Genomic DNA, 53,866 nt, shown 5'->3' on the forward strand with positions numbered 1-53,866 from the left:
GGGTCAACGGCCCCCTGCCGCCCTACAGCTTCGTCGAACCCGGCCCCGCCGAACCCGCCAGCACCACGGCCGGAGCCGACACAGGAGCGGAGTGAGTACCCGGCGACGCCGGAGACGAGAAAGCAAGGACCGTGCCCGAGGGGTGGGATTCGGCTCTCAGGACACGGCCGGCTGTTCCGGGCCCCTGGGTGCGAGGTCCAACTGGTCGGCGTCCAGGGCCAGATCGGGAGTGGGGCGCCGGAATCCCCGGGTGAGCCAGAGCAGATAGGCGAATCCGGCGGCGAGCCGCGATCCAGCTCGCCGAGCGCGAGGGCGCCGCCAGCCTCACCATGCGCAGACTCGCCCAGGAGCTGGGAACCGACGTCACGACGCTCTACCGGCTCTTCCGCGACAAGGACGAACTGCTGCTCGCCGTGTGCGAGCTCACCATCGAGATGATCCTCGACGGAATCGGCCGGGTGCCCGACGACGAGCCCTGGCAGGACACCCTGCGCCGGATCGCCGAGGTGACCTGGCGGATCCAGACCCGCTTCCCGGCGATCACCGTGCTGACGTTCGCACGCACCACCGGCGGGCCCGCCGAGCAGCGACTGGTGGAACTCCTGCTCGCCGCCTTCGAGCGCTCGGGGCCGGCACCCGCCGAGACCGTCCTGTACTACCGGACACCACCCTGGGACTCTGCGCGCACGCCGCCGCGCTCGGTTCGCTCGAACCCGAGGTCCAGGAGAAGGACACCACGACGTGGACCCGGGTCTACGCCCGGCTGCCGCAGGGCGAGTACCCGGTCACCCACGCCCACATCGACGCGCTCAGCGCCGTCGACCCGAAGGCGGTGTACGACGCCGCGGCCGAGGCGGTCCTCTCCGCGGCCGCAGGCTCGTCCGGAAACGCTTGAGCCGCGTCGCCTACAGTCGGAACTGTGGTACTGGGTGAGGGAACGTACGGATTCGGATCGCCCATCGGCCGGCTGCTGGTCAGGACCAGCCGCGCGGGGCCCGGGCGGAAGGCGGGGCACGACCTCACGCTCGAAGCCACCCGGTGGACCGGGGAGGCGGTGGTCGTCACGGGTGATCCCGGGAAGTCGTCGGTGACCGTGACGGTCGAGACGGGATCGTTGACGGTCCGGGAGGGGACAGGAGGGCTCAAGCCCCTCACCGACGCCGACAGGGCGGAGATCAAACGCCTGCTCGAGGGCGAGGGCCTCCTGCACACCGCACAGCACCCCGTCATCGTCTTCCGCTCCACGAGCGTCACGGGAACGCCGGAGTCCTTCGAGATCACGGGGGACCTCACGATCAAGGGCCGGAGCCACCCGGTGACCGTGCACGGGGGTGGCGACGGAGACGGAATGGTGTGCGGCTGGGCCACCGTCACCCAGTCCACCTGGGGGATCAAGCCGTACAGCGCGTTCCTGGGCGCGCTGAGACTGGCCGACGACGTCCGGATCGAGTACGCGGTGACCGGGCTCGAACCGCTGCCCGTCCCCCGGACCCCCGAGCGGTCATGACGGGCGATGAGCGCTCTCTCAGCGTCAAGCGAGTGCTCTCTCGTCGAACGCGCGCACTCCCGGCGTCACCGGCCTACATGTGCCTGCCGTGGGCGACCGAGACGATGAACAGGACCACGATGCACAGCACGACGGCGGCGAAGACGGGCCAGCAGCGTCCCCCGTCCCCGTCCTCGCCCGGCCGCCTGCCCGTTCCCGCGGCGGCCGTTTCCGGGGAGGAGGCCACATGGCGCCAGCCGTGGCAGGCCGCGCAGGGCCGGGACGGGAAGGGGACCCGGACGTTCCGGCTGCTCAGACCGGTGGTGGGGAAGGCGGCCCGGACGCCGGGCGAGGTGGGCGTCAGTCCGTGCAGGTAGATGGCGGTGCGCTGGTGATCGAGGATCGCCGAGCGGTCGTCGTCGGGGTGTGCCAGTGCGGTCACGACCTGGGCCGTGGCCAGGGCGACGAGCTGGATGTCCACCCGGGCACCGCGGGCCGCCTGGGTGTCGGCGGTCCCCTGCCGGAAGGCCACCGCGCACTCGTAACAGGGCGTGCGCCTGCCGGGGAGCACCCACAGGATCTCGCCGACCTCGGCGTCACGGATCCTGGGGTCCACCCAGACCGCCGGATACACCGCGGGCCTGCCCACCGCCAGGGCCACGCGGTTGACGTGGCGCTGACACACGGCGGAGTCGGTCGCCGCCACCACCACGTCCGCACCGCCCACCAGCGACCGCTGCTCGTCCGCGGGCAGCGCGAGGAAGTCCGCGTGGTGGCCGGTGGCGTCGCAGGAGGGGAAGTCGCGACGGATCTTCGCAGCCAGGGCCAGGGCCTTGGGCTGTCCCAGGGCGGGGGCACCGAGTGGGTGGCGAATCAGGTTCTCCACCGCGAGCGTGTCGGGGTCGACCAGCCGGAGCGGGCTGAATCCGATCCGGGCGAGTTCCTCGGCGAGGAATCCGCCGACCGCTCCCGCGCCGACGATCAGCACCGCTCCCGTACGCCGGTGGTGACGCGCCCAGACGCGGTCCTCGGGCGGAGCGGTCAATCGAAGGTCCAGCGAGCCACGCGAACCGGGCCCGGCCCGGTCCGCTCGTCGCGGTCGGAACTCTCCTCCGGTTTGAGCTCCCCGGTGTCGGCGTCGAGGAACCACTGGCGCTCACTGGCGCGTTCCTGCTCCTCCGTCAGCTCGGCCTTCTGCAGGGTCTCCGGTGCTGTACCCACGAGAATCCCTCCCGCCTGGTCTCTTGAGTTTCCCGCATCGCCCTTTCCACGCTACGCGCCGGTATGGGCGCCGCATCCCGGGAGCGGACCGACCCGCAACCTACGGCGGGTCGGCACCCCTTGTTGGCGGGCGGATCCCCGTGGGGGCGCTCACCGCGCGAACCGCCGCCAGGCCGGACCGGGATGCGGGCGCCCGAAGCCCAGCGTCTCCCGACGTGCGTCGGCGCGGCCCGGGCGGTGTGATCGCCCGGGCCGTGCGGGTCGGCTCGCCCGGCCCCTCACGGGTTGCGGGGCGGGGCGGTTCCGGTGGTGGAGGAGGGAGTGGAGGAGGTGGAGGACGCGGTGCTGGGGGGAGAGGCCGCGGGCTCCTCGGGCCGCAGCACGCACAGGGCCCAGATGATGAACCCGGAGAACGCGATCATCACGACCGCCCAGACCGGGTAGTACGGCAGGGACAGGAAGTTGGCGAGGATGATCAGCCCGGCGATCGCCACACCGGCCACGCGCGCCCACATCGCCGTCTGGAACAGCCCGATGCTGATGATCACGGCGAGCACCCCGAGGACGAGGTGGATCCAGCCCCAGCCGGTGAGGTCGTACTGGAACACGTAGTTGCGCGTGGTGACGAAGACGTCGTCCTGGGCGATGCCCATGATTCCGCGGAAGATGTCGAGCACTCCGGCGATCATCAGCATGACGGCGGCGAAGGCCGTCAGGCCGGTGGCCCATGCCTGCTTCACCGGATGCGGCCGTGCGGTGTGGGTCGCGGTCATCTTCTCCCTCGTTTCGTCTCGTCCGGCGAGGTCATCGACGGCCGGGAGTGGAGCCGACGGAGCTGTCGGGGCTCTCGGGGGTGGAGGTCACGGAGGTGGCGCGGCCCTCGGGGGCGCCTCCGGTCAGGATCATCTCCTTGGCCCGGGCGAACTCCTCGTCGGTGATGTCTCCACGGGCACGCAGGTCGGACAGCCGGGCGAGTTCGTCGACCTTGGACCCGCCCCCGCCGCCTGCCGCGGTCTGCCGGATGTAGGCGTTGAAGGCCTCCTGCTGCTCCCGCGCCTGTGCGATCTCCCGGCGGCCCATGCTCCTGCCGCGGGCGATGACGTAGACGAGGACGCCGAGGAACGGCAGCACGATGCAGAACACCAGCCACCCGGCCTTGGCCCAGCCGTTCAGGCCGTCGTCGCGGAAGATGTCGAGGATGACCCGGAAGAGCAGGACGAACCACATGATCCACAGGAAGAACCACAGCATCGTCCAGAAGGCGCTCAGCAGCGGGTAGTCGTACGCGAGGTTCATCTGCGTGCTCATTTCTCTTCTCCGTCCCGGGCCTGTGCCCGGGTACGCGGTCTGCCCTCTGTCAGCGTGCGCACGGCGAGGCCCGGGCGCCTCACCCGATGCGGGTGACCGTGCGGCGCCGCCGCGGTCCCGCGCCGCGCGGGACCGGGGTTCGGGGGCTCAGGACGTCGCGGGGCGTACGCCGCCGGATCCCGCGGACTCGGCGGGGCCCGTGGCGGAGGCCAGGACGGCCAGGACGATCAGGACGGCGAGGAGGACGCACAGGACGAGTGCGACGACCGCGACCGTGGGGTGGTTCCAGAGCACCAGGGCGAGCGCGCCGGCCGCGATGACGACGCCGGTGGTCCACTTCCGGTGGGCGTCCAGCCAGTGTCCGGCCGTACCGGTGTGCACTCCGGCGCGGCCGAGCGCCTCGCCCGCGGCGGTGGTGCTCCGCCTGGCCAGCGTCCGCACCCCGCGAGCCGCGCGTCCCGGGCCGTACAGGTAGGCGGCCAGCGCCGTGATCACGGCGACGACCAGGAGGGTGCGCGCGCTGTCGCGGAGGAACCTCACCAGGGTGTCGTAGATGACCGCGGCGGCGTCGGGGGGCAGCGTGGTCGGCGGGACGGAGCCGAGGTAGACCCGGCGGGCCACGGCCAGGGCGATGAGCAGGACGATCATCATCACGCCCACGCCGATGGCCGTGACCTGCAACATCAGCCGGTGCGACGGAGCCGTCCACACGGTCAGCGCGGCGAGCACGATGGTCACGACGGGCAGCCAGACGCCGACGATGTCGAGCAGCCGCATGGCGTCCTGGGCCTTGCTCAGCTTCTCGGTCCTGAACAGGGTGATCGAACGGTCGGGTGCGGGTATGACCGAGGCCTTCCGGAAGCCGGCGCTCTCCAGCTCGTGCTTGACCTGGTCGACGACGACCCCGATGTCCAGTTGCACGGTGTCGCCCTGGGCCCGTACGGCGCCCTTCTGGTTTCCGGTGAGGACGTTCATCAGAGCCGTCTGCGCCCGCCGGTTGGCGGTCACCCAGACCTCTTCGAAGACGTCGCTGGTGATGACGCGCTTGACGACGCGGTGCACCACGTCGGTGACGGCGCCGCGCAGCGGGCCGGTGAGCACGGTGGAGTCGTCGACGACGCGCGGCGGGGCCCCGGACTTCCTGAGGGCGTCGGTCAGCGCCGCGGTCACCGCGTTCAGGTCGATGTTGTCCACGACTCGTTTGGTCAGCCGGTCGATCACGGCGTTCTGCACGGCCGGTTCGTGGGCCAGGGGTGTGACGGTCTGGACGTAGCGGTCGGTGTCGCCGACCGTGTCGTGCACCCAGGCGGCGACCACGGCCAAGGGGGCGAACACCAGGGTCACCACCAGCAGGATCGTGGCGCCCGCCCGGCGCAGCCTCCGGTGCTTGACCGCGGCGGCCCGGCGGAGCCGTTCGTAGTCGGCGTACTCCGCGGGGGTCAGGGAGCGCCGGGGCTCCCCGGCGCCGCCCGGGGCCGGCGGGACGGGGGCGTCGGCGGGGGCCATGGATCCTCCTTGGTCGTCGCGTGCGGGGCGGCGCGCCACACGGCGTGAACCGCCCGGACGGGGGCCGGCCGGCCGAGGGCAGGAAGGCCGGCGTGTGCGGCCCCGGACCGGCACCGCGGTCGGCGTACGAGGGGCTCAGACCGTCGCCGCGGGCCCCGTCGGGGTCCCCGTGGCGGTCCTGCGCAGTGCCGACCGCCAGGCGAAGGCGACGCCCAGTTCGACCAGGCCGAGCAGCACGAGCCACAGGCCGAGCAGCCGGGTCAGCACCAGGGCCGACTGCGTGGGCAGCGCCAGCACCACGATGCCCGCGACGATGCCGAGCGCCGCCGCGCCGAGGAGGACGCCGCGGTGGGGCAGGCTCCGGAAGGCGAGCGCCGTGTAGGCGGTGAGCATGCCGGACAGCAGCCAGACGATCCCGACGATCAGCGAGAGCGCGGCGATCGTCTGCAACGGGTGCCGCAGGCACAGCACCCCGGCGAGGACGAACAGCACCGCGACCAGCAGCCGCGGCAGGCGCTCGCCGTGCTCCTCCCGGGAGAACGCGGCGACGAACCGGAACGCGCCGGTCACGAGCAGGTACAGCCCGATCACGATCGCCAGGACGTGCAGGGTCTCGTTCGGCCAGGCGAGCACGATGATCCCCGGCACCAGCGTCGCCAGCGCCGAACCCAGGAGCCAGGACCACGAACTGCCGAGGCCCGCCAGCATGTCGGCGGGGTCGCCGTCCGGGTGGGGGCCCGTCCCGCCGGGCCTGTGCTCCGCTCCGGCATGCGATGCCGAACCACGCGACACGGTCATGGCTCCTCCTCGCGGGGATCGGTTGCAGGTCGCTGCCGGACCGCCGACGGGACGGTGTGTGGGGACCCGTACGCCAGCGTCCCGCGGGGCGGAGTCCCACGGGTCACCCGTGAGGGGTGATCCGTCCCCCGCGCTGCCGCGTTGATCTGGATGCGGACCTGCGCGCGCGTTTCCCGGACAGCGGAACCGGAGGGACACGGGATGAGCGACTCGGCAGCTCCTCGCGACCCGGACACCGCGGGGAGGCGCCCGCCGCGGCGGGACCGGGAGCAGCGTGCGCCCAGGTCGGCGGCCGTCATGGTGCTCGCTCGCTCGGTGCTCGTCACGGCCGGTCTGGTGACGGCGTACTACCTGCTGCCCCTGGACGGCCGGGCCTCGGCGACGACGGCGGTCCTGCTCGGGCTGGGGCTGGCCGGCGTCGCCCTGTTCTTCGCGTGGGAGGTGTGGGCCATCGCCCGCACGCCCTACCCCCGGCTGAAGGCCGTGGAGGCGCTGGCGATCACGCTTCCGCTCTTCCTGCTGCTGTTCGCCGGCGCCTACTACCTCCTGGACCACTCCGACCCGAGTTCCTTCACCGAGCCGCTGACCAGGACGGACGCCCTGTACTTCGCGCTGACCACGTTCACCACCGTCGGGTACGGCGACATCACGGCGCGGTCGCAGACGGGGCGGGTGCTGGCCATGCTCCAGATGACCGGCGGGCTGCTGCTCGTGGGTGTCGCGGCGCGCGTGCTGACGAGTGCCATCCAGGCGGGTCTGCGCCAGCAGCACCGTGACCGGCCGCCCGGGTAGCTCACTCCGGGACGCGGCGCATCTCCAGGACCCGCAGGCCCAGTGACTGGCAGCGGGCCAGCAGCCCGTACAGGTGCGCCTCGTCCACGACGGGTCCGTACAGGACGGTCTGACCGGACATCACCACGTGGTCCAGCTCCGGGAATGCCTTGGTCAGCGTCTCCGACATGTGCCCGTCGACGCGGATCTCGTAGCGCATCAGCCGCTCCCACGATGGCCTGGGGACGGGCGTGCCACGCCCCCTGTCCGAGGGTCCGCCCGGCCGTGCCGCCGGACCTCACCCGGCGCAGGTGATACGGCAGGTGAGTGTGTCCCGGGTCAGTGGGTGAGGACGACCTTGAACGCGAGGATCAGCAGTCCGATCACCAGGTTGACCGCCGCCGTGCCCGCGACCAGGCCCCAGGAGGCGCCGGCCCGGCGCGCCGCGGCCACCGACCAGCCCACCTGGCCGGCCACGGCCACGGCGAGCGCCAGCCACAGCCCGCCCGGCAGGTCCAGGCCGAACAGCGGGCTGACGGCCAGCGCGAGAGCCGGCGGCAGGGCCGCCTCGGCGATCGGCCACTCGTCGCGGCACACGTGCAGGACGGTGCCGCGGTCCAGGTTGCGCTGGGCCAGGCGGGCGCCGAACAGCTGGGCGTGCACGTGCCCGAGCCAGAACACCACACCGGTGAGCAGCAGCAACAGCGCCAGTTGCAGGCGCGGGAAGGATTCCGGTACGCCGGCGCCGACCACCACGGAGGCGGCGACCATGGACCCGTACACCCCGCCGGTGTAGTCGGTGTGGGCCCGTCGCGGGCGGTTCACAGCAGGCGCAGTTCGCGGGCCCGGTGCACCGCTTCGTTGCGCCGGTTGACGCCGAGCTTGCGGTACACGCTCTTGAGGTGGGTCTTGACGGTGTTGACCGACACGAACAGGTCCGCGGCGATCTCCTCGGTCGTCATCATCAGCGCGAGCCGCTGGAGCACGTCCCGCTCGCGGCCGCTGAGCTGGTCGACGACCAGGGCGGCCGGGCGGCCCGTCCCCGGATCGGTCCCGGACGGGGGACCCGGTCGGGCCGGCGGCCGGGGGAACGCGTCCGTGTCCAGCAGGCGGCGCAGCCACGGTCCGGCCTCGTGGAGGGGGCGCCGCAGCCGCTCGTTGCGGGCCTCCAGCAGTGCGCGGGTCGCCAGCCGGCGCGCGGCGGCGTGGTCGCCCTGCCGGCCGGTGGCCTCGGCACGCACGAGCAGAGCCCGGACCGTGACGGCGGGGCCGCTGCGCGGCCCGGCGGGAAGGGCGTCGAGCAGGTCCAGTGCGGTGCCCGGGTCACCCGCGGCGAGGTGGGCGCGGGCGGCCGCCACCGTGCAGGCGGCCTCGGTGCCCACGGCGTCCTCCAGCACCTTCACGGCCAGCTCGGGGCGGCCCTCGGCGAGATGGGCGGCGGAGACGACGAGCGCGGTGTGGGCTTCGGCCCAGGGTGAGGCCACGGCGGCGGGGACGGCCGACTCGGCGGTCTCCAGGGCGGCCCCGGCCTCTCCGCGGGCCAGTTGGAGCCGTGCCCGCGCGATGACCAGGCCGGCGGCCGCCACGGGATCCCACGGCACCGGCTGCGGGGCCGTCGCCCGGTCCAGCAGGGCCTGGGCCTCCCCCAGTTCGTCACGGTCGACGGCCACCGCGGCCAGCACCAGGTGGCCGAGTCCGGTGCCGGTCGGCTCGGCCAGGCTGAACCGTTCCGCGTCGGCGAGCGCCGCCAGGACCTTGCGTTCCGCGCGCGTGGGCCAGCCGGTCAGGTAGTCGATGAGCGCGAGCTGGCTCAGGGACTCCTCCCGGGGCAGCGCGGTGGCCCCGTCGGAGCCGGCCGCCGCGGCGGACAGCGCGGCCCTGGCGTCCTCGAAGCGTCCCGCCCACAGGCGGGCGGCGCCCAGGTGGGTCTGCAGCAGAGCGGCGAGTTCGGGGTGCTTGTCCAGGAGTTCGGCGGGGAGGTCCTGTTGCAGGTCCCGCGCCGTCCGGGCGGCGTGTTCGGCCCGGCCCGGGGCGCCGGTCAGCCGGGCGGCGAGGGTGTCCAGGAGGGCGAAGCTGAGCCGGGCCGCCGCCATGTCGGCACCGGGGCGGGCCAGTTCCCGGCGGGCGTGCTCCAGGTGCGGGCGGGCGTGGCCGAGGTCGCCGTCGGACAGCTCGCGCGCCGCGCAGACGAGGTCGGCCTCGGGGCCGGCGGTCTCGGGGGTCATCCGCGAGAACAGCGCGCCCAGGTCCCCGGAGCGCAGGCCGGTGAAGAACTCGCCGATCGCGAGGTCGTCCACCAGGGCGCGGGCGGTGAACCGCCAGTCGCCGGCCGCGGCGCCGTGGGCGAGCGTCTCGGGCAGCGGTCCGCTGTGCCGCAGCCACTCGGCGGCCCTGCGGTGCAGTTCGGTCTCCAGGTTGGGCAACCGCACCCGCAGGTGCGCCGCGAGGATCTCCGCGAAGAGCGGGTGGAGGCGGTACCAGGAGTGGCCGAGGTGCTCCACGAACGCGTTCGCCCGGTGCAGCTCGGCCAGGATGGGTCCGGCGTCCCGGCGCCCGGCGAGCGCGTTGGCCAGGTCGGGGCAGAACCGGTCCAGGACGCTGACCCGCAGCAGCAGGTCCTGGGTCGGGGCCGGCTGTCTCTTGAGCACCTCGGCCAGCAGGAAGTCGGCGATCGTGCTCTGTCCGGCCTCGAACTCCTTCAGGTAGGTCTCCGGGTCGCTGCTCTGCTGCGCGGCCAGGGCGCACAGCCGCAGTCCCGCCGCCCAGCCCCGGGTGCGCTCGACGAGCGCGCGGACCTCGTCGCCGCCGAGCCGCAACCCGTGCAGGTCCAGCAGGCTCCCCGCCTCTTCCGTGGTGAAGGCCAGTTCCGCGCCCCTGATCTCGGTCAGGGTGCCGTCCGCGCGGTAGCGGTGCAGGGGCAGCGTCGGTTCGGAGCGGGTGACGAGGACCAGGTGCATGCCCTGTCCGGCGTGGTGCAGGACGAAGCCGAGCTGATCGGCGATCTCCGGCGCGGTCACCCGGTCGTACTCGTCGAGGACGACGACCACGGGCCGGTCGCGGCCGTTCAGCCGCGCGGCGAGCCGGGCGAGCAGGCCGTGGTCCACCACTCCGGCCTCGGCCGGACAGCCGACGTCGCGGATCTCGTGCGCCCCGCAGGCGCGCAGGGCCTCCAGCAGGTAGGCCCAGAAGACGCCGGGCGCCTGGTCGGTGGCGTCCGCGGTGAGCCAGGCCACCGGCCGCTCCAGGTGGGCGGCCCAGTCGGCGACCAGCAGCGTCTTGCCCGCACCCGCGCCGCCGTTGACCATGGTCAGCGGTGTGGCCAGTGCCTGGTCCAGGTGATCGAGCAGGCGCTGCCGGCGCAGGAACGTGGCCGGCGGTACCGGCACAGCGAACCGGGTGCGCAGGAACGGGTCCCCCAGAGGATCAAGGCCCGCGGCCGTCGGCCCGGAACTGTTGTCGCCGCATTCGGACACCGCGCTCACCACCACCGGTCATGTCATGGGCAGCGCTTCTCCCGCTCAGGATCTCAGTGATCGCCCGTACGCGCGCGTCGCGAGGGGGCACGGCGGCCCGACGGCGTACGGCAGGCCCCGGGAACGCGCGCCGTGCAACCTTGTCGCAACCTCCGTGCTGCTTGTCTGGGTCCGGCTTCTTCTTCCGGGGCGGCGAAGGACGGCGACGATGTACGAGGAGTTCCCGCGTGTGGAGTTCACCCCCGCCGCGGCCGGCCTGGTCCGGCGGCTGAGCGAGGCGCACGGGCCCCTGATGTTCCACCAGTCGGGCGGCTGCTGCGACGGAAGCGCGCCGATGTGCTACCCGGACGGCGAGTTCCGTACCGGGGGCTCGGACGTGCTGCTCGCGGAGCTGGAGGTCGAGGGGGTGGACCGGCCCGTGCCGTTCTGGATGTCGCGCAGCCAGTACGAGGTGTGGAGCCACACCCGGCTCATCGTCGACGTGGTGCCCGGAAGGGGCAGCGGTTTCTCCCTGGAGGCACCCGAGGGAGTGCGTTTCCTCATCCGCTCCCGTGTCATCGAGGCCTGAGCCCCGAGCCGGACATCACGTTCCGGAACGCGGGGCACGGTTCCGGGACGACGGCAGAACCACCCGTTCGGGGGACACGTCTACCGCACGGCCTGACCCTCCGCTACGCCACACTTGCGGCCGAAGCCGCGAAGTGGGCGTGGCGGAGGAGGACGACGATGGCCATTTCCATCTCTGTGGTGCTGCTGCTCCTGCTCCTGGCGGTGATCTTCGTGCGCAACTGCGCGCTGAAGTTCTCGCACGCCCTGGTCTGCGTCCTGCTCGGCTTCTTCCTGGCGGGTACGAGCATGGCGCCCACCATTCACGAGGGTCTGATGGCCACGGCGCAGATCGTCGGCAGCCTGCACCCCTGACGTCCGGCGGGACGTCAGGGGGCTTCGAGGCCGACCAGCCGGGCCAGCGCCTCGCGGTGGGCGCCCGCGGTGCCGTACGCGATCGAGTCCGCCTTGGCCCGCTTCAGATACAGGTGGACCGGATGCTCCCAGGTCATGCCGATGCCGCCGTGCAGTTGCAGCGCCTCCTCGGCCGCGTGGACGGCGACGGGCGCCGCGTGGGCCTGGGCGACGGCGACCGCCACGTCGGCGTCCTCCTCCCTGGCGAGCGCGTCGGCCGCGGACCGGGCGGCGGCGCGGAGTCCGGCGACCTCCAGCCAGAGCTGGGCGAGCCGGTGCTTGAGCGCCTGGAAGCCGCCGACCGGCCGGTTGAACTGCGTGCGCTCCTTCAGGTAGCGCACGGTCTCGGTCAACGTCCAGTCGGCGAGGCCGAGTTGCTCGGAGGCGAGCAGTCCGGCGCCGGCCCGCAGCGCCCGGTGCACGGCCGGCCCGGCGTCGCCCAGCCGGCGGCCCCGTACGGCGTCGAAGGAGACGGTCGCGAGCGGCCGGGTCAGGTCCAGCGACACCTGCGGGGTGATGGTGACGTCGTCCGCGTCGACCGCGTGGAGCGCGCCGTCCTCCGCGGGCACGAGCAGCACATCGGCGACCGCCGCGTCCGCGATGCCCGTCAGCTCCCCGTGCAGCAGCCCGGATTCCAGTCGTACGCTCCTGAAGGCGCCCGGCGCGGTGTGCAGCCCGACCGCGAGGGCGCCGATCGTACGACCGGACGCCAGGCTGGACAGCAGCCCGGCGCAGTCGTCGCCCGCGCAGGCCAGCAGCGCCTCGGTGGCGACCACGGCGCTGGTGAGGTACGGGACGGGAGCCACCGCGCGGCCCAACTCCTCCAGGACGACCGCCGCTTCACGGTGCGTGGCGCCCTGACCGCCGTGTTCCTCGGGCACCAGCAGACCGGCCAGGCCCATGCCGTCGGCGAGCGTCTTCCACAGTGCCCGGTCGTGCGGGGCGTCCGTCTCGGCGCGCGCGATCACGTCCGCCGGGGCGCAGTGGTCGGTGAGCAGGTCCCGGACGGCGGCGCGCAGCGCCTCTTCCTCCTCCGAGTACAGCAGGTCGGGTTCGGCGCTCGTGGTGCTCATCGGGCTCGACGCGCTCATCGGGCGAGGTCCTTCCAGGCGACGTCCTTGTCGGTGCGCGGCTCGGCGGGCAGTCCGAGGACGCGCTCGGCGACGATGTTCAGCAGGACCTCGCTGGTCCCGCCCTCGATGCTGTTGCCCTTGGCGCGCAGATAGCGGTAGCCGGCGTCGCGGCCGGTGAAGTCGACCAGTTCGGGGCGGCGCATGCTCCAGTCGTCGTACAACAGCCCCTCTTCGCCGCGGAGTTCGACCTCCAGAGCGCTGATCTCCTGGTTGAGGCGGGCGAAGGCGAGCTTCATGCCGGAGCCCTCGGGGCCGGGCTGGCCCACGGCCAGTTGCTGGCGCAGCCGCTCGCCGGTCAGGCGGGCGACCTCGGCCTCCACCCACAGTTTCAGCAGCCGCTGGTGCAGGTCGTGGGTGCGCAGTTCCGGGCGCTCGCGCCAGGTCCTCGCGACCGGGCCGATCATGCCGCCCTCGCGGGGCAGCCGCATACCGCCGATGGACACGCGCTCGTTCATGAGCGTGGTCCGGGCGACCCGCCAGCCGTCGCCCACGTCGCCGAGGCGGTGGGAGTCGGGGATGCGCACGCCCGTCAGGAAGACCTCGTTGAACTCGGCCTCTCCGGTGATCTGGCGCAGCGGCCGCACCTCGACACCGGGGTCGGTCATGTCGCAGAGGAAGTAGGTGATGCCCTGGTGCTTGGGCAGGTCGGGGTCGGTGCGGGCGATGAGGATGGCCCAGCGGGCGAGGTGGGCGCTGGAGGTCCACACCTTCTGGCCGCTGACCACCCACGTGTCACCGTCGCGGACCGCCCGGGTGCCGAGGGCTGCCAGGTCGGATCCGGCGCCCGGTTCGCTGAACAGCTGGCACCAGACCTCCTCCCCGGTCCACAGCGGCCTGAGGAAGCGCCGCTTCTGCTCCTCGGTACCGTGGCGCAGGACGGTCGGCGCGGCCATGCCGAGGCCGATGCCGATGCGGCGCGGGTCGTTGTCCGGAGCGCCCGCCGCCGCCAACTCGGCGTCCACGACGGACTGGAGAGAGCGGGCGGCGCCGAGCCCGCCGAGGCCTCGCGGGTAGTGCACCCAGGCGAGCCCGGCGTCGAAACGGGCCCTGAGGAAGTCGAGCGTGCCGGTGGTGGCCGGCGGGTGCGCGGCCAGCAACTCGTGGGTGCGGCGGCGCAGTTCCTCGGCGTCGGTCATGCGGCGGCTCCGTTCTCCAGGCCGGGCACCACGGCGACGCGGCCGGTGGTGGCTCCGTCGGCGACCCGCTGGACGGCGGCCGCGGCCCCGGCCAGCGGCACCCGTTCACTCACCAGCGGCTTGATCGCGCCCCGGGCGGCCAGGTCGGTGAGCTGCTCGTGGCAGCGCCGGACCAGCTCGGGGTTCTTGGTGTTGTACAGGCCCCAGTGCAGGCCCACGATCGAGTAGTTCTTGACGAGCGCGTGGTTGAGCGCGGGGCTGGGGATGGTCCCGCCGGCGAAGCCGACGACCAGGATCCGGCCCTCGAAGGCGACGGCCTTGGCGGACTGGGCGTAGGCCGTGCCGCCGACCGGGTCGTAGACCACGTCCGCGCCCCGGCCACCGGTGGCCTCCTTCACGGCGGCGACGACGTCCTCCGTGTGCCGGTCGATCACCACGTCGCAGCCCAGCTCACGGGCCACGGCGGCCTTCCCGGCACCGCCGGCGACACCGATGACCCGGGCGCCGGCCGCCTTGCCGAGCTGCACGGCCGCGCTGCCGACGCCTCCGGCGGCGGCGTGGACGAGCAGGGTCTCGCCGGCCTCCAGGCGCGCCCGGCGGTGCAGGCCGAACCAGCCCGTCTGGTAGCCGATGTGCAGGGCGGCCGCCTCGGCGTCGTCCAGCGCGTCGGGGGCGGGCAGTACGGCGTCGGTGGCGGCGACGGCGTACTCCGCGAAACCGCCGTACGGCAGCTCCGGGTTGGCGATCACCCGGCGGCCGTCCTCCGTCTCGCCGCAGATCTCCACCCCCGGGGTGAAGGGCAGCGGCGGCCTGACCTGGTACTGGCCGCGGCACAGCAACGCGTCCGGGAAGTTGATGCCGGCGGCACGCACCTTGAGCAGGATCCGGCCCTCGCCCGGGACGGGCGGCTCGGTCTCCTCCAGGCGCATCACCTTGCCCGGCTCGCCGTTGTCGTGCACTCGCCATGCCTGCATGCGCCGCCTCCAGGGGACCGCGTCGTCGCGTCGTCTGACCGGGTCCATCGCATACTAAGCAGTCGCTTGCCCATCGGGGAACACCCGCGGTCAGCCGTCCTCGCCACCGCGGGCCGGTCGCGCCCGTACGTGCATGCGCTCGCCCTGCGGCCCGAACAGGCTCAGGAACTCCACCGGCCCCTCCCCCGTCGACCCGAACCAGTGCGGCACGCGCGTGTCGAACTCCGCCGCCTCACCGGCCGTGAGCACCACGTCGTGCCCGCCGAGCACCAGCCGGAGCCTGCCGGACAGCACGTACAGCCACTCGTAGCCCTCGTGCGTCCGCGGGTCCGGTTCGAGCCTGCGCCGCGGTTCCAGCACCTTGAACGCCTGCAGACCGCCCGGCTGCCGGGTCAGCGGCCAGTGGGTGCGACCGTCGCGCACAATCGGCTCGGCCCGTACCCGCGGATCGCGCACCGGAGGGGCTCCGACCAGTTCGTCCAGCGGCATCCGATGGGCCTGGGCGATCGGCAGCAGCAGCTCCAGACTGGGCTTGCGCAGTCCCGACTCCAGGCGCGACAGGGTACTGACGGAGATCCCGGTCGCCTCCGCGAGGGCGGCGAGGGTGACCTCCCGTTCCTTGCGTATCCGGCGCAGCCGGGGGCCCACGTCGGCCAGAACGTCCTCGATGCTCATGTCTCGACAGTGCTGCCTCGCTTGCGGAACCGGCAAATGTGTTTGTCGATCCGGCATCGGACGAACGACCTTCTTGGTGGAGGTGGTCACCATGACCGAGAAGAGCGGAAAGACCGTGCGGGCCGAGCAGGCCGTGCGGGCCGTGCGGGCCGTGCGGGCCGTGCGGGCCGAGAAGTACGAGGCCGTCGTCGTCGGAGGCGGCGCGGCGGGCCTGTCCGCCGCGCTGGTCCTCGGCCGGGCCAGGCGGCGCACGCTGGTCGTCGACGCGGGCGAGCCGCGCAACGCGCCGTCCGCGCACATGCAGGGCTTCCTGTCCCGGGACGGCATGTCCCCGGAGCGGTTCCTCGCCGCCGGACGCGAGGAGATCGAGCGGTACGGGGTCGAACTGGTCCGGGACCGGGCGGTGAAGGCCGTCCGGGACGCCGAGGGCGAGTTCGACGTGACGCTGGCCGGAGGGCGCACGGTCCACGCCCGGCAGATGGTCGTCGCCACCGGCCTGAAGGACGAGCTCCCGGCGGTCCCGGGCCTCGCCGAACGCTTCGGCCGCGACGTCCTGCACTGCCCGTACTGCCATGGCTGGGAGGTGCGCGACCAGGCCTTCGGCGTGCTCGCCACGACCCCGCTGAGCGTCCACCAGGCGCTGATGGTGACCCAGTGGTCCAAGGACGTGACGTTCTTCCTGCACGAGGTCGGCGAGAACGAGCTGAGCGACGTCGACCTGCGCAGGCTGGCCGCGGCCGGCGTCCGCGTGGTGCCCGGCGAGGTGGCCGGGATCGTCGTCGAGGCGGACCGGCTGACCGGGGTCCGCCTCGCCGACGGCTCGACGCACGCCCGCGAGGCTCTGTTCGTAGCACCGCGCGCGCTGCCGCGGACCGACCTGCTCCAGCAACTCGGCGCCGAACTGCGCGAGACGCCGTTCGGCGCCTTCCCGGTGATCGACGAACGGGGCCTGACGACCGTCCCCGGCCTGTGGTCGGCCGGGAACGCGAGCGGTTTCGCCGAACAGGTGATCAACGCCGCCAGCCGCGGCTACCGCGCCGGCGCGGCAATCAACGGCGAACTGCTGTTCACCGACCTCGACGCGGCGGTGACGGCGGGGGGCGCGGCCCGGGTGTAGGGCATCAGCAGGACACCAGTACGGCACCACCCCTGTACCGGCAGCGCCCGGTTCAGGCCCACGTCCACGTGCGGGGCCACGTCCACGTGCGGGGCCACGCTCGCGTACAGGCCGCGCACGCGAGCGGTGCGGCGACCGTCCGCGTGCGGGGTGGCGTCCGGGTGTAAGGCGGCGTCCTGCGTTGCACCATGGCTGCATGTTGCTCGCGCGGTTGGCTCTGGTTTCGCGGGAGGTTGCCGCTGCCTCGGCGCGGTCCCGGAAGATCGCTCTGCTTGCGGAGTTGTTCCGGGAGGCGGGGGCGGAGGATGTGCCGGTCGTCATTCCGTATCTGGCGGGCCGGCTGCCGCAGGGGCGGCTGGGGGTGGGCTGGAAGGTGCTCGGCCGCCGGGTCGCCCCGGCCGCCGAGGCGTCTCTCACCGTGCGCGAGGTGGACGCCCGGCTGAGCGAGCTCGGCAAGGTGTCCGGACCCGGGTCGCAGGCGGAACGCGCCCGGATCGTCGGTGGGTTGATGGGCGCGGCGACCGAGGACGAGCAGCGGTTCCTGCTGGGGCTGCTCACCGGGGAGGTCCGGCAGGGGGCGCTGGACGCCGTCGCCGTCGAGGCGCTGGCCGGGGCGACGGGCGCGCCCCCGGCGGACGTGCGGCGGGCGGTGATGCTGGCCGGATCGTTGCAGACGGTGGCCCAGGCCCTGCTCGCGGACGGCCCGCCGGCGCTGGAGCGCTTCCGGCTCACCGTCGGCCGTCCGGTCCTGCCGATGCTGGCGCACAGCGCCTCCTCCGTGGCCGAGGCGGTCGGACGGCTCGGCGCGTGCGCCGTCGAGGAGAAACTCGACGGCATCCGGGTCCAGGTCCACCGGGACGGCGACACCGTACGGGTGCACACCCGCACTCTGGACGACATCACCGACCGGCTCCCGGAACTGACGGCGGCCGCACGGGAGTTGAACGGCGAACGGTTCATCCTGGACGGCGAGGTCATCTCCTTCGGGGCGGACGGGCGGCCGCGCTCGTTCCAGGAGACCGCCGGACGTGTGGGCTCGCGCGTCGACGTGGCCACGGCCGCCGAGGCGGTCCCCGTCTCCCCCGTCTTCTTCGACGCGCTGTCGGTCGGCGACCGCGACCTGCTCGACCTGCCGCTGACCGAGCGCCACGCCGAGCTGGCCCGTCTGGTGCCGGAGCCGATGCGGGTCAGGCGCACCCTGGTGTCCGGACCGGACGACGTGGGCGAGGCCGAACGGTTCCTGGCCGAGACGCTGCGGCGCGGCCACGAGGGTGTGGTCGTCAAGGCCCTCGACGCGGCCTACAGCGCGGGACGGCGAGGCGCTGCCTGGCTCAAGGTGAAGCCCGTGCACACCCTGGACCTGGTGGTCCTGGCCGCCGAGTGGGGCCACGGCCGCCGCACCGGCAAGCTGTCCAACCTGCACCTGGGCGCACGCACCGCCGACGGCGGCTTCGCGATGCTCGGGAAGACGTTCAAGGGCATGACGGACGCGATGCTGGCCTGGCAGACCGAGCGACTGCGCCGGCTCGCCGTCGAGGACGACGGCTGGGTGGTGACCGTGCGCCCCGAACTCGTCGTCGAGATCGCCTACGACGGCCTGCAACGGTCCACCCGCTACCCGGCGGGCGTGACCCTCCGCTTCGCCCGGGTCGTGCGCTACCGCGAGGACAAGCGGCCCGAGGACGCCGACAGCGTCGCGACGCTGCTGGCCGCGCACCCGGAGATCGCGCCATGAGCGCCCGGCGGGGCCGGCGCAGCGCCGGTCTGCTGCTGTACCGGCGCTCCGGCGACGGCCTGGAGGTGCTCCTCGGACACATGGGCGGCCCCTTCTTCGCCCGGCGGGAGGCGGGGGCGTGGACGGTGCCGAAGGGCGAGTACGACCCGGAGGAACCCGCATGGGAGGCGGCCCGCCGCGAGTTCCGGGAGGAGCTGGGACTGCCGCCGCCGGACGGGGAGGCCGTGCCGCTGGGCGAGGTCCGGCAGACGAACGGCAAGACCGTCACCGCCTGGGCGATCGAGGGCGACCTCGACCCGGCGGCGATCGTCCCCGGCACCTTCACCATGCAGTGGCCGCCGCGGTCCGGACGCACCCAGGAGTTCCCGGAGCTCGACCGGGTGGCCTGGCTCGGTCTGGACCGGGCCCGCGAGGTGATCGTCACGGCCCAGACCGCGTTTCTCGACCGCCTGGCCGAGCACTCGCTCTGACGAGGACCCCACGCGTTGCGATCGGCACCGCGGCGCGGGAAGGTCGAAGCACAGCCCGTTCCAGGGGAGGTCAGCCATGTCCATCGCCACGGTGAACCCGGCCAACGGCGAGACGCTCAAGACGTACGAGGCCATGGGCGAGGAGGAGATCGAGCGCCGGCTCCAGCTCGCGCAGGCCACGTTCCGTACGTACCGGACGACGGCCTGCGCCGAGCGGGCCCGGCTGATGAACAGGGCCGCCGCCCTCCTCGACGAGGACCAGGAGGAGATCGCCCGTGTCATGACCACGGAGATGGGCAAGCCGGTCAAGCAGGCCCGCGCGGAGGCCGCGAAGTGCGCCAAGGCGATGCGCTGGTACGCCGAGCACGCCGAGGAACTCCTCGCCGACGAGTGGCCCGCCGAGTCGGACGTGAAGGACTCCGGGGCCTCCCGCGCCCTGGTCCGCTACCGGCCGCTCGGACCGGTGCTGGCCGTCATGCCCTGGAACTTCCCGCTGTGGCAGGTGATCCGCTTCGCCGCGCCCGCCCTGATGGCCGGCAACGTCGGCCTGCTCAAGCACGCCTCCAACGTGCCGCAGACGGCGCTGTACCTGGAGGACCTGTTCCACCGGGCGGGCTTCGCCGAGGGCTGTTTCCAGACCCTGCTCATCGGCTCCGCAGCGGTCGACGACATCCTGCGCGACGAGCGCGTGAAGGCGGCCACCCTGACCGGCAGCGAACCGGCCGGGCGGGCGGTGGCGTCCACCGCCGGGGAGATGATCAAGAAGACGGTGCTGGAGCTGGGCGGCAGCGACCCGTTCATCGTGATGCCGTCCGCCGACATCGACCGGGCCGCCGGGGTCGCGGTGACCGCGCGCGTGCAGAACAACGGCCAGTCCTGCATCGCGGCCAAGCGGTTCATCGTGCACACGGACGTCCACGACGCCTTCGCCGAGCGCTTCGTGGCCGGTATGAGGGCGCTGCGGATCGGCGACCCGTTGCAGGAGGACACCGACGTCGGGCCGCTGTCCAGCGAGCGGGGCCGGGCGGACCTGGAGGAGCTCGTCGACGACGCCCGGCGCGGCGGGGCCCATGTCCTGTGCGGTGGCGAACGTCCCGACCGGCCCGGCTGGTACTACCCGCCGACCGTGCTGTCCGGCATCACCCGCGAGATGCGCATCCACCGCGAGGAGGCGTTCGGTCCGGTGGCCACGCTGTACCGTGCGACCGACCTCGACGAGGCGGTGCTCATCGCGAACGACTCGCTCTTCGGTCTGAGTTCCAACGTCTGGACCGAGGACGAAGCCGAGGTGGAACGGTTCGTACGGGACCTGGAGGCGGGCGGGGTGTACATCAACGGGATGACCGCCTCGCACCCGGCGTTCCCGTTCGGCGGGGTGAAGCGGTCGGGGTACGGACGTGAGCTGTCCGGGCACGGAATCCGCGAGTTCTGCAACATCACCACCGTGTGGCACGGGGCATGAGGCTTCCACGGCTACGATCCCCTTTGTGAACCGCGAAGTGACTCTGCCTCTGATCGTCGACGACCGCGGTACCTTGCAGGTGGCCGCAGCGGACGTGAGCAAGCTGTTGCGCACGGTCGGCGGCCGGTGGCTGCGGCTGGTGGAGGCCGGCCAGGAGGGTCTCGACGAGGACACGGTGGCCGCGTTGACCATCGAGCTGGCCAAGCTGGCCGACCGCATCGACGTGGCCTGCATCGCCCACAGCAGCGGAACCGCCTCCGGCTGACGCTTCGGCGCGCCTGGCCCTGCCCCGCCTCGTCGACAGCAGCAGCACCGCCTCCCGGACGGACCGAGCCCACGCCGCGCGCCCACGGCTGCCGTCTCGACGATGTACACGCCGCGCGGGGTGGTGGCGAGGTGACCCGGCGACCGCTTCGGCACCTCTCGCCCCGCCCGGCCCGGCCCCGCCCCATCACGTCTCGCCCCACCTCGCCTCGCCCGCGGCTGCGGAACCGCCTCCGGCTGACCGGACAGACCGGGCCTGCGGGCCGACGGGAGCCCCGCGGCGCCGGACCGGCTGCCGCGACCCGGCGGGCGCTCCCGTGCGTTGCCACGCCCGCTGCGCCGGACCGGCTGCCGCGACCCGGCGGGCGCTCCCGTGCGTTGCCACGCCCGCTGCGCCCTCCCTCGCCTCGCCCTCGCCCCGGCCCGCCCCGGGACACGGAGCCCGGCCGTGCGCCCGCGCGGCGCTCGTGGCGCCCGCTCCGCGGGACGGCGGCTCCCTCCGTGCGGGCCGGCGCCGTACTCCTGAAGGCTGACGCCGACGCCCGCCCCCGGCGGCTCAGGGGGCGCGGCCTGGATCTTCCTGTGGTGGGTGGCGGACGGAGCGGGCCGTGAGGCTCGTGACGGAGCGCGACCTCAAGGCTGTGAGCAGGCGTTTTCCGGCCGCGGAAGCCGGTTTACCGTCCTCCGGAACCAAGCCTCGCGAGCCTGCCGGGCCGTGTTCGCCGTCGCCGGATTGGAGTAGTTCCGCGAGAAGATCGTCGCTCTCCCGGGTGATCGTGGATAAGCCACCTTTTGGGTGCAGCACCCTCCCCGGGGGGCAACCGGCCTTCCGGAAGGCGAAAGCAGGCACGGCTCATGGCGACTTTGTGCAGACCCTCGGTGTCCGTTCCAGAGCACGTGATCACGATGGAGGAGACACTGGAGCTCGCGCGCTCCCGCCACGCGGACCACCCGCAACTCTCTCTGGCCCTCCGGCTGATCGAGAACACCGGCGTGCGGACCCGGCACATCGTGCAGCCCATCGAGGAGACCCTCAAGCACCCCGGCTTCGAGGAGCGCAACAAGCTCTACGAGCAGGAGGCGAAGGCCCGGGTCCCCGCGGTCGTCCAGCGGGCTCTCGACGACGCTCAGCTCCTGGCCCGGGACATCGATGTCATCATCTACGTCTCGTGCACGGGCTTCATGATGCCCTCGCTCACCGCGTGGCTGATCAACACGATGGAGTTCGACTCGACCACCCGGCAGCTCCCCATAGCCCAGCTGGGCTGTGCGGCCGGGGGCGCCGCGATCAACCGGGCCCACGACTTCTGCACGGCCTACCCGGACGCCAACGCGCTCATCGTGGCCTGCGAGTTCTGCTCGCTGTGCTACCAGCCCACCGACCTCGGCGTCGGCTCCCTGCTCTCCAACGGCCTGTTCGGCGACGGCATCGCCGCGGCCGTGGTCCGCGGCACCGGCGGCACGGGCGTCCGGCTGGAGCGCAACGGCTCGTACCTGATCCCCAAGACCGAGGAGTGGATCGCCTACGACGTCCGGGCGACCGGCTTCCACTTCATGCTGGACAAGCGGGTGCCCACCACGATGGAGCCGCTCGCCCCGGCCCTGCGGGACCTGGCCGGAGTGCACGGCTGGGACGCCTCCGACCTGGACTTCTACGTCATCCACGCGGGTGGCCCACGCATCCTGGACGACCTCAGCAAGTTCCTGGACGTCGAGCCGCACGCGTTCCGGTTCAGCCGGGCCACGCTCACCGAGTACGGCAACATCGCCAGCGCCGTCGTCCTGGACGCGCTGCGCCGGCTGTTCGACGACGGCAGCACCGAGGACCGGGCGCGCGGACTGCTCGCCGGGTTCGGCCCCGGCATCACCGCCGAGATGTCGCTCGGCTACTGGCAGGCGGGGGGCGGGGCATGACCGAGGAGACGCTCGTCGAGGAGGCGCGCACCGGGACGGCGCCGCCGGTCCGGCACTGGCCGGCGTTCGACCTGACGGGCGTGGCCTTCGACCCGGTGCTCTCCGAGCTGATGGAGCAGGGCCCGGTCACCCGTATCGAGCTGCCCAACGGCGAGGGCTGGGCGTGGCTGGTGACCCGCATGGACGACGTGCGGACGGTCACCGACGACCCCCGGTTCAGCCGCGAGGCGGTCATCGACCGGCAGATCACCAGGCTGGCCCCGCACTTCATCCCGGCCCGCGACGCGGTCGGCTTCCTGGACCCGCCCGACCACACCCGGCTGCGCCGCACGGTCGCCCCCGCCCTCACCGCGCACGGTGTCGAGCGGGTGCGGGACAGCGCCCGGCGGATGCTGGACGAGCTGGTCGACGACCTGCTCGCGAACGGCCCGCCCGCCGACCTGACCGCCGAGGTGCTCAGCCCGTTCCCGGTCGCGGTGATCTGCGAGCTGATGGGTGTGCCGGTCGCGGACCGGCAGGGGATGCACGCCTGGACCCGGCAGATCCTGTCCTCCGCGCCCGGCGCCGCCGCCGGCGAGCAGGCCAGGGAGGAGATGGGCACGTACTTCGCCGAGCTCCTCGACGCCCGAGCGGACAGCGCCGGTGAGGACATCGCCTCACTGCTCGGGACCGCCGTGGCACGCCGTGAGATCGCCCTGGCGCAGGCCGTGGGCCTCGCGATCCTCCTCCAGATCGGCGGCGAGGCGCTCACCGGCAACAGCGGGCAGATGTTCTACGTCCTGCTGAGCCGTCCCGAGCTGGCCGACCGGCTGCGCGCGGACCGGGGGATCCGCCCCCGGGCCATCGACGAGCTGCTGCGCTGCATCCCGCACCGCAACGCGGTCGGGCTGTCCCGGATCGCCCTGGAGGACGTGGAGCTCGAGGGGGTGCGGATCCGGGCGGGCGACGCGGTCTACGTGTCGTACCTGGCCGCCAACCGCGACCCGGACGTCTTCCCCGACCCCGGGACGATCGACCTCGCGCGCAGTCCGAACCCGCACGTGGCGTTCGGCTTCGGCCCGCACGACTGCCCGGGCGGTCAGTTGGCCCGGCTGGAGTCGGAGCTGCTGGTGGACGCCCTGCTGGACCGGGTGCCGAATCTGCGGCTCGCGGTGCCCCCGGAGCAAGTGCCCTTCAGAAAGGGCGCGTTGATCCGGGGGCCCGAGACCCTGCCCGTGACGTGGTGAGCCGGCGATGACCACGGAAGGGCTGCTCGTACCGCCGGGCCAGGGCCGCGTCGTCGAGGCGCCGGCCCAGCGCGTGACGTTCAAGGTGACCGGCTCGCACTCGCGGACGGCCTCCACCTTCGAGGTGGAGGTCCCGCCGGGCTTCGACGTCGGCGCCCATGTGCACACCCGCAGCGAGGAGTTGTTCTACGTGCTCGAGGGCGAGCTGGACGTGCTCGCCTTCGAGCCGCGGATCCGGACCCCCGACCACTGGCAGCGGTGGGAGTCCCACTCCGGCAACCGGGTGGTGCGGGCGACCCCGGGCACGGTCATCGTCGTCCCGCCGGGCTGCCCGCACGCCTTCGCCAACCCCACCGACTCCCCCGCCAAGATGTTCTTCCAGGCGTCCCCACCGCCGGACCACGAGCGGTACTTCGAGGAACTGCTGGAGATCCTGGGCAACGGGGGCCCGCCGGACCACACGGCGATCGGGGCCCTCAGAAAGCGCTATGACATCGAGCAACTGACGCCGCTGCGGCACCGCTAGCGGATCGGCATGCCCGAGATCGTGCGGGAGATCACCAGGCGCTGGATCTCACTGGTCCCTTCGAAGATGGTGTAGATCGCCGCGTCACGGTGCATCCGCTCCACCGGGTACTCCCGGGTGTAGCCGTTGCCGCCGAGGATCTGGATGGCCTGGGCCGTGACCTTCTTCGCGGTCTCGCTGGCGAACAGCTTGGACATCGAGCCCTCGGCGGCCTCGAACGGCCTGCCGTTGACCGCCATCCACGAGGCCCGCCAGACCAGCAGCCGGGCGGCGTCGATCCGCGTGCGCATGTCGGCGAGCTGGAAGGCGACGCCCTGGTTGTCGATGATCGGCCGGCCGAACTGCTCCCGCGTCCTGGCGTAGTCGAGGGCGACCTCGTAGGCGGCCCGGGCGGTGCCGACCGCCATGGCGCCCACGGCGGGGCGGGACGCCTCGAAGGTGGCCATCGCGGCGTTCTTCACCCTCTCACCGCCCTTCCGGGCCTTCTCCCGGGCGCGGGCGAGCCGCTCGTCGAGCTTCTCCTTGCCGCCGAGCAGGCAGGACCCGGGGACGCGTACGCCGTCCAGGACCACCTCGGCGGTGTGCGAGGCGCGGATGCCGTGCTTCTTGAACTTCTGGCCCTGCGTCAGTCCCGGTGTGCCCGGAGGGACGATGAAGGAGGCGTGGCCCTTGGAGCCGAGTCCGGGGTCGACGGAGGCGACGACCACGTGCACGTTGGCGATGCCGCCGTTGGTCGCCCAGGTCTTGGTGCCGTTGATCACCCACTCGTCCTTGGCCTCGTCGTACACCGCGCGGGTGCGCATCGAGGCCACGTCGGAGCCGGCGTCGGGCTCGGACGAGCAGAAGGCGGCGACCTTCACGTCGCTCGGGTCGCCGTACATCTGCGGGATCCAGGTGCCGATCTGCTCCTCGGTGCCGTTGGCGAGGACGCCCACGGCGGCGAGGCCTGTGCCGACGATGGACAGGGCGATGCCGGCGTCGCCCCAGAACAGCTCCTCCATGGCCATCGGGATGCCGAGGCCGGTGACGTCGAAGTACTGCTGGGCGTAGAAGTCGAGGGAGTAGATGCCGACCTTGGCGGCCTCCTGGATGACCGGCCAGGGGGTCTCCTCGCGCTCGTCCCATTCGGCGGCGGCCGGGCGCATCACATCGGCCGCGAAGCCGTGCAGCCAGTCCCGGACCTGCTTCTGCTCGTCGTTGAGCTCCATGGTGAACTCGGCCATGTCCCCTCCAGCGGCACACCTGCGTGTTACTTGCGGTAACGATACTATGTTACTGGTCAGTAGAAAAAGTCGACTCCTGATCATTCCCCGGCAGCCCGTTCGAGGTATCGGGCCCCGTCAGTGTTACTTTGCGCAGGCGTCACCGAACCAGCACGGGTGGGGAGATCTCATGGACACCACGCAGCGGACCGATCAGCAGCGGTCCGCCGACCGCCGACGGCGCGAGCTGCTGGAGGCCGCCGACCGGGTGGTGCTGCGCGACGGCCCGCACGCGTCGATGAACGCCATCGCCGCCGAGGCCGGCATCACCAAGCCGATCCTCTACCGCCACTTCGGCGACAAGGGAGGGCTGTACGCCGCCCTCGCCCAGCGGCACACCGACGCCCTGCTCGGCTCCCTGCGGGCCGCGCTGGACGCCCCCGCGGACCGACGGGAGCGCGTGGAGTCGACGCTGGACACCTACCTCGCGGCCATCGAGGCCCGCCCGCAGGTCTACCGCTTCCTGATGCACCCGGCGGAGGGCGGCCAGGGCACCGACCAGGGCTTCGACGTCGGCAAGCACTCCGCCCCGCTGCTGCGCCGCATGGGCGAGGAGCTGGCCCTGGTCATCGAGGAGCGGCTCGACCTGGGCCCGGCCGGACAGCAACTGGCCCGTGTGTGGGGCCACGGCATCGTCGGCATGATGCACGCGGCCGGCGACTGGTGGCTGGGCGAACGTCCGTGCTCGCGGGCGGAGCTGGTCCGCAGCCTGGCGGACCTCCTGTGGGGACGGCTGGCCGCGGTGGGCGACAAGATGGGCGGCCCCGGGTTCTGAGCCGCGCCCGCGGGCTCGGCCCTCATCACCGTGCGGCTGCGCCGCGGGGCGCGAACGACCGCCGACGGCCCGTGGCCGCGCGGTGGTTCACCGCCCCCACGGTGCCCGTGCGGCCTGCCGCAGCAGCCGGCTGCGCCGCCACCCCGAGAGGCGGTCGGCGTACACCCGGCCGTCGAGGTGGTCGCACTCGTGCTGGAGGCAGCGCGCGAAGAACCCCGTCCCGTGCACGGTGACCGGCTCCCCGGTCGCCGAGAAGCCCTCGACCACGGCGTGGTCGTAGCGCTCCGTCCCCGCCTCCAGGCCCGGCAGGGACAGGCAGCCCTCCGGCCCGCGGATCTCCACGCCGTCCGCCTCCACCAGCCGCGGGTTGACCACATGGCCGAGGTGGCGCACGTCCTCGTCGTCCGGGCAGTCGTACACGAAGACGCGCAGCGGCAGCCCTATCTGGTTCGCGGCGAGGCCCACGCCACGCGCCGCGTACATGGTCGCGAACAAGTCCTCCACCACCTGGAACAGTTCGGGACCGAAGTCGGTGACCTCCTCGCAGGGAGCGTGCAGAACGGGGCTGCCGAGCAGGGAAAGGGGCCGGACGCGCCCGCGGGCGCCCGGGATCGAGCCATGTCGCATGGCGGCAAGGGTACGGTTCCATGTGCCCCTGCCTGCCGCGCTGGCAGGGGCCGGGATTCGGGAGCGTCGACGGATCTCGATAGGCTGAGGTCCACACCACGTTGCCGGATGGCTCAGGGCGCGGCGCGTACGCAAGGAGGATCGAGAACTGATGGCAGGCAACTCGGACCCGCTCACGCCGCGGGCCAAGCTGGCCGTGACCGCGGGCAAGGCGGTCGCTGCGGCATCGCGTGCCGCGGGACGGGGCAGCGGTTCGGTGATCGGCGGTCGGGTGGCCCTCAAGCTCGACCCCGATCTGCTCGCCCGGCTCGCCCAGCACCTGGACGTGATCCTGGTCTCGGCGACCAACGGCAAGACCACGACCACCCGGCTCATCGCCGAGGCGCTGCGGGCCGCGGGCCCCGTCGTGTCCAACGCGCTCGGGGCGAACATGCCCGCGGGCATCACCTCGGCGCTCGCCGGCGGCTCGGACGCCAAGTTCGGCGTCATAGAGGTCGACGAGAAGTACCTCGCGGGCGTGGCACGGGACACCGATCCCAAGTGCATCGCGCTGCTCAACCTCTCCCGCGACCAGCTCGACCGGGCCGGCGAGACCCGGATGCTCGCCGAGAACTGGCGTGAGGCGCTCAGCGGCTCCAAGGCCGTGCTCGTCGCCAACTGCGACGACCCGCTGGTGGTGTGGGCCGCGTCCTCGTCCCCCAACGTGATCTGGGTGGCCGCCGGACAGATGTGGAAGGACGACGCCTGGTCCTGCCCCTCCTGCGGCGGAGTGATGCAGCGTCCGGGCGACGACTGGTACTGCGGCGAGTGCGGCTTCCGCCGGCCCACCCCCAGCTGGGCCCTGTCCGGCGACCACGTCCTCGACCCGCACGGCTCGGCCTGGCCGATCCACCTCCAGTTGCCGGGCCGCGCCAACAAGGCCAACGCCGCCTCGTCCGCGGCCGTCGCCGCCGTCTTCGGGGTGCCGCCGCAGGTCGCCCTGGAGCGGATGTACCAGGTGCAGGCGGTCGCGGGCCGCTACGACGTCGTCCAGTTCCAGGATCGCGACCTGCGTCTGTTGCTGGCGAAGAACCCCGCCGGCTGGCTGGAGACGTTCTCCCTGATCGACCCGCCGCCCACCCCGGTCATCCTGTCGGTCAACGCGCGCAGCGCCGACGGCACCGACACCTCCTGGCTGTGGGACGTCGACTACACGCGCCTGACCGGGCACCCGCTCTTCGTGCTCGGTGACCGGAAGCTGGACCTCGCGGTGCGCCTGGAGGTCGCGGGCCAGCAGTTCCAGGTCTGCGACAGCCTGGACCAGGCCGTGCAGCAGGCCCCGCCCGGCCGGATCGAGGTCATCGCCAACTACACCGCGTTCCAGGACCTGCGCCGCCGCGTCGGCAACTGACCACAAAGGACGAGCACTTCATGAGTGACAACCAACTGCGGCTGGTGTGGATCTACCCGGACCTGCTGAGCACCTACGGCGACCAGGGCAACGTCCTCGTGGTGGAGCGCCGGGCCCGGCAGCGCGGCCTGGACGTGGCCCGTCTCGACGTGCGCAGCGACCAGCCGATCCCGACCTCCGGCGACATCTACCTGATCGGCGGTGGCGAGGACCGGCCGCAGCGGCTGGCGGCGGAGCGGCTGCGCCGCGACGGCAGCCTGCACAGGGCGGTGGAGAACGGCGCGATCGTCTTCTCCGTCTGCGCCGGGTACCAGATCCTCGGCCACGAGTTCGTCAACGACCTCGGGCAGCGTGAGCCGGGGCTCGGCCTGCTCGACGTCGTGTCGGTGCGCGGTGAGGGCGAGCGGTGCGTCGGCGACGTGCTCGGCGACGTCGACCCGCGGCTCGGCCTGCCCCAGCTGACCGGGTTCGAGAACCACCAGGGCGTCACCCACCTGGGCCCCACCGCCCGCCCGCTCGCCCAGGTCCGCCTGGGCAAGGGCAACGGCACGGGCGACGGCACGGAGGGCGCGTACAACGACACCGTCTTCGGCACGTACATGCACGGGCCGGTGCTGGCCCGCAACCCGCTGATCGCGGACCTGCTGCTGAAGCTGGCGCTCGACGTCAACGCGCTGCCGCCGATCGAGGACCACTGGTACGAGGCACTGCGCAACGAGCGCATCGCGGCTGCGCAGCAGCCTGCGTAGTGACAGCTGCGCAGCAGCCTGCGTAGTGACAGCCGCGCAGCAGCCCGCGTAGGAACCGTTGCGCAGGACCGGCTGCGCGTGTCGGCGCGCAGCCGGAGCAGGCCCGCGGCGGCCCGTGGGGACGGCCCCGGCGGGAGCCCGTCTGACACGGTGTCCGCACAGGTGAGCGGGCCCGTCCAGCAGGCGGACGCACGGTTCGGCCCCACCGCCCGGTGCCGCTAGGGTGGCGGGGACCGACCGGACAGTGTGGTCCGGTCCCCGCGCCCATGTTGAGAAGGTTATTCGGGCTATGCGCATTGGCGTCCTCACCTCCGGCGGCGACTGTCCCGGCCTGAACGCCGTCATCCGGTCCGTCGTACACCGTGCCGTCGTCGATCACGGCGACGAGGTCATCGGCTTCCGCGACGGCTGGAAGGGCCTCCTGGAGTGCGACTACCTCAAGCTCGACCTCGACGCGGTGAGTGGCATCCTCGCCCGCGGCGGGACCATCCTCGGCTCCTCCCGGGTGCGTCCCGAGCACCTGCGGGACGGCGTGGAGCGGGCCAAGGGCCACGTCGAGGAGCTGGGGCTCGACGCGATCATCCCGATCGGCGGCGAGGGCACGCTCAAGGCGGCCCGGCTGCTGTCGGACAACGGCCTGCCGATCGTCGGCGTGCCCAAGACCATCGACAACGACATCGCGGTCACGGACCTCACCTTCGGCTTCGACACCGCCGTGACGGTCGCCACCGAGGCCCTGGACCGGCTGAAGACCACCGCCGAGTCCCACCAGCGGGTGCTGATCGTGGAGGTCATGGGCCGTCACACCGGCTGGATCGCGCTCCAGTCCGGCATGGCGGCCGGCGCCCACGCCATCGTCGTCCCCGAACGCCCCTTCGACATCGAGGAGTTGGCGGCGAAGGTCGGCGAGCGTTTCGCGGCGGGCAAGCGGTTCGCGATCGTCGTGGCCGCGGAGGGCGCCAAGCCAAAGGCGGGCACCATGGACTTCGACGAGGGCGGCAAGGACGTCTACGGCCACGAGCGGTTCGCCGGCGTCGCCCGGCAGCTCTCCCTCGAACTGGAGCAGCGGCTCGGCAAGGAGGCCCGGCCGGTGATCCTCGGACACGTCCAGCGCGGCGGCACGCCGACGGCGTACGACCGGGTGCTGGCCACCCGGTTCGGCTGGCACGCCGTGGAGGCGGTGCACCGCGGGGAGTTCGGCCGGATGACGGCGCTGCGCGGCACGGACATCGTGATGGTGTCCCTGGCCGAGGCGGTGGCGACCCTCAAGACGGTCCCCGCGGAGCGGTACGCCGAGGCGGAGTGCGTGCTGTAGAGCACGCGGCGCTTCCCCACCGCCCCCGGTCGCAGTCGCGGCCGGGGGCGGCTCTACTCTGGGTGCGGACAGACAGCTGTGGACAGACAGCGCACAATCCACACGAATCAGGAGCCGGCGGATGGATCACAGCGGGCACGGCATGATGAACGATCTGCCGCCGTTCACGCTGGGACGCGGTCTCGAGTGGTCCGCGGACCCGTTCTTCCTCGTCGCCTGCCTGCTGGGGCTCGGACTGTACGGCTGGGGTGTGGTGCGGCTGCGGCGGCGCGGCGACGCCTGGCCGGTGGGCCGGACGGTGGCGTACGTCATCGGTGTGCTGACCGTGGCCCTGGTGATGTGCACCAAGCTGAACGACTACGGCATGGTCATGTTCAGCGTGCACATGGTCCAGCACATGATCATCAGCATGCTGTCGCCGATCCTGATCCTGCTCGGCGGCCCGATCACGCTGGCGCTGCGCGCGCTGCCGGTGGCCGGGAGGGGCCGCAAGGGGCCGCGTGAGCTGCTGCTGGCCCTGCTGCACAGCCGGTACCTGCGGGTCGTCACGCATCCCGCCTTCACCATCCCGATGTTCGTCGCGAGCCTGTACGCCCTGTACTTCACGCCGCTGTTCGACTTCCTGATGGGCTCCCGGGCCGGACACATCGCGATGATGGTGCACTTCCTCGCGGTGGGCCTGGTGTTCTTCTGGCCGATCATGGGCGTCGACCCGGGCCCGAACCGGCCGGGTCACCTCATGCGGATGCTGGAGCTGTTCGCGGGCATGCCGTTCCACGCGTTCTTCGGCATCGCGCTGATGATGGCGACCACGCCCATGGTCGGCACCTTCATGAACCCGCCCGCCTCGCTCGGCATCGACGCCCTGACCGACCAGAACGCGGCCGGTGGCATCGCCTGGGCGTTCAGTGAGATCCCCTCGGTCCTGGTGCTGCTCGCCCTGCTCTTCCAGTGGTACAAATCCGAACAACGCCAGGCCCGCCGCAAGGACCGCGCCGCGGACCGTGACGGCGACAAGGAGCTCGAGGCGTACAACGCTTACCTGGCGTCCCTGAACGCACGGAGCAACTGAGCCCGTCAGCGTCCGGACGGTGCAACGGGACCCTGAACGGGGCACGGTGAAGCGCGGGCTCGGTGCCGAGGGGCCTCGGCGCACCGTCCAGAACCGCGGCTCGCACCGTCCCCCGTGGCGGTCCTCCGCCGGGCCGTGGTGGGGGTGATAGTGGAAGCGGCTTGTTGTGGGGGATGCCGATGGGCCGAACCGGGGCACCATGGAGGTTACGGACCATGAGGAGGGTGCCGCGATGCACGGTTCCACGGACGGTTCCACGAAGGCGATGGGGGTGCTCACCGTCGGCGCCCTCGTCGCGGTGACGGCCTACACGGTGGCGCTCGGCGGCAACGGCTGGCTGTGGTTCGGCTGGGTCGTGCTGGGCCTGGTCACGCTGGGCATGGTCGTCACCCGCGGCACCTGAGCAGGATCACTCCCCGGTGAGCCGCGTCGCCGAGTGGACGCCCGGCTGGTACTTCGGCAGCCGGGCGCTGATCTTCATGCCCGCACCCTGCGCGGTCTCGATGACCAGTCCGTGGTCGTCGCCGTAGACCTGCCGGAGCCGGTCGTCGACGTTGGACAGGCCGATACCGCCGGAGGGGCTGTGCTCTCCCGCGAGGATGCGGCGCAGCAGGCCGGGGTCCATGCCGGCGCCGTCGTCCTCGATGACGACCACCGCCTCGGCACCCTCGTCACGCGCGGTGATCCTGATGTGGCAGGTACCGGTCTTGCCCTCGAGGCCGTGCTTGACGGCGTTCTCCACCAGCGGTTGCAGGCACAGGAACGGCAGGGCGATGGGAAGCACCTCGGGCGCTATCTGGAGGGTGACCGACAGGCGGTCGCCGAAGCGGGCCCGCACGAGCGCCAGGTAGTGCTCGATGGCGTGGAGTTCGTCGGCGAGCGTGGTGAAGTCGCCGTGCCTGCGGAACGAGTAGCGGGTGAAGTCGGCGAACTCCAGCAGCAGGTCCCGCGCCCGCTCGGGGTCGGTGCGCACGAACGAGGCGATCACCGCGAGCGAGTTGAAGATGAAGTGCGGGGAGATCTGTGCGCGCAGGGCCTTGATCTCGGCCTCGATCAGCCGGGTGCGGGACCGGTCGAGGTCCGCGAGCTCCAGTTGCACGGAGACCCAGCGGGCGACCTCGGCCGCGGCGCGGGCCAGCACGGCCGACTCTCGGGGCGCGCAGGCGACGAGGGCGCCGTGGACGCGGTCGTCGACGGTGAGCGGGGTGACGACGGCCCAGCGCACCGGGCAGTCCGGGGTCCGGCAGGTGAGCCGGAAGGCCTCGCCGCGTCCCGTCTCCAGGGGCCCGGTGAGGCGTTCCATGATCTCGGTGCGGTGGTGGCCGCCCACGCCGTCCCAGGCGAGGACCCGTGTGTCGTCCGTGAGGCACAGGGCGTCGGTGCCGAGCAGGGAGCGCAGCCGGCGGGCCGACTTGCGGGCGGTCTCCTCCGTCAGCCCGGCCCGCAGCGGGGGTGCCGCGAGCGAGGCGGCGTGCAGGGTCTGGAAGGTGGCGTGCTCGACGGGGGTGCCGAGCCCGCCGAGGCTCTGCGGACGGGCGGTGCGCCGGCCGAGCCAGTACCCGGCGGCGAGCAGCGGCAGCACGGCCACGCACAGCCCGGCGAGGAAGCCGCTCATCCCTTCACCTCCGCCCGCAACTGCTCGGGCAGGTGGAACCGGGCCAGGACGGCCGCGGTGCCGGCCGGCACCCGGCCGGGCGTGGCCAGGGACACCAGCATCATCGTGAGGAAGCCCAGCGGCACCGACCACAGGGCGGGCCAGGCGAGCAGCGCGTGCAGCGGCCCGGTGCCCGGGAAGCCCGCCATGGTCACGGCGACGGCGACGAGCGCGGCGCCGCCGCCCGCCAGCATCCCGGCCGCCGCGCCGGGCGGGGTGAGCCGCCGCCACCAGATGCCGAGGACGAGCAGCGGGCAGAAGGAGGAGGCGGACACCGCGAAGGCGAGCCCGACGGCGTCGGCGACGGGCAGTCCGCCGACCAGGACGCTCGCCGCGAGCGGTACGGCCATGGCGAGCACCGTGCCGAGCCGGAAGTGGCGTACACCGCGCGAGGGCAGTACGTCCTGGGTGAGCACCCCGGCCACCGCCATGGTCAGGCCGGAGGCGGTCGACAGGAACGCCGCGAACGCGCCGCCCGCGACCAGCGCGCCCAGCAGGTCCCCGCCGAGGCCGCCGATCACCCGGTCGGGCAGCAGCAGCACGGCGGCGTCCGCGCTCCCGGTGAGGGTGAGTTCGGGGGCGTAGAGGCGGCCGAGGGCGCCGTACACCGGGGGCAGCAGGTAGAAGGCGCCGATCAGGCCGAGCACGGCCACCGTGGTGCGGCGGGCGGCCACACCGTGCGGGCTGGTGTAGAAGCGGACGACGACGTGCGGCAGGCCCATGGTGCCGAGGAAGGTGGCGAGGATCAGCCCGTAGGTGGCGTACAGCGGGCGTTCCTCACGGCCCGCGACCAGTGAGGTGGACATGCCGCCGCTGCCGCCGCGCTCGGCCACCGGGACTCCGGCGCCCCGGGCGAAGGTGAGCCGGGTGCCGCCCTCGACGCGGTGCGTCCCGGCCGGCAGGCTCACCCGCCGCTCGTGGTGGGCGCGGCCGTCGACGGTGCCGGTCACGGTGACGGTCAGCGGGCCCTCCAGCCTGAGGTCGAGGGTTTCCGCGACGCGCACGGTGCGCTGCTCGCGGAAGGCCGCCGGCTCGTCGTAGGCGCGGCGCGGCGCCCCGTCCCCCTGCCAGGCGAGGACGAGGAAGAGGGCGGGGACGAGCAATGCGGTCAGTTTCAGCCAGTACTGGAAGGCCTGGACGAAGGTGATGCTGCGCATCCCGCCCGCGGCGACGATGGCCACCACGACGACGGCGACGATCACTCCGCCGAGCGCGGCGGGCGCCCCGGTCAGTACCGCCAGGGTGAGTCCGGCTCCCTGGAGCTGCGGCAGCAGGTACAGCCAGCCGACGCCGACGACGAAGGCGCCCGCGAGCCGACGCACGCTCTGGGAGGCGAGCCGGGCCTCGGCGAAATCGGGCAGCGTGTAGGCCCCGGACCGGCGCAGCGGGGCGGCGACGAACAGGAGCAGGACCAGGTAGCCGGCCGTGTAGCCGACCGGGTACCACAGCATGTCGGCGCCCTGGACGAGGACCAGTCCGGCTATGCCCAGGAACGAGGCCGCGGAGAGGTACTCCCCGCTGATGGCGGCCGCGTTCAGGCGCGGGCCCACGGTGCGGGAGGCGACGTAGAAGTCGGAGGTGGTGCGGGAGATGCGCAGGCCGAAGGCGCCGACGAGGACGGTGGCCACCACGACGAGGGCGACGGCGGGGACGGTGTAGGCGGAGTTCACGGCGGTCAGCGGTCTCCGACGAGCCGTACGAAGTCGCGTTCGTTGCGCTCGGCGCGGCGCACGTACCAGCGGGCGAGGAGCACCAGCGGGGCGTAGAGGCCGAAGCCGAGGACCGCCCACTTCAGCCGGCGGGCGTCGGGGGCCGCGGCGAACACCAGCGGCAGCGGGCCGACGAGGAGCACGAGCACCGCGAACACCGTGAGGGCGGCCCGCAGTTGGCTGCGCATCAGGGAGCGGACGTAGGTGTGGCCGAGGGTGGTCTGCTCGTCGATCTCCGTGCGCGGACGGTAGTGGCCCGGGGCCCGGCGGGTGCGGCGGGGCGGCCCGGTGACGACGACACGGCGTTCGGTCGGGTCCTGCGGCATGACGTCAGACACCCCCTAGCGCGCGGTCCGGCGTATCAGCAGCTCGCGCAGCTCCCGCGCGTGCCGTCGGCTGACCTGGAGTTCCTCGGAGCCGACCAGGACGCTCACGGTGCCCGCGTCCAGGCGGAGTTCACCGATGTGGCGCAGGGCCACCAGGTACCGGCGGTGGATGCGGACGAAGCCGCGGGCGCGCCAGCGCTCCTCCAGGGTGGACAGCGGGATGCGCACGAGGTGGCTGCCCCTCCCGGTGTGCAGCCTGGCGTAGTCGCCGTGCGCCTCGACGTGGGTGATGTCCTCGACGGCCACGAACCGGGTCACCCCGCCGAGTTCGACGGGCAGATGGTCGGGATCGGGCTCGCTGACGGGTATCCGCGGGGCGGCGCCGCGCAGTTGGGCGGCGCGGCGGACGGCCTCGGCGAGGCGTTCCTTGCGGACGGGCTTGAGCACGTAGTCGACGGCCTTGAGGTCGAAGGCCTGCACGGCGAAGTCCTCGTGGGCGGTGACGAACACGATCAGCGGCGGCTGGGCGAACCCGTTCAGCAGCCTGGCCAGGTCGAGGCCGTCGAGGCCCGGCATGTGGATGTCGAGGAAGACGACGTCGATCGCGTCGGGTCCGTCCGGGCCGGACTCCAGCGCCCGGTTGATGCGGCGCAGCGCCTCGGTCGCGTCGCCCGCGCCCTCCACGCCGGCGATCCGGGGATCGGCGTTCAGGAGGTACAGCAGTTCCTCCAGCGAGGGGCGTTCGTCGTCGACGGCGAGGGCGCGCAGCATGAACGTGGAGTGTAGGGGCGAAAAGCACCCTGTGACATGTGCCGGGCACCGGCGTCCGAGCTGGATACAGTGCCGCCATGAACAGCAGGCAGGCACCGTTCGACGAACTCGACCGGAAGATCCTCACCGCTCTGATGGCCAACGCCCGCAGCAGTTTCGCCGAGATCGGCGCCGCCATCGGCCTGTCCGCGACGGCCGTCAAGCGGCGCGTGGACCGGCTGCGCGAGAGCGGCGTGATCACCGGGTTCACGGCCACGGTGAAGCCTGTGGCGCTGGGCTGGCGCACGGAGGCGTACGTCGAGGTGTACTGCGAGGGCGCGGCCCCGCCGCGGCGGCTGGCCGAGGTGGTGCGCCACCATCCGGAGATCACGGCGGCGATGACGGTGACCGGCGGCGCGGACGCGCTGCTGCACGTGCGGGCGCGGGACGTGGAGCACTTCGAGGAGGTGCTGGAACGCATCCGTACCGAGCCGTTCATCCGCAAGACGATCAGCGTGATGGTGCTGTCCCATCTGCTGCCGGACAGTCCTGAGGCGGGCGCCAGCCAGCCTGCCCCGCAGGACGCAGCGGACGTGCGCTGAGTCCCGGATACACGCAGCATTGCTGCTTCAACGCGCAGCTTTTGTTTCTTGTCGTCCGTCTTCGCCACTTCCTACCTTTGAGTCACCCCAGTCGACACCCAGGAAGCGGAGGGACCCCTCTGTGCCCGAGAACCGTGTGCCGCGCCGGCGGCGCTTCCTCGTCTGCGAACCCAGACACTTCGCCGTGCAGTACGCGATCAACCCCTGGATGCATCCCGACGTCCCCGTGGACGTGTCCCTGGCCCAGGCGCAGTGGCACGAGCTGACACGCGTCTACCGCGCCCACGGCCACACCGTCGACACCGTGGAGGCCGTACCCGGCCTGCCGGACATGGTCTTCGCCGCCAACGCGGCGGTGGTCGTGGACGGCCGCGTCTTCGGCTCCCTCTTCCACGCGCCCGAGCGCCGTCCGGAGTCCCTTCCCTACGACACGTGGTTCAAGTCGGCCGGCTTCGACGTCTACCGTCCCGAGTCGGTGTGCGAGGGCGAGGGCGACTTCGTGCCCGCCGGCCGCTGGATCCTCGCCGGCACCGGTTTCCGCACCACCCGTGAGGCCCATCGGGAGGCGCAGGAGTTCCTCGGCGCCCCGGTGATCGGCCTGACCCTGGTGGACCCGTACTTCTACCACCTGGACACGGCCCTGTTCGTCCTCGACGACGAGGGCGACGGGAACATCGCGTACTACCCGGACGCGTTCTCGCCGGGCAGCCGCGAGGTGCTCGCCAGGCTGTACCCGGACGCGCTGATCGCCACCCGCGAGGACGCCATGTCCTTCGGCCTGAACTCCGTCTCGGACGGACACCACGTCTTCATCTCGCCCGGGGCCACGGCCCTGGCCGAGCAGCTCGCCGACCGCGGCTACGTCCCCGTCCCCGTCGACCTGTCCGAGTTCCACAAGGCCGGCGGGGGAATCAAGTGCTGCACCCAGGAGATCCGCTGATGACCGCACCTGCCCGTACCCGTACCTCCGCAGAGCTGATCCAGGCCGAGGAGCCGGTCCTCGCGCACAACTACCACCCGCTGCCCGTGGTCGTGGCCGGCGCCGAGGGCAGCTGGGTGGAGGACGTCGAGGGGCGCCGCTACCTCGACATGCTGGCCGGTTACTCGGCGCTCAACTTCGGTCACCGCCACCCCGTGCTGACCGAGGCCGCCCACCGCCAGCTCGACCGGCTCACCCTGACCTCGCGGGCGTTCCACAACGACCGCCTCGCCGAGTTCGCCGAGCGGCTGGCGGCGCTGACGGGGCAGGACATGGTGCTGCCGATGAACACCGGCGCCGAGGCGGTGGAGAGCGGCATCAAGGTCGCCCGCAAGTGGGCGTACGAGGTCAAGGGCGTCCCGGCCGACCGGGCGACGATCGTGGTCGCGGCGGACAACTTCCACGGCCGTACGACGACGATCGTCAGCTTCTCGACGGACGAGACGGCACGGTCGGGCTTCGGGCCGTTCACTCCGGGCTTCAAGATCGTCCCGTACAACGATCTGGCGGCCCTGGAGGCGGCGATCGACGAGACGACGGCGGCGGTGCTGATCGAGCCGATCCAGGGCGAGGCCGGCGTGCTCATCCCCGACGACGGCTACCTCGCCGGCGTGCGGGAGCTGACCCGCCGGGCGGGCTGCCTGTTCATCGCGGACGAGATCCAGTCGGGCCTCGGGCGCACCGGGCGCACCCTGGCCGTCGAGCACGAGGACGTCGTCCCGGACGTCCTGCTGCTGGGCAAGGCCCTCGGCGGCGGCATCGTGCCGGTGTCCGCGGTCGTCGGGTCCCGGGAGGTGCTCGGGGTCCTGCGGCCCGGTGAGCACGGGTCGACATTCGGCGGCAACCCGCTGGCCGCGGCGGTCGGTACGGCGGTCGTCGGGCTCCTGGAGACGGGCGAGTTCCAGCTCCGGGCGGCGGAGCTGGGCAAGGTGCTGCACGAGGGGCTCGTCCAGCTGGTCGGCCGGGGTGTCGTCGGCTTCCGCTCACGCGGCCTGTGGGCGGGCGTGGACGTGGATCCGGCGATCGGCACCGGGCGGGAGATCGGCGAACGCCTGATGCGGGAGGGCGTCCTGGCCAAGGACACCCACGGTTCCACGATCCGGCTGGCGCCGCCGCTGACCATCACCGAGGCGGAGCTGCGCTCGGCCCTCGCCTCACTGGAGAAGGTGCTGGCCGCCTGAGGCGGACACCTGCGCCGGACGCTCACCGCCGGAGGTCTTCCGGCGGTGAGCGTCGTCCCGGTCCGGGCTCCGTCGCAGCCGAGGACGCCGGCCGGATCGCCTCGCCGGATCGCCCGGCCGGTGGTGGACCGGCCCGTGGTCGCCCGGCCGGTGGTGGACCGGCCCGTGGTCGCCCGGCCGGTGGTGGACCGGCCGGTGGTGGACCGGTCGGTGGTGGACCGGCCGGTGGTGGGCTGGTCGGTGGTGGGCTGGTCGGTGGTGGGCTGGGTACCCGCCTCGATGAGTGACTCTTCGAGGAGATGACTCCCATGCTGCTCATCGGCCTGCTCCTCCTTGCGGCGACAGCCGCCTTCACCGGTCTGGTCATCGCCGACAACCTGTCCGGCGGCCCGCACTACCCGGTGTCGGTGCTCGGCAACCACATCGCCACCATGAACACGCTCGAGGTCTTCAGCGCGGGTCTCGCCCTCGCCCTGCTCTTCTGCCTGGGCGCGAGCCTGCTGACCGGCGCCGCGACGCACCACCGGCACGCGCACCGGGCCCCGCGCCACTACGGCGGCGGGCGGGACACCGGCTCGCTGAACGAGCCCACGGGCCGGGACGGCCGCTGACGCCCACGGCCGCACCCGTGGGTCCGGTGCCGGTAGTGGGCGTGCGCGCCCGTACGTGTGTCCACGGGCCGGACGGTGTGCCCGTGCCCCGTGGACGGCGCGCGTGACGCCGTCAGTCCTCGCGTCGCCTGCGCCGCAGCAGGTGCCGCACGATCAGCGCGACGACGAGGACCGCGAGCGCCACGAGCACGTACACCTGGTAGCGGCTGATCTCGTCGTAGACCGTGCCGATGTGCGTGCCCGCGGCGTAGGCGAGGGTCACCCACAGGCCGACCCACAGCGCCGCGCCGAGCGCGTTGAAGGCGAGGAAGCGGAGCCAGTGCATGCCCGTGGTGCCGGCGATGATGCCGTTGGCCTGGCGCAGGCCCTCGATGAACCGGGCCACCACGACGATCTTGCCGCCGTGCCGGCCGAAGAATCGCTCGGCCGCCGCGAACCGCTCCGGCGTCAGGAAGATGTACCGGCCCCAGCGGTGCACGAAGGGACGTCCGCCGAGGTGGCCGACGAGATAGCCGATGTTGTCCCCGACGACGGCCGCGGCGAACGCGATCAGGGCCACGGCCACGACGTCGAGCTGCCCGGCCCCGGCGTACACCCCGGCCGCGATCAGGATCGTCTCGCCCGGGGCGGGGACTCCGAAGTCCTCCACGAGGACCACTGCGCCGACGGCCCAGTAGCCGTAGTGGCTGAGCAGCGGTGCCAGGTGCGCCAGCGGACCCGGAAGCGGAGGGGCCATGCCCACACCGTACGACGGCGCGTGAACGGTCACCGGCAGACACGGCAACGCGCCGCCGCGTACTTCCGGAGCTCGGACGGCGCCCCGTGGCCCGTCACCGCACGATCGGCCAGCCCGTCACGGTCTTGGACCTCGGCGGTGCGTAGCTGCGCGCCTTGCTGGTGCTGAGGCCGAGCCGGACGAGCCCTTCGGCCAGGGTGACCGCGGCGGCGACGCCGTCGACGACGGGGACGCCCGTGGCGGCACTGATCTTCTGGTCGAGCCCGGCCATACCGCCGCACCCCAGGCAGATCACCTCCGCCCGGTCCTCGTCGACGGCCCTGCGGGCCTCCGCCACGATCGCGTCGGCCGCGCGCGCCGGATCCGCCTCCAGCTCCAGCACGGGCAGCCCGGAGGCCCGCACCGAGGCACACCGCTCGTTCAGCCCGGCGAGCAGCAGCCGGTCCTGGATCTGCGGCACGGCCCGGTCCAGGGTGGTGACGACCGAGTACGTGCGGCCGATCAGCATCGCCACCTGCGCCGCCGCCTCGGTGATGTCCACCACCGGGACGTCCAGCAGCTCCTGGAGGCCCTCCCGGCCGTGCTCGCCGTACCCGGCCTGGATCACCGCGTCGTAGGGCTCGTCGTAGCGGACGATCCGGTCCATCACGGCGACGGCGGCCAGGTAGCTCTCGAAGTTGCCCTCCACCGACTCCGGCCCGAACGAGGGGGTGAGCCCGACGATCTCGACGCCGGGGGAGGCGGACGCCGCGGCCTGTGCACGGATCGTCTCGGTCATGGAGGCGGTCGTGTTCACATTGGCGATCAGTATGCGCATCTTGGTCCTTTCTCTTTCGGCCAGTGGTCGCCCGCGGCGCCGGCCGGCCCGTCGGTCAGCGGGCCGGCCGGACTGCGTGGGTGGGTGGGTTCCCGCCGGACCTCAGTCGGTCAGGACAGGTGTACTTCGGTGCCGATGCCGTGGCGCCGGGCGGCGTCGACGACGAGCCGGGCGGCCGCCACGTCCTGGATGCCGACCCCGACCGAGTTGTAGAGCGTGATGTCGTCCGCGGAACGCCGCCCGGGCGCCCTGCCGGTGATGACGTCACCGAGTTCGGTACGGAAGTGCTCCGGGGTGATCGCACCTTCCCGCATCGGGATCAGCACCTCACCGGACTCGTGGGACGACACCGAGAAACTGTCGACCACGACACGGCTGCGGACGATGCCCGCCGTGTCGATCTCCCGGTGATCCGGCCGCGGCGGCGCCCCGACCGCGTTGACGTGCAGGCCCGGACCGAACCACTCCCCCCGCACCACCGGCATGCGCGACGGCGTCAGCGTGCACAGCACCTCCGCCGCGCGCACCACCTGCTCCGGGTCGTCGGCGACCTTGACCGCGTACCCCTGCCCGCGGGCGTGCTCGGCGAACGCCTCGACGGTGGCACGGGTCCGGCTCCACACCAGCACCTGGCCGATGTCCATCACCCGTGCCAGCGCGGCGAGATGGGCACGCGCCTGGGCTCCGGCGCCGATCAGGCCGAGGACGCCCGCACCCTGGCGGGCCAGGTGCCGGGTGGCGACGGCCGACGCCGCCGCCGTGCGCAGCAGCGTGATCGGGGCGCCGTTGAGGATCGCTTCGCAGGTGCCGGTGCCGGGGTCGATGAGTGTGATCACCGACTGCTGGACCGGCAGTCCCCGGCCGGCGTTGGGCGGGGTGTCGGTGAGGAGTTTGACCCCGGCACTGGACAGTGGGTCGACCGCGGCGACCATCGGCACCAGCAGTCCGGCCCCGCCGGGCAGTTCCATCGCGGACCGGTCGGGCTGACGCGCCGTGCCGGTGGACAGGGCCGCGTGGGCCTGCTCGACGACGTGCATCACCTCGCCCAGATCCAGCAGACTCGCGACCTGCGCCCGGTCCAGCACCAGCAGGGGTGCCCGGCCGGTACCCGTCTGGTCCGTCACGGCGTCACCTCGGCGGCGGCCCGCGCGGCGGGGCGGGCGTCGATCAGGTCCGCATACGGGACGGGGGCGTCCAGGAGCCCGTCCTCGGCGAGGATGCGCAGCCACTCGGCGTAGCCGTCCTGGCTGACGCGGATGTCGTCCCAGATGCCGCTCGCGCGCAGGTCGTCGACGACCGGGACCAGGACCTTGGTGTCCAGGGACGGCCACTCGCGGGCCAGCAGGCCGGCCAGCTCGTCGGCATTGTGCGTCTTGAGCCAGTCGATCGAGCGCTGGAGCGCCCGGCAGAAGCGGAAGACGAGTTCGTCGTCGCGGTCCAGGACCGCCCGGGTGGTGTAGTAGACGCTGTTGGGCATCAGCCCGCCCGCCCGGTCGTAGCGGACCGCGGTGTGGGCCAGCCCGCGGTGTTCGAGGAAGGCGGCGTTGACGGCGTCGGTGACCAGCGCGTCCCCCATGCCGCCCAGGAACAGTTCGGTGAGCATCGACCCGGACAGGTCCCGTACGAACCGCACCTTGGACATGTCCACACCGGCCTTGCGCATCAGCCCCGCGGTGTGCACGTACGGCGCGGTGCCGCCCGCACCCGGGGCCAGCACGATCCTGCCCTCCAGGTCCGTCCACTCGAAGTCCGACACCGGCTTCCGCACCACCAGCGCCTTCGGGTTGCGGTGGTTCAGCTGTGCGAACGCCCGGTACTCACGGCCACGCCCGTGGTACATCGCCGGCACCCACAGCCCCCCGAGAACGACCTGGGCCTGCCCCTCCTCCAGATCGGCCAGCACCCGCGTCCAGTCGTCCGGGGCACTACGGGAGAAGTCGATCCCCTCCTCCTCGTAGAAACCGAACTCCCGGGCAACGTACTCGGGCAGGTAGTTCGGCCAGTGCGAAGTGGCCGAGACGTGCAGACGGTCCATCATCTCTCCTTGACATTTCTGACGATGTTTCACATCAGGGTCTCTATGGGGTGTTGCCGGACCGGCCGGGCGGGACGTAGCGCACGGCCGGCAGGCGGGTCAGGCGGCGGCCGGCGAAGAGGCCTCCACGTTGATGTCTTCGAGGGGGCGGCCGTGGGTTTCTGGGGCGAAGCGGACGGCGACGGCCATCACCCCGTACATCGCGGCGGTCAGGACGAAGACCGGGACCACGCCGGCGTGGTCGAGGAGCAGGCCCGCGCCGATGGGCACGAAGGCGCCGGCCACGTTGCCCTGCACGGCGATCATCGAGGTGCCGAAGGCGCGTACCCGGGTCGGGTACAGCTCCGGCGCCCACGCGAACACCGTGCTGTTCAGCAGCAGCACGAAGAACTGGAAGGTGCCGCCGAGCACCAGGACCAGGGCCGGGGTGCCGGCCAGGAAGCCGAAGGCGAGCGCGGCCAGGCAGGCGGCCACGGCGCCGCCGGTCATCACCAGCCGGCGCGGCCAGTGCATGCCGCATACGTCGCCGCCGCCGCGCCGAGGAGACTGCCGACGTTCATCACCATGGTGAAGGTCAGGCTCTCGGTGATGCTGTAGCCCTGGTTGACCAGGATCGTCGGCATCAGCACCAGCACGGTGATCTGCGCACCGAACGTCATCCAGGACACCACCGCCAGCGCGGCCGTGCGCCGCAGCAGCTCGCCCCGGAAGACCTCCCCGAGCCGCACCTTCTCCGCCTTGCCCTCCTGCGTGGCCGGCTGCGTCAGATACGGAACCGTGGGCAGGTCACGGCCCTTCAGCCGGCCCGACGCCAGCCGCGTCAGCACCTGGTTGGCCTCCTCGATCCGCCCGCGGGAAGCCAGGTAGCGGGGCGTCTCGGGCAGATACCGGCGGTAGAACAGCACCAGCACCGCCGGCAGCACCAGCAGCCCGAACATCCACCGCCAGCTGCTGTCCGGACCACCGAAGAAGTTCCCCAGCGGACCGAGCACCACCGCGGCGAAGCCGAACGAGACCACATTGCCGAAACCACCGGCGCCCACGTTCAAGGACGCCACCACCGCGCCCCGGAACCGGGTGGGCACCAGCTCGCTCAGCAGTGTCATCCCCGCCGCGAGCTCACCACCGAGCCCGATCCCCACCACGAAGCGCCCGACCGCCAGCACCGCGTAATTCGGAGCGAGCGCGCAGACCAACGCTCCCGCGCAGTACACGAACAGGTTGAACGCCAGCGCGAACCGGCGCCCCCTCAAGTCACCGATCGCACCGGTGACCACCTTGCCGATGATCATCGCCGAGATCGTGACCGTCTGCAGAAAGGCCAGTTCAGGCGTGGAGATGTGCCAGACGTCCTTCAACGCCGGACCCACCGCGCCCAGCGAGTTCTCCTCCATCACGTCGAAGAACGCGCCGAGCAGAACCATCACCAGGATGAGCTTGTGCGCCCGATTGAAACCGATCGAGTCCAGCGCCCGGCCGACCGCCGAACCCGCTGGAGACGAACTGCCGTCCACCACGTCAACCGCCGCAGCGCCGGTTGAGCGGGTGGACATGTCACCGGAGCCGGAGCCACCGGTGTCAGGAGTGGGGGAATCCGATCTGTGCAATGGAGCCGACCTCCTTCAGAGGACGCTCGGGCTTCAGAGAGGAGCCCAGGCAGGGGACAGCCCGAGAGGACGCGAGGGGTCGGGCTGCCGAGAGGCCGTCTGAAGGCCTCTGGTGACATAATTAGCAGTCATCTGATGACTTGGAGAAGGGGTGGGGATGAAGAAGATTGAGCGAGTCTCTCTGGTCGAGGCAGCGAGCAGGCAGTTGCAGGCGGAGATCGAGAGCGGCCGCTGGGAGGTCGGCCGGCGGCTGCCGTCGGAGGGCGAGCTGGCCGAACGGCTCGGCCTCAGCCGCGTATCGGTGCGTGCCGCCGTCCACGGGCTGGCCCAGATGGGACTGCTCACCACCCGCCAGGGTGACGGCACCTACGTGGCCGCCAGGGACGCGACCGACGTCGCCCTGCGACGCCGGCTCGACGACGCCCACGACGGCGACGTCCTCGAAGTCCGCCGCGGCCTGGACATCCTCGCCGCCGGACTCGCCGCCGCCCGCCGCACCCGGCACGACATCACCGCCCTCGACGACGCGCTCACCCGACGCGCCGCGGCCGGAACCGCAGGCGACGAAGCCGCCTTCGTCACCGCCGACGTCGACTTCCACCTCCACGTCGCCCGCGCGACCCACAACGAACTCCTCGTCGAGCTCTACTCGACCTTCACCAGGGCACTGGCCGACAGCATCCGCGACGACCGCTGCCTGAAGGTCTTCACCCAGGGGCGGGACACCTGGCACAACGCCCTCGCCGCGGCCATCGCCGAAGGCGACGCCGACAAGGCCACCACCGCCTCACTGGCCCTGCTGGAGAACGGCCCGGCGACCCGGGATCGCTGATGCCGCGTCACATCGGGATCATCGAGGAGAACATGAGCTGATCCGGGCCGGGGCTGACCGCCTGTTCGGCCCAGATGGTCTTCCCGCGCCGGCTGTAACGGCTGCCCCAGCGGGTGCTGAGCTGGGCGACGAGGAACAGGCCCCGGCCTCCTTCGTCGGTGGTGTGGGCCCGGCGCAGGCGGGGCTGGGTGTTGCTCGGGTCGCTGACCTCGCAGACCAGGACGTCCTCGTGGATCAGCCGCAGCCCGATGGGGCCGCCGGCGTAGCGGACGGCGTTGGTGACCAGTTCGCTGACGATGAGTTCGGTGCTGAAGGCGATGTCGTCGAGCCCCCACGCGGCCAACTGGCCGGTGGTGGCCACCCGGGCGTCGGACACGCTGGCGGGGTCCGCGGGGAACTCCCAGTCGGCGACGGACTCCGCGGGGACCACGCGGGTGCGGACGAGCAGCAGCGCGATGTCGTCCCTGGGCGGGTGGTCGTCGAGGCCGGCGAGGAGCGCTCGGCCGATCTCGTCCAGCGGCCGGCCGGGACGGCAGTGGGCGGCGAGGCGGTCGGTCAGCCGTCGCAGTCCGGCGTCGGTGTCGCCGTCGTCGCCCTTGATCAGTCCGTCGGTGTACAGGGCGAGGACACTGCCGGGCGCCAGATCGAGCGTGGCGGTCTCGAAGGGCATGCCGCCGACGCCCAGGGGCGGTCCGGGAGAGAGGTCCACGGGTCGGGCAGTGCCGTCGCAGGGGGAGACGACGGGCACCGGATGTCCGGCACTGGCGACGGTGCAGCGGCGGGCGACCGGATCGTAGAGGGTGTACAGGCAGGTGGCGCCGACGGTGTCCCGGTTCTCGGGGGCGGCCTCGCCCGCGAGTCGCTGCACCAGGTCGTCGAGGTGGGTGAGCAGTTCGTCGCAGTCGAGTTCCAGGTCCGCCAGGGTCTGCACGGCGGTGCGCAGCCGGCCCATGGTGGCGGTGGCGTGCAGGCCGTGGCCGATGACGTCGCCGACGACGAACGCGGCCCGCAGCGAGGGCAGCGAGAGGACGTCGAACCAGTCGCCGCTGATCTCCGCTCCGCCGCCCGCGGGCCGGTAGACGCCGATGGTCTCGGCAGCGGGCGTCTCGGTGGTCGCGCGTGGCAGGAGGCGCCTTTGGAGCGCGACGGCGGCACGATGCTCCCGTGTGTAACGGCGGGCGTTGTCGACGCTGAGCGCGGCCCTGGACGCGATCTTCTTCAGCAGGTCCGCCTCGTCCTCTTCGAAGGGCTGCCCCTGTTCGTTGCGGCTGATCCCGACGATGCCGAGCATCGTGCCGCGCGCGAACAGCGGTGCCACGGCGAGCCAGCGCGCGTTCTCCGGCACCAGCAACTCGATCAGGTGCGGCTCGCCGAACATGGCGCTCATCGTCTCGCTGTCGACGACGATGACGTCACCGCGCTGGACCGCGAGCAGGGTGGGCATGTCCGGTTGCCGGGGCGCCGCCGCGCCCTTCTGCAGCAGACGGGAGGGCCACGTCCCGTCGGCCGAGGCGACCGCGACCCGCCGCCAGCTCAGCCAGGCGCCGCCGAGCACATTGGCGGGCTCGTCCCCCTCGATGACGGGGTCCGCCAGCTCCACCCAGGCGAGGTCCCCGAGCGCGGGCACGAGGACGTCGACGAGGTCCTGCGCGGTGCGCACGACGTCCAGTGAGCCACCGATGCGGGTGGAGGCGTCGCGCAGCAGGTCCAGGTGGTCGCGGATCCGCTGCTGCTCGGAGATGTCGGTGACCAGCGTGACGACGCCCGCGGGCTCCCCCCGCGCGTCCTCCAGCCGGAAAGCGGACAGGGAGAGCGTCCGGTGCCGCCCGGGGAGGAGCGGTGAGCGCACGTCCTGTGCCTCCCCGATCAGCGGCGTGCCCGTCTCCAGCACCCGGCGCAGGGCCGCCTCCGCGGCTTCGGCGTTCCTGGCGTTGGCCACCTCCCTCATCTCCACGCCGGCGGCGCCCGGAGGTCCGCCGAGCGTCTCGAGGGTGATGTTGGTCCGTACGAGGGCCAGGTCCGTGTCGCGGAGGGTGACTCCCATCCGGGCCTGGGCGAAGAGCGCGCGCAGCAGGGACAGGCCCTGTTCCCGCTCGGTCGTGTCGGCCGCGGGGGCGGCCAGTGCCAGCAGTTCGGAGGATCCCTCCAGGCGCACGATCCGGAAGGCGACCTCCACGGCACGGCCCGAGCGGTGCCGCAGCCGTGTCCGGCCGGCGGCCGGAAACCCGTCCGCCGCGAGCGCGCAGTGGTGCGGCTCGTCGGGGGCATCGGCGAGAAGTTCCCCGACCGGGCGGCCGCAGACGTGCGCGGCCGGGTGCCCCAGGAGGTCGGCCGCCGCGTGGGACCACCGCACGACGGTCCCGGCTTCGTCGAACACGGCGGCTGCCACGGCGCCGAGGGCAAGGGCGCCGGCGGGGTCGAACCCGTTCATCTCGCTCCTCGCTGGCGGCCGAGCCGCCCGACAGGCTCGTCCCCCATTATCGGCGATTCCGGACAGCCCGCGCCTCCGCTCCCCCGCCCGGCGTCCCTGGTCCGGAACGCGGTCGACGGCCCCGGACGCCTCGCACACGCCCTGGGGCCGGAGCTGCGAGGCCGCCGCCTCTTGCCGCCGTGCCGCAACCGTCCGGGGGCCGCCGGGAGCCGCCCTCAGACCGCCGCCGCGGCGCTCACACGTCCCCTTCGTCGCCGCCTTCGAGGATCGCCAGCGCCGCGCTGGTCGCGGCGACCGGATCGCCGGCGCTCACCGCCTCGAACAGAGCGCTGTGGAACAGGTCCTCGCCGGCCTCGTCCATGCACCGGCCGGCCTTGACGGTCTCCCGCAGGGCGTCGCTCATGTTCCGGTACAGGTCCCCGAGCAGCGGGTTGTGCGCGGCCTCCGCGACACACAGGTGGAAGTCGACGTCGGCGTCGGTGAACGCATCCAGGTCGGTGGCCAGCCCCGCGGCGGTGCGCCGGTCCATGGCCTGGCGGAGCGCCGTGAGGTCCTCCTCGGTGCGCGCGGTGGCGGCCAGCCGGGCCGCGACGATGTCCAGGCCGCGCCGCACGTCGAGGATGTCGTCGGCCGTCACCCCGCCGAGGTGACGGCGGAGCGCGACCTGTCCCTCGTCGGTGGCGGTCACGTAGGTGCCGGCCCCCTGGCGGGTGCTCAGCAGTCCGGAGTGCACCAGCACACGGACGGCTTCGCGGACCGAGAGCCGGCTCACGCCGAGAGACTCGGCCAGCTGGCCCTCCGGAGGGATCCGTTCGCCGACCCGCCACACGCCCCGGGCGATCTCCGCGCGTAGCTCACTGATCACGGTATCGACGATCGATACGCGCCCCACCGTTTCCATCCGACCCTCTTCTCGGTCATCTGACGACGTCAGAAGCCTAGGAATCCCCAGAGCCCAGGTCCAGCCCTCGGCCCTGCCGCCGGGGGTCTTCCGGCCACGCACACGTCTTCCGGCCACCCACGTGTCCTCCGGCGTGTCTTCCGACCCGGGGCCGGGCCGCCGCAGCCCCCGCCGGCCGGCTCGTCGAGGACTCCGGGAAGAAGCACCGGTTCCCGTCCGTCCGGCCGCCGCCGAGCGCGTCCTCCAGCTATCCCGGCAACTGCCTGCGATGGGACGCGGCCACGTCGCGGCTGGTGGCCAGGTGCTTCATGACCAGGTCCTCGACCCTCGGCACGTCCCGGTCCTCGATCGCCTCGTAGAGCGCCTCGTGCTCCTTCGCGACGGTCAGCAGGTCGTCGTGCTGGGCCAGCAGCCAGCGCATACGGCTGCGGAGAGTGGACCCCAGCTCGTTCAGAAGCTCGTTGGCGGCCATCGACGTCACGGTCTCGTGGAAGTCGGCCGCGGCGCGCCGGGCCTTGACGGCGTCCCCCTCGCGCGCGGCTTCGAGCTCGGAGTCCAGGTCCGCGCGCAGCTTCTCCAGGCCGGCGCGGTTGCGCCGCTGAGCCGCGAGCCGGAACGTCAGCGTCTCCAGGGCGCAGCGGACCTCGTCGAGGTCGGAGATGTCGGTGGAGGTGAACTCGCGCACGACGGCCCATGTACGCGGGCGCGGTGTGACCAGGCCCTCCGCCACCAGCGCCCTCAGAGCCTCGCGGACCGGGAGTCTGCTCACCCCGAGTTCGGCGGCGAGCTCCCGTTCGACGAGTTTGCTGCCGGGCTGACGGTCACCGTCGAGGATCTGGTCGCGCAACTGTCGCGTGACGCGTTCGGACTCGGACTCAAAACCCTCGGACCCTGGCATGGGCCTCATTCTCGCAGGTCCGCGCCACCCGTCTGCCGCATACCGGTACGTCCGTCCGGCACGGGGGCGACGGGTCAGCATGAGCACGGCCGAAGGCGGTTACAGATGACTACTGACGCACGTGGACCAATTCCGGGATCCTGCCCTTTACCTGGCAAAACACCGGTCTGAAGCCGAGCTGGTCGGAGTGAGGGGCGAACCGTGTTCTACTACCTGCTCAAATACGTTCTGCTGGGACCGCTGCTCAGATTGGTCTTCCGGCCACGTATCGAGGGGCTGGAGCACGTGCCGGCCTCGGGAGCGGCCATCGTCGCGGGCAACCATCTGTCGTTCTCGGACCACTTCGTGATGCCGGCGATCCTCAAACGGCGGATCACCTTCCTGGCCAAGGCCGAGTACTTCACGGGACCGGGCATCAAGGGCCGGCTCACCGCGGCCTTCTTCCGCAGCGCGGGGCAGATCCCGGTGGACCGCTCGGGCAAGGAGGCCGGGCAGTCCGCGATCCGGGAGGGGCTCGGGGTGCTGAGCAAGGGCGAGTTGCTCGGCATCTACCCGGAGGGCACCCGGTCGCACGACGGCCGCCTGTACAAGGGCAAGGTCGGCGTCGCGGTCATGGCGCTCAGGGCCGGGGTGCCGGTCGTCCCGTGCGCGATGATCGGCACGTTCGAGGCCCAGCCGCCCGGGAAGGTCGTCCCGCGCCCGCACCCGATCGAGATCCGCTTCGGCGAGCCGCTGGACTTCTCCCGCTACGCGGGCATGGAGAACGAGAAGGCGATCCTGCGCGCCGCCACCGACGAGATCATGTACGCCATCCTGTCGCTGTCCGGGCAGGAGTACGTCGACCAGTACGCGGCCGTGGCCAAGGCGGAGCAGGCCGAGGCGAAGGGCGACAGGCGCAGGTTCCCGCGCGCACCGCTCACCTGACGCCGCGGGGCACGCCGTGCGCGAGAGAGGGGCGGCCGGGCATCCCGGCCGCCCCTCGTCGTCACCTTCCGCCGGTCGCTACGCCTTCGGCGTGGCGTGCGGCGCGCAGGTCACGTCCGCCGCGTCGGTCCTGCCGGTGAGCAGGTAGGTGTCCACCCGGTCGTTGATGCACGGGTTGGCCAGGCCGGTGACGCCGTGGGAGCCCGCGTCCTTCTCGGTGATGAGACGGGAGCCCTTGAAGCGCTTGTGCAGCTCGACGGCGCCCGCGTACGGGGTGGCGGCGTCCCGCGTGGACTGCACGATCAGCACCTGCGGCAGGCCCTTGCCGGTCTTCACGTCCACCGGGTTCTGCTGCTTGACCGGCCACGTGGCGCACGGCAGGTTCATCCACGCGTTGGCCCACGTCATGAACGGGGCGGTCTTGTGGAGCCTCGTGTTGTCCCGGTCCCACGTCTGCCAGTTGGTGGGCCACTTGGCGTCGGTGCACTCCACGGCGGTGTAGACGGCGTTGCCGTTCTCCGAGGAGATGTTGCCCGCGATGTCGGACATGTCCGGGGCGGCGGCGTCGATCAGCGCCTGGGTGTCACCGGCGACGTACTTGCTGAACACCCTCGCCACCGGCGCCCACGACGAGTCGTAGTAGGGCGCGCTCTGGAAGAAGGAGATCAGCTCGTTGGGGCCGACGACCCCGCCGATGGGGCTCTTCTTGGCGGCGGCGCGCAGCTTCAGCCACTGCCCCTGGACGGCGTCGCGGGTGGCGCCCAGGTGGTAGGTGGCGTCGTTCGCGGCGACCCAGTCCTGCCAGTCCTTCCAGCGGCCCTCGAAGGCGACGTCCTGGTTCAGGTTGGCCTGGTACCAGATGTTCTCGCGCGCCGGGTTGACGACGCTGTCGACGACCATCCGGCGCACGTGGCCCGGGAACATCGTGCCGTAGACGGCGCCGAGGTAGGTGCCGTAGGAGACACCGAGGAAGTTGAGCTTCTGCTCGCCGAGCGCGGCGCGGATGACGTCCAGGTCGCGGACCGTGTTCGCGGTGGTCATCTGCTGGAGCATGGCGCGGCCGGTGCGCTCGTAGCAGCCCTGCGCGTACTCGCGGGCCAGCTTGCGCTGGATGCTCTTGTCGGCCTCGGAGTCCGGCACCGGGTCCAGCTTGGACCCCTCTGCGAACTTCTGCGGGTCCGCGCAGGAGATGGGCGCCGAGTGGCCGACGCCGCGCGGGTCGAAGCCGACGAAGTCGTAGGCCTTCGCCACGTTGGCCCAGATGGCGTTCTTGTTGGTGACCCGGGTCGGGAAGCGCAGGCCCGAACCGCCGGGGCCGCCCGGGTTGTAGACGAGGGCGCCCTGGCGCTCCTCCTTGGTGCCGGTGTTGCCGATACGGTCGACGGCGAGCTTGATCTGCTTGCCGTACGGGTCGGCGTAGTCGAGCGGCACCGAGACGTAACCGCACTGGATGGGCTTGACCAGCCCCCAGTCGGCGGGGCAGTCCTGCCAGTCGACGCCGGCCTTCGCGGCACGCTCCGCGGCGATCGCCGCGCCACGCGTCTCGCGGTCCTGGCCCTGGCCGTTGTTCGCGCCGGCCGCGGGCGTCGCCACGGCACCGGCCATCAGGGTCGCCGTGACCAGCGCGCCGGCCGAACCGAGCGCCAGCGCACGGCTCTTGGGTCTCACGTCCCTCAAGTGGGACCTCCCCGTACATCGTTGCGAATTGTGTACGGGGATCCTTGCGGCTGTGAGGTCCCTGAGAACAGGGGGCGTTGACCTTCTTTGCCAATCCGATAAGCGGCGCGACGTGTCCCGCTGAGCGGAGTTCCGAGGGGCTCGGCAACGGCCCGGGGCCCTGGGGCTGTTCGCCGCTCACCCGGCCGCCGGAGCGTGCCGCCTTGGGGCGTGACGGCACAGCGGGGCCCCTCGCGACCCTCTCGGTAAATTCAACTGCCCCGCCGGGCAGTGCAGTTCAGACCCGCCGACGACGCGGGACGCGCGCCGCCCCGGGCCTCACCCGCTAGCGGACCTCCGGCCCTCGATGGTCCGCCGTGATGCCGAAGCGCTGCTGCTCACGAGGGGCGGACGGGGCGTCGCGGACCTGCGAGACGGCACCGACCACCGGGTCCCCGGCAGGCTCCGCGAGCTGCTCGAGTCGTTCCAGATCGGCGGCGGAGACCAGGGCGACGAGCGGCTTGCCGTGCCGCGTGACGACCACGCGCTCACCGCCGTACACCACCCGGTTGATCAGGTCGGCGAGTTCAGCCCTGGCTTGCGTCACCGGAATCTCGTAGGCCATACCCCCACCTTACGGGGCGTTCGCGCCGGTCTCAGGGCTGCGACCGCCCGCCGGAGAAGCCTGCGGAGTACCGCCCCAGCGCCCGCCTCAGCTGCTCCAGCTCGATGTCGGGCGGAGCACCGCCCTGCGCGAACTTCAGCACGTGCTCGGCCACCGTGCGCAGCTTGGTGTTCGACCGCTGGGAGACCTCCCGCAGGACCTGCCAGGCGTCCTCGGGCGGGATCCGCCCGAAGGTCACCACGGCGCCGATCGCCTGGTCGATCACGGCGTGCGAGGTCAGGGCCCGCTGGAGCTGATCGATCTCCCGGTGCAGCCGCTCACGCTCCAGCACCAGATCTGCGGCGGAGAGCGGCGGGAGAGGGTGCCGCTCGGACATCGCGAAGAACACCATGGCCAGTCCCCTGGGTCGTCGAGCCGCCGTGCTTCCAGCTTCACCCCGCAGGAGGCCGTGCACGACCCGGGACCGTTCCCGCATCCGGCCCGGGGAAGCCCTCCGCGACTTATGTACGTCCTGTACGTTTTTAACAGAGGCCGCTCCAACCGGAGCCGGCGCTGCCGCATGGAGGGGTGTGCCATGACGCGACCGTCCGCCCGCTACGTCCTGCCGGAGTTCACCGAGATCACCAGCGTCGGCCGGCGCTCCCTTGATCCGTACGCGAAACTGCTCGAGGAGCGGATCGTCCTCCTCGGCACACCGATCGACGACACCGCGGCGAACGACGTGATCGCGCAGTTCGTCCACCTGGAGCACCGGACGCCCGAAAGGGACATCTCGCTCTGCATCAACTCCCCGGGCGGCTCGTTCAGCGCGACGCCGGCCGTCCACGACACGATGCGGTACGTGTGCTGCGACGTGGAGACGATCTGCCTGGGCCAGGCCGTCGCGTCCGCGGCGGTGCTGCTGGCCGCGGGCACCCCGGGCAAACGGTACGCACTGCCGGGCGCCCGCGTCATCCTGCGACAGCCGTCACTGCCCGAGCCGGTCGAGGGCCAGGCGTCCGACCTGGCGATCCAGGCGGACGAGCTGACACGGATGCGCGCCCGCCTGGAGGAGCTGCTCGCGCTGAGCACCGGGCGGTCCGCGCGGCAGGTGCGGACCGACCTGGCGCGGGAGCAGGTGCTGGACGCACAAGAGGCCCTGAAATATGGCCTGATTGACCGAATCATCCAGAACCGCGGGGCCACGCGCACCGCGCCGGACGCGGAGTGAGCCGCCGATGCCGCCGCCCGAGCCGCCACCCCTGCCG

General features: G+C 72.4%; 58 protein-coding genes and 1 pseudogene (1 of these 59 cut by a window edge). 28 read left to right on the forward strand and 31 right to left on the reverse strand.

The genetic code is table 11. From position 1 onward, the window contains the following. Together ACWC91_RS22750 and ACWC91_RS22755 are read left to right on the forward strand one after the other, a co-directional pair. Window positions 1-95 (forward strand): annotated as a pseudogene (locus tag ACWC91_RS22750) (GvpL/GvpF family gas vesicle protein); the annotation flags it as partial. An 824-nt stretch (window positions 96-919) separates the two neighbouring features. Next, a complete protein-coding gene (locus tag ACWC91_RS22755; RefSeq protein WP_225079027.1) occupies window positions 920-1,507 on the forward strand; it encodes a YceI family protein in 588 nt (195 codons plus the stop codon). Window positions 1,508-1,580: 73 nt separating this feature from the next. On the opposite strand, the gene ACWC91_RS22760 is transcribed toward ACWC91_RS22755, so the two are convergent. The 6 genes from ACWC91_RS22760 to ACWC91_RS22785 all read right to left on the reverse strand — a co-directional run bounded on the left by ACWC91_RS22760 (window position 1,581) and on the right by ACWC91_RS22785 (window position 6,319). Next, window positions 1,581-2,531 carry a HesA/MoeB/ThiF family protein gene (locus tag ACWC91_RS22760; protein WP_450642372.1) on the reverse strand — a complete coding sequence of 317 codons (951 nt, stop codon included), beginning with the start codon at window positions 2,529-2,531 and terminating at the stop codon, window positions 1,581-1,583. Next, window positions 2,528-2,707 carry a hypothetical protein gene (locus ACWC91_RS22765; protein ID WP_225079029.1) on the reverse strand — a complete coding sequence of 60 codons (180 nt, stop codon included), beginning with the start codon at window positions 2,705-2,707 and terminating at the stop codon, window positions 2,528-2,530. Before ACWC91_RS22765 ends, ACWC91_RS22760 begins: the two co-directional genes overlap by 4 nt. A 278-nt stretch (window positions 2,708-2,985) precedes the next feature. Continuing rightward, complete coding sequence (locus ACWC91_RS22770; protein WP_225079030.1) at window positions 2,986-3,480, reverse strand: DUF7144 family membrane protein; 495 nt, start codon at window positions 3,478-3,480, stop codon at window positions 2,986-2,988. 31 nt (window positions 3,481-3,511) lie between these two features. Beyond that, window positions 3,512-4,015, reverse strand: coding sequence for an SHOCT domain-containing protein (locus ACWC91_RS22775; RefSeq protein WP_450642374.1), 504 nt, complete (start codon window positions 4,013-4,015; stop codon window positions 3,512-3,514). Between the two features lie 147 nt (window positions 4,016-4,162). Then, entirely contained in the window at window positions 4,163-5,521 is a 1,359-nt protein-coding gene (locus tag ACWC91_RS22780; protein ID WP_225079032.1) for a hypothetical protein, read from the reverse strand. A 135-nt stretch (window positions 5,522-5,656) separates the two neighbouring features. Then, window positions 5,657-6,319 (reverse strand): HdeD family acid-resistance protein, encoded by a 663-nt coding sequence (locus ACWC91_RS22785; RefSeq protein WP_281155460.1) that lies wholly within the window; start codon window positions 6,317-6,319, stop codon window positions 5,657-5,659. A gap of 201 nt (window positions 6,320-6,520) precedes the next feature. On the opposite strand from ACWC91_RS22785, the gene ACWC91_RS22790 reads away from it, so the two are divergent. Next, on the forward strand, window positions 6,521-7,111 hold the full coding sequence (locus tag ACWC91_RS22790) for a potassium channel family protein (RefSeq protein WP_374114051.1): 591 nt from the start codon (window positions 6,521-6,523) through the stop codon (window positions 7,109-7,111). 1 nt (window position 7,112) lies between these two features. Here ACWC91_RS22790 and ACWC91_RS22795 read toward each other — a convergent pair whose 3' ends face one another. The 3 genes from ACWC91_RS22795 to ACWC91_RS22805 all read right to left on the reverse strand — a co-directional run bounded on the left by ACWC91_RS22795 (window position 7,113) and on the right by ACWC91_RS22805 (window position 10,578). Then, window positions 7,113-7,310 (reverse strand): hypothetical protein, encoded by a 198-nt coding sequence (locus ACWC91_RS22795; RefSeq protein ID WP_141363236.1) that lies wholly within the window; start codon window positions 7,308-7,310, stop codon window positions 7,113-7,115. A gap of 119 nt (window positions 7,311-7,429) precedes the next feature. Beyond that, complete coding sequence (locus tag ACWC91_RS22800) at window positions 7,430-7,861, reverse strand: hypothetical protein (RefSeq protein WP_450642388.1); 432 nt, start codon at window positions 7,859-7,861, stop codon at window positions 7,430-7,432. Window positions 7,862-7,911: 50 nt separating this feature from the next. Further along, the gene (locus tag ACWC91_RS22805) at window positions 7,912-10,578 is read right to left on the reverse strand and encodes a LuxR C-terminal-related transcriptional regulator (RefSeq protein WP_450642376.1); all 2,667 of its coding nucleotides are present in this window, start codon (window positions 10,576-10,578) and stop codon (window positions 7,912-7,914) included. Between the two features lie 193 nt (window positions 10,579-10,771). Between ACWC91_RS22805 and ACWC91_RS22810 the strand changes: the two genes are divergently transcribed. Both ACWC91_RS22810 and ACWC91_RS22815 read left to right on the forward strand, forming a co-directional pair. After that, complete coding sequence (locus ACWC91_RS22810) at window positions 10,772-11,131, forward strand: DUF779 domain-containing protein (RefSeq protein ID WP_225079035.1); 360 nt, start codon at window positions 10,772-10,774, stop codon at window positions 11,129-11,131. Window positions 11,132-11,289: 158 nt separating this feature from the next. Further along, window positions 11,290-11,484, forward strand: coding sequence for a hypothetical protein (locus ACWC91_RS22815; RefSeq protein WP_141363227.1), 195 nt, complete (start codon window positions 11,290-11,292; stop codon window positions 11,482-11,484). A 14-nt stretch (window positions 11,485-11,498) separates the two neighbouring features. On the opposite strand, the gene ACWC91_RS22820 is transcribed toward ACWC91_RS22815, so the two are convergent. The 4 genes from ACWC91_RS22820 to ACWC91_RS22835 all read right to left on the reverse strand — a co-directional run bounded on the left by ACWC91_RS22820 (window position 11,499) and on the right by ACWC91_RS22835 (window position 15,441). Further along, window positions 11,499-12,614: an acyl-CoA dehydrogenase family protein gene (locus ACWC91_RS22820; protein WP_450642378.1), complete on the reverse strand. Its 1,116-nt coding sequence runs from the start codon at window positions 12,612-12,614 to the stop codon at window positions 11,499-11,501. Continuing rightward, on the reverse strand, window positions 12,611-13,792 hold the full coding sequence (locus ACWC91_RS22825; protein ID WP_225079037.1) for an acyl-CoA dehydrogenase family protein: 1,182 nt from the start codon (window positions 13,790-13,792) through the stop codon (window positions 12,611-12,613). Before ACWC91_RS22825 ends, ACWC91_RS22820 begins: the two co-directional genes overlap by 4 nt. Then, the gene (locus ACWC91_RS22830) at window positions 13,789-14,766 is read right to left on the reverse strand and encodes an NADPH:quinone oxidoreductase family protein (RefSeq protein ID WP_450642379.1); all 978 of its coding nucleotides are present in this window, start codon (window positions 14,764-14,766) and stop codon (window positions 13,789-13,791) included. The genes ACWC91_RS22825 and ACWC91_RS22830 overlap by 4 nt, the downstream gene beginning before the upstream one ends. 90 nt (window positions 14,767-14,856) lie before the next feature. Then, window positions 14,857-15,441, reverse strand: a complete 585-nt coding sequence (locus ACWC91_RS22835; protein ID WP_225079039.1) for a helix-turn-helix domain-containing protein — start codon at window positions 15,439-15,441, stop codon at window positions 14,857-14,859. Between the two features lie 91 nt (window positions 15,442-15,532). Here ACWC91_RS22835 and ACWC91_RS22840 point away from each other — a divergent pair, with 91 nt between their 5' ends. The 8 genes from ACWC91_RS22840 to ACWC91_RS22875 all read left to right on the forward strand — a co-directional run bounded on the left by ACWC91_RS22840 (window position 15,533) and on the right by ACWC91_RS22875 (window position 24,155). After that, window positions 15,533-16,558: an NAD(P)/FAD-dependent oxidoreductase gene (locus ACWC91_RS22840; protein ID WP_450642381.1), complete on the forward strand. Its 1,026-nt coding sequence runs from the start codon at window positions 15,533-15,535 to the stop codon at window positions 16,556-16,558. Between the two features lie 196 nt (window positions 16,559-16,754). Next, entirely contained in the window at window positions 16,755-18,293 is a 1,539-nt protein-coding gene (locus ACWC91_RS22845; RefSeq protein ID WP_225079040.1) for an ATP-dependent DNA ligase, read from the forward strand. Continuing rightward, window positions 18,290-18,763, forward strand: coding sequence for an NUDIX domain-containing protein (locus ACWC91_RS22850; protein WP_225079041.1), 474 nt, complete (start codon window positions 18,290-18,292; stop codon window positions 18,761-18,763). Before ACWC91_RS22845 ends, ACWC91_RS22850 begins: the two co-directional genes overlap by 4 nt. A gap of 76 nt (window positions 18,764-18,839) precedes the next feature. Continuing rightward, window positions 18,840-20,225, forward strand: coding sequence for an NADP-dependent succinic semialdehyde dehydrogenase (locus tag ACWC91_RS22855; RefSeq protein WP_225079042.1), 1,386 nt, complete (start codon window positions 18,840-18,842; stop codon window positions 20,223-20,225). 25 nt (window positions 20,226-20,250) lie between these two features. After that, the gene (locus tag ACWC91_RS22860; RefSeq protein WP_141363213.1) at window positions 20,251-20,490 is read left to right on the forward strand and encodes a DUF6213 family protein; all 240 of its coding nucleotides are present in this window, start codon (window positions 20,251-20,253) and stop codon (window positions 20,488-20,490) included. Window positions 20,491-21,281: 791 nt separating this feature from the next. After that, window positions 21,282-22,403 carry a type III polyketide synthase gene (locus ACWC91_RS22865; protein WP_225079043.1) on the forward strand — a complete coding sequence of 374 codons (1,122 nt, stop codon included), beginning with the start codon at window positions 21,282-21,284 and terminating at the stop codon, window positions 22,401-22,403. Next, window positions 22,400-23,629: a cytochrome P450 gene (locus tag ACWC91_RS22870; protein ID WP_281155469.1), complete on the forward strand. Its 1,230-nt coding sequence runs from the start codon at window positions 22,400-22,402 to the stop codon at window positions 23,627-23,629. Before ACWC91_RS22865 ends, ACWC91_RS22870 begins: the two co-directional genes overlap by 4 nt. 7 nt (window positions 23,630-23,636) lie before the next feature. Beyond that, the gene (locus tag ACWC91_RS22875; RefSeq protein WP_141363207.1) at window positions 23,637-24,155 is read left to right on the forward strand and encodes a cupin domain-containing protein; all 519 of its coding nucleotides are present in this window, start codon (window positions 23,637-23,639) and stop codon (window positions 24,153-24,155) included. Here the strand turns inward: ACWC91_RS22875 and ACWC91_RS22880 are convergent. Then, the gene (locus ACWC91_RS22880; RefSeq protein WP_450642383.1) at window positions 24,152-25,378 is read right to left on the reverse strand and encodes an acyl-CoA dehydrogenase family protein; all 1,227 of its coding nucleotides are present in this window, start codon (window positions 25,376-25,378) and stop codon (window positions 24,152-24,154) included. The two genes, ACWC91_RS22875 and ACWC91_RS22880, sit on opposite strands and share 4 nt — an antisense overlap. Before the next feature lie 169 nt (window positions 25,379-25,547). Between ACWC91_RS22880 and ACWC91_RS22885 the strand changes: the two genes are divergently transcribed. Continuing rightward, window positions 25,548-26,192, forward strand: coding sequence for a TetR family transcriptional regulator (locus ACWC91_RS22885; RefSeq protein ID WP_225079046.1), 645 nt, complete (start codon window positions 25,548-25,550; stop codon window positions 26,190-26,192). 87 nt (window positions 26,193-26,279) lie between these two features. On the opposite strand, the gene def is transcribed toward ACWC91_RS22885, so the two are convergent. Then, entirely contained in the window at window positions 26,280-26,819 is a 540-nt protein-coding gene (gene def / locus ACWC91_RS22890; protein WP_141363201.1) for a peptide deformylase, read from the reverse strand. Between the two features lie 151 nt (window positions 26,820-26,970). On the opposite strand from def, the gene ACWC91_RS22895 reads away from it, so the two are divergent. The 5 genes from ACWC91_RS22895 (at window position 26,971) to ACWC91_RS22915 (ending at window position 31,748) form a co-directional block, all read left to right on the forward strand. Beyond that, window positions 26,971-28,209 (forward strand): MurT ligase domain-containing protein, encoded by a 1,239-nt coding sequence (locus ACWC91_RS22895; protein WP_388479949.1) that lies wholly within the window; start codon window positions 26,971-26,973, stop codon window positions 28,207-28,209. Window positions 28,210-28,229: 20 nt separating this feature from the next. Continuing rightward, window positions 28,230-28,958, forward strand: coding sequence for a type 1 glutamine amidotransferase (locus ACWC91_RS22900; protein ID WP_225079049.1), 729 nt, complete (start codon window positions 28,230-28,232; stop codon window positions 28,956-28,958). Window positions 28,959-29,247: 289 nt separating this feature from the next. Continuing rightward, window positions 29,248-30,273 (forward strand): 6-phosphofructokinase, encoded by a 1,026-nt coding sequence (locus ACWC91_RS22905; protein ID WP_225079050.1) that lies wholly within the window; start codon window positions 29,248-29,250, stop codon window positions 30,271-30,273. Window positions 30,274-30,394: 121 nt separating this feature from the next. Then, entirely contained in the window at window positions 30,395-31,345 is a 951-nt protein-coding gene (locus tag ACWC91_RS22910; RefSeq protein ID WP_225079051.1) for a cytochrome c oxidase assembly protein, read from the forward strand. A gap of 232 nt (window positions 31,346-31,577) precedes the next feature. Then, window positions 31,578-31,748 (forward strand): hypothetical protein, encoded by a 171-nt coding sequence (locus ACWC91_RS22915; protein WP_225079052.1) that lies wholly within the window; start codon window positions 31,578-31,580, stop codon window positions 31,746-31,748. A gap of 6 nt (window positions 31,749-31,754) precedes the next feature. Here ACWC91_RS22915 and ACWC91_RS22920 read toward each other — a convergent pair whose 3' ends face one another. The 4 genes from ACWC91_RS22920 to ACWC91_RS22935 are packed head-to-tail and all read right to left on the reverse strand — an operon-like array spanning window position 31,755 to window position 35,805. Then, a complete protein-coding gene (locus tag ACWC91_RS22920) occupies window positions 31,755-32,960 on the reverse strand; it encodes a sensor histidine kinase (RefSeq protein ID WP_225079053.1) in 1,206 nt (401 codons plus the stop codon). Next, the gene (locus tag ACWC91_RS22925; protein ID WP_225079054.1) at window positions 32,957-34,669 is read right to left on the reverse strand and encodes a sodium/solute symporter; all 1,713 of its coding nucleotides are present in this window, start codon (window positions 34,667-34,669) and stop codon (window positions 32,957-32,959) included. Before ACWC91_RS22925 ends, ACWC91_RS22920 begins: the two co-directional genes overlap by 4 nt. A 5-nt stretch (window positions 34,670-34,674) precedes the next feature. Then, window positions 34,675-35,034 carry a hypothetical protein gene (locus ACWC91_RS22930; RefSeq protein ID WP_225079055.1) on the reverse strand — a complete coding sequence of 120 codons (360 nt, stop codon included), beginning with the start codon at window positions 35,032-35,034 and terminating at the stop codon, window positions 34,675-34,677. Between the two features lie 15 nt (window positions 35,035-35,049). Then, a complete protein-coding gene (locus tag ACWC91_RS22935) occupies window positions 35,050-35,805 on the reverse strand; it encodes a LytR/AlgR family response regulator transcription factor (protein ID WP_225079056.1) in 756 nt (251 codons plus the stop codon). A 77-nt stretch (window positions 35,806-35,882) separates the two neighbouring features. On the opposite strand from ACWC91_RS22935, the gene ACWC91_RS22940 reads away from it, so the two are divergent. The 5 genes from ACWC91_RS22940 (at window position 35,883) to ACWC91_RS22960 (ending at window position 39,157) form a co-directional block, all read left to right on the forward strand. Continuing rightward, a complete protein-coding gene (locus tag ACWC91_RS22940) occupies window positions 35,883-36,386 on the forward strand; it encodes an Lrp/AsnC family transcriptional regulator (protein WP_225079057.1) in 504 nt (167 codons plus the stop codon). A 121-nt stretch (window positions 36,387-36,507) separates the two neighbouring features. Next, window positions 36,508-37,326 carry a dimethylargininase gene (gene ddaH, locus ACWC91_RS22945; RefSeq protein WP_225079058.1) on the forward strand — a complete coding sequence of 273 codons (819 nt, stop codon included), beginning with the start codon at window positions 36,508-36,510 and terminating at the stop codon, window positions 37,324-37,326. Then, on the forward strand, window positions 37,326-38,546 hold the full coding sequence (gene rocD, locus ACWC91_RS22950; protein ID WP_225079059.1) for an ornithine--oxo-acid transaminase: 1,221 nt from the start codon (window positions 37,326-37,328) through the stop codon (window positions 38,544-38,546). The genes ddaH and rocD overlap by 1 nt, the downstream gene beginning before the upstream one ends. A 45-nt stretch (window positions 38,547-38,591) precedes the next feature. Continuing rightward, window positions 38,592-38,849, forward strand: coding sequence for a hypothetical protein (locus ACWC91_RS22955; RefSeq protein ID WP_450726017.1), 258 nt, complete (start codon window positions 38,592-38,594; stop codon window positions 38,847-38,849). Between the two features lie 5 nt (window positions 38,850-38,854). Next, window positions 38,855-39,157, forward strand: coding sequence for a hypothetical protein (locus tag ACWC91_RS22960; RefSeq protein ID WP_141363173.1), 303 nt, complete (start codon window positions 38,855-38,857; stop codon window positions 39,155-39,157). Window positions 39,158-39,269: 112 nt separating this feature from the next. Here ACWC91_RS22960 and ACWC91_RS22965 read toward each other — a convergent pair whose 3' ends face one another. From ACWC91_RS22965 to ACWC91_RS22990, 6 genes are all read right to left on the reverse strand, one after another. Next, window positions 39,270-39,893, reverse strand: coding sequence for a DedA family protein (locus ACWC91_RS22965; RefSeq protein WP_450643566.1), 624 nt, complete (start codon window positions 39,891-39,893; stop codon window positions 39,270-39,272). A gap of 94 nt (window positions 39,894-39,987) precedes the next feature. After that, window positions 39,988-40,710, reverse strand: coding sequence for an aspartate/glutamate racemase family protein (locus tag ACWC91_RS22970; RefSeq protein WP_225079061.1), 723 nt, complete (start codon window positions 40,708-40,710; stop codon window positions 39,988-39,990). A gap of 110 nt (window positions 40,711-40,820) precedes the next feature. Then, on the reverse strand, window positions 40,821-41,834 hold the full coding sequence (locus tag ACWC91_RS22975; protein ID WP_450643565.1) for an ornithine cyclodeaminase family protein: 1,014 nt from the start codon (window positions 41,832-41,834) through the stop codon (window positions 40,821-40,823). Then, a complete protein-coding gene (locus ACWC91_RS22980) occupies window positions 41,831-42,748 on the reverse strand; it encodes an ABC transporter substrate-binding protein (protein ID WP_450643564.1) in 918 nt (305 codons plus the stop codon). The genes ACWC91_RS22975 and ACWC91_RS22980 overlap by 4 nt, the downstream gene beginning before the upstream one ends. A 96-nt stretch (window positions 42,749-42,844) precedes the next feature. Continuing rightward, window positions 42,845-43,258, reverse strand: a complete 414-nt coding sequence (locus ACWC91_RS22985) for an MFS transporter (protein WP_450643563.1) — start codon at window positions 43,256-43,258, stop codon at window positions 42,845-42,847. After that, window positions 43,234-44,262 carry an MFS transporter gene (locus ACWC91_RS22990; protein ID WP_450643562.1) on the reverse strand — a complete coding sequence of 343 codons (1,029 nt, stop codon included), beginning with the start codon at window positions 44,260-44,262 and terminating at the stop codon, window positions 43,234-43,236. Before ACWC91_RS22990 ends, ACWC91_RS22985 begins: the two co-directional genes overlap by 25 nt. Window positions 44,263-44,509: 247 nt before the next feature. On the opposite strand from ACWC91_RS22990, the gene ACWC91_RS22995 reads away from it, so the two are divergent. After that, window positions 44,510-45,184, forward strand: a complete 675-nt coding sequence (locus ACWC91_RS22995; RefSeq protein WP_225079065.1) for a FadR/GntR family transcriptional regulator — start codon at window positions 44,510-44,512, stop codon at window positions 45,182-45,184. Window positions 45,185-45,191: 7 nt separating this feature from the next. Here the strand turns inward: ACWC91_RS22995 and ACWC91_RS23000 are convergent, their stop codons facing one another. The 3 genes from ACWC91_RS23000 to ACWC91_RS23010 all read right to left on the reverse strand — a co-directional run bounded on the left by ACWC91_RS23000 (window position 45,192) and on the right by ACWC91_RS23010 (window position 49,414). Next, the gene (locus ACWC91_RS23000; RefSeq protein WP_450643561.1) at window positions 45,192-47,615 is read right to left on the reverse strand and encodes a SpoIIE family protein phosphatase; all 2,424 of its coding nucleotides are present in this window, start codon (window positions 47,613-47,615) and stop codon (window positions 45,192-45,194) included. 235 nt (window positions 47,616-47,850) lie between these two features. Then, window positions 47,851-48,480 carry a FadR/GntR family transcriptional regulator gene (locus tag ACWC91_RS23005; RefSeq protein WP_450643560.1) on the reverse strand — a complete coding sequence of 210 codons (630 nt, stop codon included), beginning with the start codon at window positions 48,478-48,480 and terminating at the stop codon, window positions 47,851-47,853. A gap of 283 nt (window positions 48,481-48,763) precedes the next feature. Beyond that, window positions 48,764-49,414 carry a GntR family transcriptional regulator gene (locus tag ACWC91_RS23010; RefSeq protein WP_281155473.1) on the reverse strand — a complete coding sequence of 217 codons (651 nt, stop codon included), beginning with the start codon at window positions 49,412-49,414 and terminating at the stop codon, window positions 48,764-48,766. Window positions 49,415-49,615: 201 nt separating this feature from the next. Between ACWC91_RS23010 and ACWC91_RS23015 the strand changes: the two genes are divergently transcribed. After that, window positions 49,616-50,338, forward strand: a complete 723-nt coding sequence (locus ACWC91_RS23015; protein WP_225079069.1) for a lysophospholipid acyltransferase family protein — start codon at window positions 49,616-49,618, stop codon at window positions 50,336-50,338. 78 nt (window positions 50,339-50,416) lie between these two features. Here the strand turns inward: ACWC91_RS23015 and ACWC91_RS23020 are convergent, their stop codons facing one another. The 3 genes from ACWC91_RS23020 to ACWC91_RS23030 all read right to left on the reverse strand — a co-directional run bounded on the left by ACWC91_RS23020 (window position 50,417) and on the right by ACWC91_RS23030 (window position 53,010). Continuing rightward, the gene (locus ACWC91_RS23020; RefSeq protein ID WP_450643568.1) at window positions 50,417-51,943 is read right to left on the reverse strand and encodes an alpha/beta hydrolase; all 1,527 of its coding nucleotides are present in this window, start codon (window positions 51,941-51,943) and stop codon (window positions 50,417-50,419) included. A gap of 397 nt (window positions 51,944-52,340) precedes the next feature. Then, a complete protein-coding gene (locus ACWC91_RS23025; RefSeq protein WP_450643559.1) occupies window positions 52,341-52,619 on the reverse strand; it encodes a type II toxin-antitoxin system Phd/YefM family antitoxin in 279 nt (92 codons plus the stop codon). Window positions 52,620-52,650: 31 nt separating this feature from the next. Further along, the gene (locus tag ACWC91_RS23030) at window positions 52,651-53,010 is read right to left on the reverse strand and encodes an ANTAR domain-containing protein (protein WP_225079071.1); all 360 of its coding nucleotides are present in this window, start codon (window positions 53,008-53,010) and stop codon (window positions 52,651-52,653) included. 183 nt (window positions 53,011-53,193) lie between these two features. Between ACWC91_RS23030 and ACWC91_RS23035 the strand changes: the two genes are divergently transcribed. Next, window positions 53,194-53,829, forward strand: a complete 636-nt coding sequence (locus ACWC91_RS23035) for an ATP-dependent Clp protease proteolytic subunit (protein ID WP_281155474.1) — start codon at window positions 53,194-53,196, stop codon at window positions 53,827-53,829. A gap of 7 nt (window positions 53,830-53,836) precedes the next feature. Continuing rightward, a protein-coding gene (locus ACWC91_RS23040; protein WP_225079073.1) for a hypothetical protein crosses the window boundary here: on the forward strand, window positions 53,837-53,866 show its 5' portion. 279 nt of this gene lie beyond the right edge of the window; only the first 30 of its 309 coding nucleotides appear in the window; its start codon is at window positions 53,837-53,839; the stop codon falls past the right edge of the window.

This window comes from Streptomyces sp. NPDC001204 (genome assembly GCF_053598035.1).

Coding starts and splice junctions, on each gene's coding strand:
- ACWC91_RS22770 (WP_225079030.1), bottom strand. CDS start 3,480: ATGACCGCGACCCACACCGCACGGCCGCATCCGGTGAAGCAGGCATGG.
- ACWC91_RS22775 (WP_450642374.1), bottom strand. CDS start 4,015: ATGAGCACGCAGATGAACCTCGCGTACGACTACCCGCTGCTGAGCGCC.
- ACWC91_RS22780 (WP_225079032.1), bottom strand. CDS start 5,521: ATGGCCCCCGCCGACGCCCCCGTCCCGCCGGCCCCGGGCGGCGCCGGG.
- ACWC91_RS22785 (WP_281155460.1), bottom strand. CDS start 6,319: ATGACCGTGTCGCGTGGTTCGGCATCGCATGCCGGAGCGGAGCACAGG.
- ACWC91_RS22790 (WP_374114051.1), top strand. CDS start 6,521: ATGAGCGACTCGGCAGCTCCTCGCGACCCGGACACCGCGGGGAGGCGC.
- ACWC91_RS22795 (WP_141363236.1), bottom strand. CDS start 7,310: ATGCGCTACGAGATCCGCGTCGACGGGCACATGTCGGAGACGCTGACC.
- ACWC91_RS22800 (WP_450642388.1), bottom strand. CDS start 7,861: ATGGTCGCCGCCTCCGTGGTGGTCGGCGCCGGCGTACCGGAATCCTTC.
- ACWC91_RS22810 (WP_225079035.1), top strand. CDS start 10,772: ATGTACGAGGAGTTCCCGCGTGTGGAGTTCACCCCCGCCGCGGCCGGC.
- ACWC91_RS22815 (WP_141363227.1), top strand. CDS start 11,290: ATGGCCATTTCCATCTCTGTGGTGCTGCTGCTCCTGCTCCTGGCGGTG.
- ACWC91_RS22820 (WP_450642378.1), bottom strand. CDS start 12,614: ATGAGCGCGTCGAGCCCGATGAGCACCACGAGCGCCGAACCCGACCTG.
- ACWC91_RS22825 (WP_225079037.1), bottom strand. CDS start 13,792: ATGACCGACGCCGAGGAACTGCGCCGCCGCACCCACGAGTTGCTGGCC.
- ACWC91_RS22830 (WP_450642379.1), bottom strand. CDS start 14,766: ATGCAGGCATGGCGAGTGCACGACAACGGCGAGCCGGGCAAGGTGATG.
- ACWC91_RS22835 (WP_225079039.1), bottom strand. CDS start 15,441: ATGAGCATCGAGGACGTTCTGGCCGACGTGGGCCCCCGGCTGCGCCGG.
- ACWC91_RS22840 (WP_450642381.1), top strand. CDS start 15,533: ATGACCGAGAAGAGCGGAAAGACCGTGCGGGCCGAGCAGGCCGTGCGG.
- ACWC91_RS22845 (WP_225079040.1), top strand. CDS start 16,755: ATGTTGCTCGCGCGGTTGGCTCTGGTTTCGCGGGAGGTTGCCGCTGCC.
- ACWC91_RS22850 (WP_225079041.1), top strand. CDS start 18,290: ATGAGCGCCCGGCGGGGCCGGCGCAGCGCCGGTCTGCTGCTGTACCGG.
- ACWC91_RS22855 (WP_225079042.1), top strand. CDS start 18,840: ATGTCCATCGCCACGGTGAACCCGGCCAACGGCGAGACGCTCAAGACG.
- ACWC91_RS22870 (WP_281155469.1), top strand. CDS start 22,400: ATGACCGAGGAGACGCTCGTCGAGGAGGCGCGCACCGGGACGGCGCCG.
- ACWC91_RS22875 (WP_141363207.1), top strand. CDS start 23,637: ATGACCACGGAAGGGCTGCTCGTACCGCCGGGCCAGGGCCGCGTCGTC.
- ACWC91_RS22880 (WP_450642383.1), bottom strand. CDS start 25,378: ATGGCCGAGTTCACCATGGAGCTCAACGACGAGCAGAAGCAGGTCCGG.
- ACWC91_RS22885 (WP_225079046.1), top strand. CDS start 25,548: ATGGACACCACGCAGCGGACCGATCAGCAGCGGTCCGCCGACCGCCGA.
- def (WP_141363201.1), bottom strand. CDS start 26,819: ATGCGACATGGCTCGATCCCGGGCGCCCGCGGGCGCGTCCGGCCCCTT.
- ACWC91_RS22895 (WP_388479949.1), top strand. CDS start 26,971: ATGGCAGGCAACTCGGACCCGCTCACGCCGCGGGCCAAGCTGGCCGTG.
- ACWC91_RS22900 (WP_225079049.1), top strand. CDS start 28,230: ATGAGTGACAACCAACTGCGGCTGGTGTGGATCTACCCGGACCTGCTG.
- ACWC91_RS22905 (WP_225079050.1), top strand. CDS start 29,248: ATGCGCATTGGCGTCCTCACCTCCGGCGGCGACTGTCCCGGCCTGAAC.
- ACWC91_RS22910 (WP_225079051.1), top strand. CDS start 30,395: ATGGATCACAGCGGGCACGGCATGATGAACGATCTGCCGCCGTTCACG.
- ACWC91_RS22915 (WP_225079052.1), top strand. CDS start 31,578: ATGCACGGTTCCACGGACGGTTCCACGAAGGCGATGGGGGTGCTCACC.
- ACWC91_RS22920 (WP_225079053.1), bottom strand. CDS start 32,960: ATGAGCGGCTTCCTCGCCGGGCTGTGCGTGGCCGTGCTGCCGCTGCTC.
- ACWC91_RS22930 (WP_225079055.1), bottom strand. CDS start 35,034: ATGCCGCAGGACCCGACCGAACGCCGTGTCGTCGTCACCGGGCCGCCC.
- ACWC91_RS22935 (WP_225079056.1), bottom strand. CDS start 35,805: ATGCTGCGCGCCCTCGCCGTCGACGACGAACGCCCCTCGCTGGAGGAA.
- ACWC91_RS22940 (WP_225079057.1), top strand. CDS start 35,883: ATGAACAGCAGGCAGGCACCGTTCGACGAACTCGACCGGAAGATCCTC.
- rocD (WP_225079059.1), top strand. CDS start 37,326: ATGACCGCACCTGCCCGTACCCGTACCTCCGCAGAGCTGATCCAGGCC.
- ACWC91_RS22960 (WP_141363173.1), top strand. CDS start 38,855: ATGCTGCTCATCGGCCTGCTCCTCCTTGCGGCGACAGCCGCCTTCACC.
- ACWC91_RS22965 (WP_450643566.1), bottom strand. CDS start 39,893: ATGGCCCCTCCGCTTCCGGGTCCGCTGGCGCACCTGGCACCGCTGCTC.
- ACWC91_RS22970 (WP_225079061.1), bottom strand. CDS start 40,710: ATGCGCATACTGATCGCCAATGTGAACACGACCGCCTCCATGACCGAG.
- ACWC91_RS22980 (WP_450643564.1), bottom strand. CDS start 42,748: ATGATGGACCGTCTGCACGTCTCGGCCACTTCGCACTGGCCGAACTAC.
- ACWC91_RS22985 (WP_450643563.1), bottom strand. CDS start 43,258: ATGCACTGGCCGCGCCGGCTGGTGATGACCGGCGGCGCCGTGGCCGCC.
- ACWC91_RS22995 (WP_225079065.1), top strand. CDS start 44,510: ATGAAGAAGATTGAGCGAGTCTCTCTGGTCGAGGCAGCGAGCAGGCAG.
- ACWC91_RS23000 (WP_450643561.1), bottom strand. CDS start 47,615: ATGAACGGGTTCGACCCCGCCGGCGCCCTTGCCCTCGGCGCCGTGGCA.
- ACWC91_RS23010 (WP_281155473.1), bottom strand. CDS start 49,414: ATGCCAGGGTCCGAGGGTTTTGAGTCCGAGTCCGAACGCGTCACGCGA.
- ACWC91_RS23020 (WP_450643568.1), bottom strand. CDS start 51,943: ATGGCCGGTGCCGTGGCGACGCCCGCGGCCGGCGCGAACAACGGCCAG.
- ACWC91_RS23025 (WP_450643559.1), bottom strand. CDS start 52,619: ATGGCCTACGAGATTCCGGTGACGCAAGCCAGGGCTGAACTCGCCGAC.
- ACWC91_RS23030 (WP_225079071.1), bottom strand. CDS start 53,010: ATGGTGTTCTTCGCGATGTCCGAGCGGCACCCTCTCCCGCCGCTCTCC.
- ACWC91_RS23035 (WP_281155474.1), top strand. CDS start 53,194: ATGACGCGACCGTCCGCCCGCTACGTCCTGCCGGAGTTCACCGAGATC.